We start from the raw sequence: 57,671 nt of genomic DNA on the forward strand, positions 1-57,671 counted from the left end.
ATGAGAAAGGCGGCTTGTCAAGTTAGTACGCGCCAACCTGTATAGATGCGCACTCTATTTAACAAACTGAGGTAATATTAGAACTTGTCCTGTCTGGATTGTTGCTGATTCAATTTGATTCACTTTTTTGATTGCTTCTATATATACACGTGTATCCATCGACGTTGGTTTATGTTCCAAAGAAATACTCCACAATGTTTCTCCCTGTGATACAGCAATTTTACCGCCAGGTAGTAGATCATTCTCGTTACCAGCAAAGACAGTTAGCACTGTACTACATCCAATAAATATAATTAATGAAGCAATTGCCAGCTTAATCAATCCCTTAGAGAACTTAAGACGTGTCACGAACGTTCTGAATTGCCCTATATTAGACTTTACAGCTTCTGAATTTACTGGTTTATAAATACTCTGATACGTAGAATATCTCATTTGCCCCCGCCTCCAAACGTTTGTTCCTATCTCTTGGAATCAATATAACACGAACATTTGTTTTGTTCAAGACTTTTTTAGAACAATTGTTCGCTCTTTTTTCGACATTAAAACATCTTTTTTCGTATTAAAAATTCTCGTAAAAGAACAATTAAATTCTCTTTTCCAAAAAACTAATGAGTCTGAATCGAAAAAAATATAGAAATAATATGATTTCTTTAGAACTTATGTTTGTACGAACGGAGGTTCTATGTTATAATTTTCCCAAACGTTACTAAAATGGGGTTGATACGGTATGTCGAAGATATCCAGCAGGCAACAGGCTATCCTGGAGTTTATACGAAATGAAGTCCGTTTGAAGGGGTATCCTCCTTCCGTAAGAGAAATTGGTGAAGCCGTTGGACTGGCTTCCAGTTCCACAGTACATGGACATTTGGATCGTTTGGAGAAGAAAGGGTTAATTAGACGTGACCCAACCAAACCAAGAGCGATTGAATTGTTAAGCCAGGAAGAGTCTGAGCATTCTCATCAGTTCGCCCACAGCGTTGCACGAATTCCTGTCGTGGGTAAAGTAACAGCTGGTGTGCCGATTACGGCAACAGAAAATATTGAAGACTACTTCCCACTTCCTACACATTATGTAGGGGAACAGAAAGTATTTATGCTTTCCGTTGTTGGGGACAGTATGATTGAAGCTGGTATTGTTAATGGAGACTATGTAATCGTTCGTCAGCAGCAAACCGCTGATAATGGTGACATTGTCGTTGCCATGACTGAGGACGATGAAGCAACAGTGAAGACTTTTTATAAGGAAAAGGATCACATTCGCCTTCAACCGGAAAATGCTACATTAGAACCGTTGCGGTTAAAACACGTTAGTATTCTTGGCAAGGTCATTGGTCTTTTCCGCGATATTCATTAATGCATATTGGTTTATTAAATTGCTAATACGTTCTACCTGATAGAATCCGAAAGAGGTTGCCCTGATCAACAGGACAACCTCTTTCTTTTGGTTTAATAGTTGCAGTCATATCATTTACTTACAAACTACTCTAATAAGTGAATGCGTAAGTGAATGCGCTGAGCAAGAGATTATTTAGTGCGTTTAAGAATGCTTTTGTGATGTGAGAATACTTCAAAGCTTTGTTGTCCATGGTAAGAACCCATGCCACTCTCTCCCACACCCCCAAATGGCAAATAATGCGAGGTCATGTGAGATAGCGTCTCATTAATACAGCCTCCACCAAAAGAAACCTGATTCAATACCTGCTCCTGTAAAGCTTCATTTTCAGTAAATAAATACAAAGCGAGTGGTTTAGGCCGACGAACGATTTCATCGAGCATTGGATTCAAATCACGATACCTAAATACGGGCAGAATAGGTCCAAAGATCTCTTCCTGCATTACTGGTGAGTCCCAATCAATATCGCTAAGAACTGTCGGTTCAATCATAAGCTGATCCCGATTCGCACGCCCTCCCATTAAAGTCTTGCCATTCGTAAGAAAAGCGGTCAAACGATCAAAGTTACGCGTGTTAACGATATGAGGAAAATCCTTATTTTGCATCACATCATCCCCAAATTTATCGCGAACCTCGGCTCTGATTTCCTCGATGAGTTGATCATGTACCTGTTCATCTACTAATAAATAGTCCGGTGCAACACAGGTTTGACCTGCATTCAGAAATTTACCGCGCACAAGACGTTGTGCTGCCAGCTTCAGATCAGCATCCTGATGCACAATGGCCGGACTTTTACCGCCTAACTCTAACGTCACTGGAGTTAAGTGCTCTGCTGCAGCTTTCATGACAATACGACCAACCCCTGTACTGCCTGTAAAAAAAATATAATCGAATTTCTCATTAAGCAATGCTGTACTCGTTTCAACCTCTCCTTCCATAACAGCAATGTACTCCTCAGGATATATGTCCTGAATAAGATCGTTGATTAAACGAGACGTCGCTGGTGTAAGCTCAGAAGGTTTGATCACAGCACAGTTCCCTGCAGCAATTGCACCGATTAGCGGCCCAAACGCCAGTTGGAACGGATAATTCCAAGGCGCGATAATCAGAGCAACTCCATAAGGCTCAGGGTAAATCGTACTAACCGCGTCTGGCATTGCAGAGCTCGTTGGAACGTTACGTGGTGTAGCCCATTCACGCAGATGTTCCAGCGTGTAATCCAATTCACCCAATACAATGCGAATCTCCGACCCATATCCTTCAGCCTCTGATTTATTGAGATCAGCACGAAGCGCATCCAGAATACGTTGCTGGTACTTCTCGATCCCTTCTCTCAAGTTTTGCAAAGCCTGAATCCGATACTCCACTGGTTTAGTCTGTCCTGTATTAAAAAACGTACGTTGTGTAGTCACAAGTTGTTTCGCTTGTTGTTCCAAAAATATCATCTCCAATTAATTTCTAAAAATTATATTGCCCAAAATCAAATTAATTATATCTTTAATATATGAAACTATCAACATACATTTGAAACAGGACAGATGTTAAAAAGACAAAGTAAGTGGAAAGCATGACGTATACTTCTTTATTTTTTCAGCGATTGCTTGTATGTTCTTAACTCTTTTATGAATTTTTCAGATATTGAATTTATCATATTTCTGACTCTCCATGTTCTTATTTGAGTTTAGTTTTCATTTAGAGATTTCACAATTATATAACTATTTACTTTGCACAAATATAAATCATACCTTCTAACTTATGTAATGCAGAAGCTTGACACATTGATTTTTGAATTTCTTATTTTCTCTTCATATATGTTTGGATGTGATATGAGGATAAATATAGTAAACCATGTGACAAATGTTATTATTTTACATTGAGTAATATGGTATTTTCAGAGAGTAAAGTTTCATAAATTCATTACAAATCTTAGGAGGTATTTGTATGAAAAAGAAAATGTATTCACTTGGAGCTTTAACTGTTATTGTGGCAATCGTCGCTGTTCCAACATCATTTGCTGCCGCTTCACCCTCTTCTCAAGATTCATTAACTTCACAAAGTATTACGATTCAGGCAACCCAGAAATATGTAAGATACTCAGACGTTAACAATAAATATGGAAATGCAAGTTATGTTCCACAGACCTACACTTATGCTGATGGCGTTTGGTATGGAAGACTAACATTAACATCTACTACCTATTCAAACGGATTATATTACGGAAACTATGAGGGTTACGTAACTAAGATGGAATAATTTATTCTTTTAGAATGAATTCATGAGCATAATAAAAGGGAGCGAAGATTTCATGATAAAGAAATTACTTGCTGGCTTATTAGCTTTATCTGCATGTTTTTCAATTGGTTCTACGTCCTTCGCTGCGGATACAAGTATTTCAGCACCTGCTTTATCGCTATCGGAAATTTCTCAAGTGATAGCACCTCAAGCATTTTTTGAGCGAGACATTTACCTAAAAGTAGGCCAACCTGGTCAATGGTATAGCGGCTACACTTATGATGTAATCTATAGTGATGGCGCTTGTGATATTGGCCCTGATTTTTTGGTGACTCCTATTCGACCCGGGCTCACAGTTGTAAGTGCAAACCACGGTAGTTATATCATCCTTTTTAAGTTTCATGTAAGCTATTAGCTATTAATAAACAAAGTGGGTTTATTTTAGTTACTAAATCAAGTCGCCACTGTTAGAACGCCCTAAATAGAATAAATTAAACATAAAAACAGCGCTCCCATGAGGAGCGCCGTTTTTATGTTTCCTGCATCTTATTGGATACGGTCATTCTGTGGGTACTCACCTTTCATTTCAACCTAGAAATTATTTACCCACAAAAAGAAAAACCCCTCACGCCAGATGGCGCAAGGGATTCGGAGATTAGTACAACGTGATATATTGATCGCGTTCCCATTGGTGGACTTGTGTTCTGTACATGTCCCACTCAATTTCTTTGAGCTCGTAGAAGTGAGCCAGGGCGTGGTCGCCGAGAGCGTCACAGATTACTTCGCTGCGGATCAATTCGTTCAATGCTTCTTTCAGGTCAGCTGGCAAGCTAGGAATGCCTTCTTCCACACGCTCTTCTTCTGACATGATGTAGATGTTGCGGTCAATCGGAGCTGGTAAGGAAAGCTCACGTTTGATTCCGTCCAGACCTGCTTTCAATAAAACAGCCAAAGCGAGGTAAGGGTTAGCAGCTGGGTCCGGGTTACGAACCTCAACACGAGTACTCAGACCACGTGAAGCTGGAATACGGATCATTGGGCTACGGTTACTTGCAGACCATGCTACGTAACATGGTGCTTCGTAACCTGGCACAAGACGTTTGTATGAGTTCACAGTCGGGTTAGTGATTGCTGCAAACGCACGTGCATGCTTCAGAGTTCCAGCCATGAAGTGACGTGCAGTTTTGCTCAGGCCCAGTTCGTCCGACTCGTCAACAAATGCGTTCTCATTGCCACGGAACAAGGATTGGTTACAGTGCATACCGGAACCGTTCATACCGAACAATGGTTTTGGCATAAACGTAGCATGTAATCCATGCTGACGTGCAATCGTTTTAACAACGAGTTTGAACGTTTGGATCTGGTCTGCCGCTTTCAATGCATCCGCATATTTGAAGTCGATCTCATGCTGACCAGGAGCTACCTCGTGGTGAGAAGCTTCGATTTCAAAGCCCATTTCTTCAAGTGTAATAACGATATCACGACGACAGTTTTCACCAAGATCTGTTGGTGCAAGGTCGAAATATCCACCTTGGTCATTCAGTTCGTTTGTTGGATTTCCTTTTTCATCCGTTTTGAACAAGAAGAATTCTGGTTCAGGACCAACGTTAAAGGAAGTGAATCCCATTTCTTCGGCTTCCTTCAGGTTTCGCTTCAAGATGCCACGTGGGTCACCTGGGAATGGGTTGCCATCTGGCAGATATACGTCACAGATCAAACGCGCGACGCGATTATCGGATACCCATGGGAAAATAAGCCAAGAGTCAAGATCCGGATAGAGGTACATGTCGGATTCTTCGATACGAACATAACCTTCAATGGAAGAACCATCAAACATCATTTTGTTATCCAAAGCCTTCGTTAACTGGCTTACAGGAATCTCAACGTTTTTAATCGCTCCCAGCAAGTCGGTGAACTGCAATCGAACGAATCGTACGTTTTCTTCTTTGGAGATGCGGAGAATGTCTTCTTTTGTATAACTCATGATTCCTCTCCCTTTCTTATCTGCGTATTTGGCTTGCATGTTATATTTGTACATTAGAATGTTCCACGGGTCAAGGAGTCTGACATCAGAAGTTTGAAATTCACCTTACCCGCCTCGTTAGGTGAACCGATTATTTTTTATTAAAAAAACGAGAAAGTTCACCTTGGATGAGAGATACTTGACCTGGTCTTTTGCCTGACACCAGCTGTTGCTTCAGCAAGCGGTGCAGTTGCGTATCGGACAGCTCTCTACGTTTAACTTCCGTATCCGGTGTAATCACCGTTGCCTCTTCAGACTCTTTCGAGACAGGATTCATCACTTGCTTGATACCTGCAATGTTAACTCCTTTTTCAATCAGAGCTTTAATCTCTAGCAATCTCTCAACATCGTTAAAGGAAAACAAACGCTGATTCCCTGAAGTTCTTGCAGGAACAATTAGACTATGCTGCTCATAATAACGAATCTGTCTCGCGGACAGGTCGGTAAGTTTCATTACGATACCGATCGGGAATAAGGCCATATTTCTGCGAATTTCGTCGCCCATGTTCATCAACCTTCCAGTCATCTATTCTTGACCCTATTGTACATTTAGTTGTTACAAAGTGTCAATGACATGTTAGATAAACTCACAATAATTTACGATCTTTCATCGCTTGTAATGCCATCAAAACGCCATATTTAACATGAGAGTAAGTCAACCCACCTTGCATATAACCGATAAAAGGCTCTCGAATCGGTGCGTCGGCGGATAACTCCAAGCTTCCTCCCTGAATAAACGTACCTGCCGCCATAATGACAGGATGCTCATATCCAGGCATATCCCAAGGCTCAGGCACAACATGGCTATCAACAGCTGCTGCCTGCTGAATGCCTTGCACGAAGGCGATTAGATGCTCCGCAGAGCTGAATTGCACCGCTTGAATCAGGTCGGTACGCGGCTCATCCCACGCAGGCTTGGTTACAAATCCGGATGCAGCAAACATCGCCGCAGCAAAAATACTTCCTTTAATCGCTTGACCAACAATCGTCGGAGCCATGTAAAGTCCTTGGTAGATGCCTCGTGTTGTCCCCAACATAGCACCTACCTCACCCCCAATACCAGGTGCAGTCAAGCGATACGCGGCTAGTTGTACATACTTCTCTTTACCACATATGTATCCTCCGGTTTCTGCTAGCCCACCACCAGGATTTTTAATCAACGAACCTGCCATCAAGTCCACACCTACTTCCGTAGGTTCCCGTTCTTCGGTAAATTCGCCGTAACAATTATCCACAAACACGATAACGTCTGGTTTCAACGATTTAACACGTGCCACCATATCTGCAATTTCCTCAATTGTAAACGAAGAACGCCAGTCGTAACCGCGTGAGCGCTGAATACCTATAACCTTCGTTGCAGGCGTAATAGACTTTTCCACCGCTTCCCAATCCACTTGCCCTGCGTTTGTGAGTTCAGTTTCAGCATAGCTAACCCCAAAATCACGGAGAGACCCTGTTCCATCACCAGGCTTGCCGATCACTTTATGTAATGTGTCATAGGGCTTACCTGTGATGTACAACAGTTCGTCTCCTGGACGTAATACGCCGAACAGGGCCGTACTTATCGTGTGTGTTCCTGAGGCAAAATGAGGACGCACCAGTGCGGTTTCTGCCCCAAACACATCCGCATACACCTCGTCGAGCACCTCACGTCCGCGATCGTTATAGGCATACCCCGTGGAGCCCGCAAAATGATAATCACTTACTTTTCTGCGCTGAAAGGCATCGATAACCTTCCATTGATTGTGATCTACAATACGATCAACCTGATGAAGTTGTCCCTCAATCTGACGTTCCACCTGATGTTGAAGTTCTAGAATAGTTGGATCGAACCTTGCCATCTTGCTTCATTCCCCTTTTATAGCACGAAACTGACGCATTCGAATCAATTCTCGTGTCAACTTATCACATTAATATGTCATGAATATTACAGTTCAATGAAATCTTCGAGTAAATATGCATACTTCTCATATTCACCTTTTTGTAACTCGACTTGATAGATGACATCGTTCTCATCATATTCCGTTCCTACAACATCTCCGATTTTATAGAGTACAGATGTCAGATCCCCACGTTCTGCCGGAATACGGAATCGCTTCGTATCGCCTGTGAGTTCGGCTTGAATCAATTCACGAACCTTGATCAAATCTGATTCATCAAGTGCACTTATTTTAATATGCTTTTTATCCAAAGGAAGCATCTGTAGTTGTTCCGGCGTGCAAGCGTCTTTTTTGTTATACAGAACAAGCTGAGGCTTGTCCCCTGCACCAAGTTGCTGCAAAATGGTATTAACTGTGCTCATCTGATCGTCACGCATTTCGGATGAAGCGTCTACAACATGTAAAATCAGATCAGCTTCATTTGCTTCTTCCAGTGTCGCGCGGAAAGCCGCAACCAGATCATGAGGTAAATTCTGAATAAAACCAACGGTGTCCGTCAGTACGATTTCTTTACCACTCGGCAACTCCATCGTACGTGATGTTGGATCGAGCGTAGCAAAAAGTTGATCCTGAATATATACATCCGCCGCGGTTAACTGCTTCAACAATGTTGATTTACCTGCATTCGTGTAACCTACTAAAGCAACTTGAATAATCCCTGCTTTTTTACGGCGCTCTCTGTGCAGTTTACGATAACGTGTGACCTCTTCAAGGTGACGCTTTAGATCATCGATCCGTCCCCGGATATGACGACGGTCTGTCTCCAGCTTACTCTCACCTGGGCCTCTTGTCCCGATGCCGCCACCAAGTCGTGATAGATTTTTACCGTGCCCCGACAAACGCGGCAACAAGTAGCTGTGTTGCGCCAGTTCCACCTGAATAATGCCTTCTCGTGTACTGGCACGCTGTGCAAAGATATCGAGAATCAGCTGTGTACGGTCAATAATTTTCAGATCCAAAGCCTCTTCCAGATTTCGGACCTGAGCGCCAGACAACTCCTGATCAAATATTGCTGTCGTTGCTCCCAACTCGTCCGCAACCAAACGAAGTTCCTCCACTTTACCTTTACCGATAAACCATTTCGTATCCCTTGTTTCCCGGTTTTGAGTTAATATACTGAGAACTTCAACTCCTGCGGTTTCAGCCAGCTTCACAAGCTCCTGTACTGAATACTCATGATTAATGCCTGAACGCTTCACTTCATCGGTGACCAGACTGACTAATATTGCTCGGTCTTTTTTGGTTGTATCTGTATCGTGCGTACCCATTGTCATATATATACCCACTCCCCTGCTCCGTATAAATACATTAAACCACGAAATGCCCGTGGCATGGTTAAAGCCGAACCGGTTAGCCCGGCCGGCTCTGTTAAAAGGTTATTATCGCTTACTTTCGTTCAAACTTCAAATCTTCTGTACGAATAGTCATGAGCTCCAGCTTACCCGGACTTCCATCCGAGTACTGCTCCAGCAAACGAACAGCCTGATGCCTTATTGATCTCTCGATTGCATTCCTTACATACCTGGCGTTACTGAACGCGTGCAACGAATCATTCTTTTCCTGAAGAAGATGTTGCTTTAACTTGAGTATGGTCTGAGGCATCAAAATATAATCACGCTCTTTGGCCATAATCTCAGAGATTTGGATCAACTGGTCAATCGTATAGTCTGGAAATTCAACCTGAATCGGAAAGCGGGAAGGTAAACCCGGATTTGTTTGTAGAAAAAAATCAATTTCTTCCGAGTATCCCGCCAAGATCAGAATAAACTGGTTTTTATGGTCCTCCATTGATTTTACAAGTGTATCGATCGCTTCCTTGCCAAAATCCTTCTCCCCGCCGCGAGCCAGACTGTACGCCTCATCGATGAACAAAATGCCACCAAGGGCTTTCTTAACCAAATCTCTGGTCTTCTGAGCCGTATGACCAATATATTCCCCCACAAGGTCAGCACGTTCCACTTCAATAAGATGCCCTTTGTTCAGCACGCCCATTTTCTGAAACATTTTGGCTACGATTCTGGCTACCGTCGTTTTGCCCGTTCCGGGGTTGCCTTTAAAGATCATATGATACACGTGTGCACCACTTAGCAGACCTGCCTCGGAGCGCATCTGCGCAATCTGAAGAAATGCATAAATTTCGAACACCAAATCTTTGATATTTTCGAGTCCCACCAGTTGCTCAAGTTCACCCTGAATCTCCTGAAAATGCGCATGTTTTGTTATACTTTTAGCCGCTTGTACCGAGAGTGCTTCATCTTTAGCGAGTATTTGAGGTTCCTGGTTACGTAGTACCACATTAATTTGCCTGGATGGTCTGCCTCCCGGTTGCCCTCCTGCAGCCATGACCCGTCCGTTCATTCGCCATCACCTCTATTTTATCGGGCTGATCTCTCCTGATTATTAATGTATTCTATCAGGTGTCCAGATATTAGAAGGATGTACAAGAAAAGTTCTGGTCAGAAAAATTCGTTTTAGACCTGGATGTTTTTACGAAACTCACCGTTCTCAAATAACGTTTTTCTGTGCTTCAGTGATAACTGAAAGTATGGGAACACATGAGCATCAATGGCATGGAGCAGTTCCTTCGCCGTTTTGTTCGCGAGATCATAATCTCCGGTTGTAATGTGTTTCCGTGACAAGGCATCTTCAAGCTCATCCTCATCTAGCAAAAAGATCTCTCCGTCCTTCAGCACAACAACGTCCAAGTAGAGGTCATCAAACCAAGGAACACCCTGATCGGTAATTCCCTGGCTACGGCAAGTATCGATGTACCACTCTACAATTTGCTGCTGATCATCAAACATGGCTGTAACAACAAAGTGCTCTCCCTTCGGATAATACTGAAGCCAGGAATATCCTTTGTCAGCAATACAGAAGGTTGTACCTCCATACGTCTTCCACAAAGGTTCTTTCAAATCCTGTATGGTGTACAGCGTAATGTAACCTGTGAAAATTTTGGACTGAACGAACCGGCATGTAAATTGTCGGTTCGTAATCCGGCGCCAGTTTGCGCGATCCCCGAATTTCCGTTTCATACGAACCCCTCTTTGCCGACTGCAGATCTATGATCTGCATTTTGGATTGGTGAACATTTATACGTCTGATAGAGAACAACTGCTATGAATCTGCTCTATACAACGTATTACGAATAGCTACAGCTTACCATATTTAAAGGATACACTCAAAACTAAGCTTGTTATGTTGCTATTCATGGTTCACATGATTTTGGATATCCAATTGTAACCTTCCTTTTGTTCACACAAAGCAAAAACTGCTTCACCGGCGAACCGGGAAGCAGTTTTGTGAACACATATATACTATTGTGAAATAGGAATCTTATCCTCCTGAACCGGATTGAGGGGTAGAAGGAACTTCTGTTCCTCCGCCGTCTCCACTGGTTCCACTATCTGGTGTAACGACTTGACCCGGTGTACTCACTCCACCATCACTTGAGCCGTCACTTCCAGGATCAGTCGTTCCTTGTCCTGGCGGAGTACCACCACCGTCCGGTTGACCATTGCCAGGACCCGATCCACCATTGTTGCCATTGTTGCCATTACCATTTCCGCTGTTTCCGTTATTCCCATTACCATTGTTGCCATTCTCGCTTGCATTACCGTTGTTACTATTCGGGTTACCATTATCGCCCGCGCCCGTGCCATTGTCCGGATTATCCGTGCCTGGCACTTCAGGATCTGTACCTGTTTCAGGATCTGTACCCGGATCTGGTTGCTGCGGATTAATCTCCTGAGCTTCGATCATAAGCGAAATGGTATTGGATGGGCTGGTTTCCTGTGCGGAAGCCGTATCATAAGCCGTTACATAATACTCATAGGTTAGCCCCGGTAACGCACTTAAATCCTGCGCACTTGTCGAACCAACAGCATCGATCAGATGAGTAAACTGAGCTTCCGAAGTCTCCTTCCGGTAGACACGATACTGCGTATTCGCGTCTCCCGTTCCAGTCCAGCTAAGTGAAACGGTCTGAGTAGATGGATCATAGGATCCATTCAATCCGCTCACTGATAATGTCGGTTGCTGTGGTTCCTCCACGGGAGGAGGTGCCTGAGAGCCGGCTGGCGTTTTGAACTCTTTCACAGGGACACCTTTTAATGCATCTCCCATGACTTTGGCAAAAAACGCTGCAGACAGCTTACTGCTGTTCTTAAGCATATGTTTTGCATCCGGATTGTCATAACCCATCCAGACAGCACCAGTCCACTCAGGGGTGTACCCGACAAACCATACGTCACGGTTCGAACTGTTGCCAGCAATACCACTTTGCACAGTTCCCGTTTTACCGGCTACTGGCCGATCCAGACGAGCGGAGCGTCCGGTACCGTCATTTACTACGTTTTGCAACATCTGCGTAAGCTGATATGCGTTCTGTTCACTCATTACACGTTTGGTTTCTGATTTATCATGTTTGTAAATGGTTTTGTCGCTACTATCCACAATACTTTTTATGGAGTAAGCTTGCTGATACTCACCAAGGTTAGCAAAGGAGCTGTAAGCTTGAGCCATCTCCAGTGTATTCGTACCTTTGCTAAGACCACCCAGAGCGATTGCCAGGTTTTTGTCCTGGTCCGTCAGCTGAATGCCTACACTTTTCGCAAAATTAACTCCGGTATTTACCCCGATCTTATCCAGCAACCATACAGCAGGGATATTTTCCGATTTTGTTATGGCATCGGTCATGCTGATCGTAGAAGAGTATCCATGCAGGTTGCCCGGACAATAATTTCCGAAACACTGCTTCTCATTGCTCAGCGGCGAGTTCGCACTGTACTTTCCTGTCTCCAGAGCCGGAGCGTAAGATACGATTGGTTTAAACGCTGATCCTGGCTGTCTCCGGCTTTGCGTTACACGACTATATCCTTTGGTCTGATAATCACGTCCGCCTAACAAGGCAACAAGACTGCCATTTTCATGATTCATAATGACCATCGAACCTTGAACCTGTTGATCATCCTTGCTTGCCTCAAACAAACTGTCATCCGAGAAAGCATTCTCCACAGCTGTTTGAGCCTGTGCATCCATTGTTGTATAGATTTTGAAACCGCCAATATTGAGATCGTCTTCCGTCATGCCCGTTACACGCTCTGCTTCACGGAGCACATAGTCAATAAAGGCTTGATACTTTCTATCTTTCTCAGGCGGTGTATATTTATAGACCACGGCCTTCGCTTCGTTCATCTCCGCCTCGGTGATGTAACCTTGCTCATACATTAATTGCAATACCACACCGCGACGCGTTTTCGAATCATTTGGATTACTTAGCGGATTGTATGCAGATGGCCCTTTAGGCATAGCAGCCAGTGTAGCGATCTGCCACAGTTTCAATTGTTTCAAATCCCCTTGCCCAAAATAAAACTCCGATGCAGCCTTGATCCCGTAACGCTGATGGCCAAAGAAAATCCGGTTCAGGTACATCGTCAAAATCTCATCCTTGGAAAATTTACGTTCGAGCGCCATCGCGATCGATACTTCGGTTGCTTTTCGGAAAAACGTCTTATCACGCGACAGGAACATATTTTTGGCCAGTTGCTGGGTCAGCGTACTACCGCCCTCTACCATGGAACGTGCCATGATATCCTTGACGGCTGCACGACCAATGGACCAGATATCTACACCTTGGTGCTCATAGAATCGTTTATCCTCTGTAGCAACAAAGGCTTCTTTGACCAATTTCGGAATATCATCGGATTCCACAGGTTCCAGCTTTTTGATTGACAGCTCGCCCATAATATTATTGTTGCGATCATAGACCTTTGACGTTTCATTGATTGTTGTTTTATCCATGTTGGCTGTGAGCAGGCGTTCACCACTAATTAAAATAAACAAATATCCGCCTAGCGCACAGAATATGGCGACTGCCATGGTGAAAAACAAAGTCCATCCAACGCGTTTCCCCGTAATTTTTTTCTTTTTAGAGGTCTTAGGTTTCGCTTTTTGGTTTGACTTGTTATTGGTGTTGCGATTATTAGACCTCGATAACGGATCGTTTGGCATGTTACCTCCTGACTCCCTTTCAGTTGCATGTTTTCTATTTCTCTGGCAAGCACAAGCTTATATTAAACCTATTTTGCCCGGAATGAAAAGAACAACCCTTATTAGGTTGCTCTGTTTCAATACCTATACTTGTAGACGAAATGGTTTGTGAAAAGGTTTCGGATTTTTTAAGCTTCGCCGCCGTTGTCTTGCTGCATCAGCGATACGCTGCGTTGCGGCGTGAACGTGGAGATGGCATGCTTGTAGACCATTTGCTGGCGTCCGTCGCTGTCAATGACGATCGTAAAATTGTCAAATGCCTTGATCGTCCCGCGGATTTGGAAGCCATTGGTCAGATAGACCGTAGCCGGAATGTTTTCTTTCCGCAGTTGGTTCAAGAACGTATCTTGGATGTTGATGGACTTGTTCATTAGCCGTACCCCCATTGGTTCATTTGAATTCGTAGTGTAAGTATTATTCAATATCGCTGAGTAGCTTTCGTGCTATTATATCATGAACAGTTTCATATAATCCACAAAAACCCCTTGTCCCTTTTTCACATCTCCTAGAGGAGAGGCTATAAAATTAGTAGACTTATCCATTATACACCGCCTTACAGATTTGCAAAAGAGGAACAAATTTCACGTAATAACTGTATAACAAGCCTCCACTAAACAAGTTTTAATGCGTTATACCGTGTTAAGTAATATCACACTACTAGTAAATGGTCCCACACAGGAACGACCATTTTCTCTATGAGAACGTTACGTAGCAGACTGAATAACAGATCAGTTCCTCCTACCTTCGATCTCAAAACCTCAAATTTCCGAAGAATGATCACTTAAATCTTATCCTGAAATCAGTGATTTGAATCATTTTGAATCATTTTGAGAGAACCCTTTTTTCATACATGGATAGCATGCCTGAACAAAAATAAAAAACCTCCAACTTTTCATCGAAAAGTAGAGGTCTTGTCTGACTTGTTTAATTCCATGTATGTGTAATCAAATCATTTATTTGCTTAAACTGGCCTTCAAAATTTCCAGTGTCCGTCATGTCCACCCACTGAATATCTTTCATATGACGGAACCAGGACAACTGACGTTTCGCAAAGCGTCGTGTATCCCTTTTAAGCCACTCCACTGCAGCATCCCAGCTAACTTCACCTTGCAAATATGCGGCAATCTCCTTGTAGCCCAAGCCTTGCATAGAAATATGACCTCGCGCGACTCCGCGTTCCATCAATGCTTTTACCTCATCGACCAGTCCTTGCTCGATCATCAGATCGATTCGCTCTTCGACTCGTGCATATAACTTCTGGCGATCCATCGTCAAACCGATGATGAGTAGATCGTACGGAGACTCTTTTTTCTGAACAGCCAGCTGCTCCGACCATTTCTCTCCTGTAAGATGGAAAATTTCGAGCGCACGTACAATTCGCCGTTGGTCATTCGCATGAAGACGATCCGCACTGGCTGGATCAACTTCCCTGAGCCGATCATGAAGTGCCTGTGCCCCATGCTGCTGAGCATAACTGAACTGCTCTTCCCTGAAAGCTTCATCTGAACCACTGTCCGAAAATTGAAAGCCATAACAGACCGATTCCACGTACAAACCCGTGCCACCCACGATAAAAGGCAGTTTACCCCGTGCATGAATTTCAGGAATCAAACGTGTGCAACTTTCCTGAAACTCAGCTACGGAATACGGATATTCCGGCTCATGAATGTCAATCAGATGATGGGGAATGCCCTTCATTTCTTCCGTCGTTATTTTCGCCGTTCCGATATCCATCTCACGATAAACCTGCATGGAATCTCCCGATATGATTTCGCAGTTAAAAGCCTGTGCCAGCTCAATGCTCAATCTTGTTTTGCCTACAGCTGTCGGTCCAACCAGCACCAGCAGCTTTGGTTTTGTTTTAACTTCCGGTTTCAACATTAATCACTCCGTACAAGGTTTTTGCATTCGCTCGATCCAGCACCTGGAATCCAAGCCTTTCAAACTCTGCGCTGCCGCGTTTTTCTTTCATGACCACTCGCTTGCGTGCGACTCTCTTCGCCTCTATAATGCTCTCTTCCGCTAATGCACGGGCATTGGCATAGTCCCGTAAAGGCTTGATTGCACTCGAATCCATCATCGGTTCACGAAACATCGGATCAAAATAAACCGTATCACAGCTATGGTCAGGCAACGAACGAAGCAGTTCCAGATGATCCTGATTTCGCAGTTCGATGCGCCGGAACGCCTCGTCTATGGATGGTTCGTTGCTCTCATAATGAGACATGCCATCAAGTAGAAGTGTATAGAGCGGCGCGGAGCTTTCACAGGCAATCACACGTCCTTGAACACCTGTCGCCACCGCAAAAACGAGTGAATCCGAGCCGAGCCCTGCGGTACAATCCACAACCGTATCTCCTTCGCGTACAGCACCTGCTTCCAGCATCGGATCAGGTTCTCCCCGTAACACACGTTTGGCACGTACAAATCCCATACTCGGGTGAAATTCAAGCTCGGATGCATCTTTCCGGAACAAGCGCGCTCTCCCTTTCAGCACCACCAGAATCTCCTGAACCTTATACTTCTCAAGCAATTTGGGAAGAGATGTTCTGTTACGTGCTACATAGGTGCCTCCAGTCTTAGCGGCCAATGCGCGCGCACGTTCTACCAGAGAAGCCGCCTCCTTGTCACCCGTCGTTATATACATAATATCCCCCTATAAAACTACATCACTCGTTTAAATAATTTTTCCAGATCATATGTTGAAAAAGAAATTACTATTGGCCGCCCGTGCGGACACGTGTACGGTTGCCGACATGAACCCAGACGCTGAATCAACACTTCCGCTTCCCGGTCAGTAAGCTTTTGATTCGCTTTGATGGAGGCTTTGCAGGAGCACATAATCGAAGCGGCTTCACGCATCTTAGCCACATCAATGCTACGCTCACTTAGAACCCATTCCGACATTTCCTCAATAATGTCTTTTTCATCCCCTTTGGGGAACCAGTAGGGGTGAGAACGCACACGGAAGGTTTGGCCGCCGAAATGCTCCAGATATACCCCCGCTTGTTCAAACCAGGCGAGTCTTGCTTTTAGCTTTTCTGTCTCGGAAGGTGTGAATTCAAGGGTAATCGGCAGTAGCAACTCCTGTGAGGCCTGAGCCGGATTGCCAAACTGTTCGTAATAGTACTCGTAATTTACCCGTTCATGCGCCGCATGCTGGTCGATCAAATATAACCCTTCATCGTTTTGTGCAATCAAGTACGTTCCGTGATGCTGACCAATCAGACTGAGTTCAGGGAACGCAGGCATAGAAGGATCTGCGTGCATTGCAGCCGACAGTTTGGCCGGATCAGGTATCGATGCTTTTTTCCAGCTACGTTCTCCTTTTTGACCAGCCGATGTGTATGGCGTACGGCTTTCCCTTACTGGAGCGCTGTAGGATGGCGCACGATACGCTTCGGTTTGACTCCCGGTAGCCGCTGGGGTTTCAGATGTGCCCGTAGCAGCTACTTCACCGGCATGAGCCTCTGTGCCTTCACCCGCATTGTTCCGAGAATGTGCGCCTGTATTCTCACGTTGAATTTCAGCTACGTTGGTATTCGAAGGTACAGGGGTGCCCACACCTCGATCCTCATCCGTGTTCCCCTGCACAGGACTATTCCTTTGATCAAGGTTTGCTCCATTCAACAGATCAAGCGGTCCATACGCTGGCGTAGATTCTGGCGGTGCTTGGGGTAAAGGAGGCGTAAACCCGAAAACGGAAGAATTCTGCTGCTGTAATGCTGGTTCTGCCTCAATACCTGCGGCTACGCCTGCGCCTGTTCCTGTCGCTATTTCAAGTTCCGCTGGTGCATCCAGATCAGAATGATCGTCTTCCAAAATCGTAGATGCTGAGCGAGATGATGGCACTGAATTTGAAGGCAGCGTTTTGGAGGAGTACGTTTCTTTGTTGTCTTTCACATCTTTGTTGGCCTTCACATCTGTACCGTCTCTACTGTCTTTCAGTACTTTAACAAGCGGGCCTTGTTGACCGTATCCTTCACTTACCTCCTGCTCTTTCACAGGTCCACGAGGGAATAGAAATTGTTCCTGGATAAACGAATTGTCATCTCCACGTCTAATCTGCTGTTTCCGTACTTGTGGAATCAATACCTCTTGTCTTAAAATCCCACGCAACGTGGTTTCCACAAACTCGTATAGTTCCGCCTCTTTGCTAAAGCGAACCTCCAGCTTCGCCGGGTGAACGTTCACGTCCACGAGTGAAGGGTGCATTTCCAACTGCAGTACCACGAGCGGAAAACGATTAATAGGGAGCAACGTGTGATAGGCTTTCAGAATCGCCTGATTTAATCCATAGTTGCGAATATATCGTCCGTTCACAATCGTTGACATCCCCGCACGATTCGCACGTGTCCATTCCGGCAGACTGATCAGACCGCTGATCTTGTAATCCAGATTTTCGCCCTCAATAGGCAGCATCGCTTTAGCCGCACTCGTACCATAGATCGCCGCAACCACTTGTAACAGATCACCATTACCCAGCGTTTGCAGTAACGTATTCTCATTGTGCCGAAGAGTGAACGAAATATGCGGATGCGACATCGCCATCCGATATAACACATCCGAGATGTGTCCCAGCTCGGTCTGAATGGTTTTCATATACTTTAGTCTTGCAGGCGTATTGTAAAATAACTCCTTAACCACAAATTCCGTTCCTTGTGGTGATGCAGCATCCTCGTGAGTGCAGAGCTTGCCGCCTTCAATCACGATTCGTCGTCCCCGCCCGTCGTCTCCACTAGCGGTCAGCACTTCCACCTTGGAGACGGCTGCAATACTTGGCAGCGCCTCTCCGCGGAACCCGAGACTTGTGATCTGAAACAGGTCACGTCCGTGGGTTATTTTACTGGTCGCATGGCGGTAGAAAGCTGTCTCCAGATCATCCGGCTCTATGCCTGAGCCGTTATCCTTTACCCGGATGCGAAGCAGACCGCCTTCCTCCACTGCCACTTCAATCTTGGAGGCCCCTGCATCCACTGCATTCTCCAGCAGTTCCTTTACGACAGATGCAGGCCGTTCAACAACCTCACCTGCCGCAATCTGATTGGCAATATGTTCATCAAGCACATGAATTTTCGCCACAGATTCTCCTCCTCCCGGTTACTCAGGATAATTGCTGTGCCTTTAATTTAAGTTCGTTCAAGATTTGCATCGCCTGCAAAGGCGTCATGTTCATCACATCAATTTCTTTCATATGACGGATCAGTTCGCGTGCAGGTTTATCTTCCACTATAACTGTTTTTGTAGGTTGCACAGTTGCTGACTGCTCGTCGTCGAAGATCGACAGCTGTACAACCTCCTGCTGTCCCTGTTTGGACAGACTTTTCGGGCTTTCCTCCCGAATGAACGGCTCCTCCGCAGCGTTCGATGATTCCAAACGAGTCGCCGTTCGCACCTCTGGATGCTGTCTGGATGACGTTATACCTTCACTCCCGAACTCACTGCCAACCGCTACCTGTGAGGCCGCTTGTTCGAAACCATGCAGTAGTCCGTTAGCACGCTCAATTATGCTATCAGGGAGACCCGCAAGCCTTGCACAATAGATGCCGTAACTGCTACTTGCCGCACCCGAAATCAATTTGCGCAGGAAGTTTACTTTGTCTCCGCTCTCCTGAACCGCCATCGAATAGTTCGCGAGCTTATCTAGACTTTCCTCCAGATGAGCCAGCTCATGAAAGTGGGTGGATACAAGAGCCTTACAGCCGATCACGTCATGTACATATTCAATGACCGATTGTGCAATTGCCATGCCTTCACTGGTGGAAGTCCCTCGGCCCAACTCATCGATGATGATGAGACTGCGCGGCGTTGCTTTTTCGGTCATGACCTGGATATCAGCCATCTCCACCATAAACGTACTCTGACCGCCGATCAGATCATCCGCAGCTCCGATCCGTGTGAAGATACGATCCATGATCGGAACTTCAGCTTGACCCGCAGGTACAAAACAACCAATCTGCGCCAGAATCGAGATGAGTGCAACTTGTCTCATGTACGTACTTTTACCAGCCATATTCGGTCCGGTAATCAGCAGAATACGTGCCTCTTCCTCAGTCATCGCAGTATGGTTTGCAATAAACGCCCCATCACGCATGACGGCCTCCACGACCGGATGCCGTCCTTGCTCGACGACCAGATTATATCCATCCGTCAACACGGGGCGCACAAAGTTACGCTCTGCACTAATCACTGCAAACGATTGATATACGTCAATTTCAGCCACTTGCTCAGCAAGCTTCTGTAGACGTGCAATCTCTTGATTAAGACGTTCACGTAACTCTGCAAACAGACCGTACTCGATATCGACCATTTTGTCCTGAGCTTCAAGAATGAGTGTCTCCTTCTCTTTCAGTTCAGGTGTAATATATCGTTCAGCGTTCGCAAGTGTTTGTTTGCGCTCATAACGTCCTTCAGGAAGTGAAGCAAGATTCGATTTAGTGATTTCAATATAATAACCGAACACCTTGTTGTACCCGATTTTCAGCGAGCGGATGCCCGTTGCTTCACGTTCTCTTGCTTCCAGCTCGGCAATCCACTGTTTACCATTCACCGAAGCTTCCCGAAGCTCATCCAGACGGGCGTGGTATCCTTCGCGGATCAAGCCCCCATCTTTCACCGACACGGGCGGTTCATCCACGATAGCCTGTCCAATCGCATCACACAAATCAGCGCAATCATCCATCATTTCAGCGATATGCTGGAGCGTTGCAGACGAAGATGAAGCACAGTGGTGGCGCAGACTAGGTATTTTGTCCAGTGACGATTTGAGTGCATTCAGGTCACGACCGTTCGCATTACCAAAAGCAATACGTCCCACCAGACGTTCCAGGTCATAGATGTCTTTCAGCTCAGCTCGCAGATCCTCACGCAGAATAAACTGGTTATATAAGGTGTCCACTGCTTCCAGTCGTTCATTGATCTTTCCTTTTTGTAAAAGAGGTTTATCCACCCAGCGCCGCATCATGCGGGCACCCATGGACGTCTCCGTGCGATCCAGCAACCACAGCAGGGAGCCCTTCTTCGAACGTTCTCGCACCGTTTCTACAAGCTCCAGATTGCGACGGGTAAACGGATCAAGAATCATATAATGATCCGGCTCATACGTAGAGATTTGTGTCAATTGTCCGAGCGAGCGCTTCTGCGTTTCACTTAGATACGAGAAAAGACGCGCTACACATGCTTGACGCTCCGGCTCCAGCCTTGCCCACACCGACTCACCAAACTGCTGACGCACGAGGTCTTCCTTGCTTTTAGTCCATGCGGTATAGACTACCGGACGCCCGATCGGAGATGATTCGGATTCTACGAGCTCCAGCAGAGCTTCGTCTCCAACAAGTTCAGACGGCTCATAGATGCCAATTTCGTCCTTAAGCCACTCCCTGGAATAGGGGACAGATGTGACGTACAGTTCTCCTGTAGAGAGGTCGCAGGCAGCAAGAGCGAGCGTGTTTTGGTTACCCGTTAGACATACCATGTAGTTGTTAGACTTGTCCCCCAGCGTCTTTCCTTCCATCACCGTTCCGGGTGTAACTACACGAACAATCTCGCGGCGTACCATGCCTTTGGTTACTGTCGGATCTTCCATCTGCTCGCAGATGGCTACTTTATACCCCTTCTCAATCAGACGCTGTATGTAATTTTCAGCCGAATGATAAGGCACGCCACACATCGGAATTTTGTCGTCTGTTCCTCCGTTGCGTGCTGTTAAAGTGATTTCCAGTTCTCTTGCAGCATTGATTGCGTCATCGAAGAACATTTCGTAGAAATCACCTAATCTGAAAAAAAGAAATGCATCCTGTGCTTCGGCTTTTACTTGCAAATATTGTTGAATCATTGGCGTGTACTGAGCCATGATATCGATCCACCATCCGTTCCTATGATGTCAGGAAGAAAGTTCCCTGGAAGGCAATAAGGCGGTCAGGCACCAAGATCACGCACCTCCGCCTTATGTTCGGCTATCCGCCTGTTCCTTCATGGGCTTACTGCTTCATATCTTCCGTATCTTAACGTATTAAAAGTCCTATATTTCATTATAACAAAAAAACGCTGCTTCTTCATGAGCCTGCCCGAATATTCCAAAGTTTACGGATATCCCGGCTCTCATCCCAGGTATGGCCCCGTTTGAATTGCCGCATGAGAGGCGCCGCATATCGTTCATACCTAGCGTATCCGGGTAGCTGTTTCAGATCATCCATCAGTGACGGGATACAGGTCATCATGACATCACGCTGTCCTTCGTAAAACGCGGAATGAAAATTCTCCTCTGCTAAAGGACGCTGTTTTAACAGATCGTAGTGGCATGCAATCAGACCTGCAAGAGCAACAACCCCCTTCGCCACAACCGGAGAAACAAGAAAACTCGGCAGTGTCCGATATTCGAATCCACCATAGGATTTCAGGCGAAAGTCACCTAACGTTCCGTACCTTGGTCTTCTTCCTGATCCGCGTGGATCTTGCAACACTGCCAGTGGTAGTGCCAAATAATTATCCAGAGCACGGAGTAATCCCCCGGTTAGCTGCAAGCCACTAAAATGAATGTGGCCACCCAGCGGCAATCCCCGTTGCGGCATTCCACCTGCCTGCCAGATCAAAGAGGAGTCACTGATACTGCGTGAGGCAGCCGCGAAGGCTCGCAACAGATGCGACAACAACTCACGCGGTTCTGCACTCGGAGCTGGACGAAGCTCGGCAACGGGGTACACCCGTCTGCCACCAATCGTTACTGAATCACAGCCTGCGATACCCGTTCGTTCGAGATAACGCGAGGCAGGTACTATTTTGGACTCAGGCATTTGTACCAGTAGAAACTCAGGGTCCATGCCGAGCACAGGAACCCGGTTCTCCTGCCGCTCTTGATCCAATAAACTTAGATGTTGCTTCCAGCTTGCTTTGTATAAGGAACCGAGGTCTGCCGAACCTTTCCAAGGGCTGGGATCCATGGAAATGACTGCACATCCGCCATTCCCTGAAGCTTCCAAACGGACGGCCCCGTGATCTAGTCCCAATGTATACAAAGTCTTGATCGCAAGACGCTCTACCCGTTTATAAACAGATGATGACGCTTCACGGTCCAGTTCGCTTTCCTGTCTCGCTCCCATTCCGCTCGTGTCTCTGCGTATGATCCGAATGGCCTGAAGGCAGCTAATATGCACATCATACCGCACACGGAGTCCAGCTTCCCGCTTACGCTGCTCACTCATGGACAGCACTTCGATCCCTGCCTGTTTTAGCCGCGTTATCCGTTCGCCAGCGCGCAGACGTGTATAAGCCTGAACACCCTTTTCGGCTTCTTCCATGACGTCCATTCCGTCCCTCCTTCCGCCATGTTCTTGCTTATCAAAAATAGACCCCGCAGCTGCGGAGCCTTCCCGTTAAACTCTTCAGGCACATAATCAGGCTCGTCACAACCCATTTTTTGTACTTTATGAAAGAAAGAGGGCTTACGCCCTCTTCGCCGCACCTTATGGTGCATATGATACCTTAGGTTATGAACATTCACTTTCCCTTTTCGAATGAGCGATTTACAACTCATCATCCAGCAGGTCTGGATCGAGATCATCATAGTCTCCATCCGCGCTGCCATAGTCATAATCCTTGTCTTCGTAATCACCGCAGCCATCCGTGCATACCTTGACACAGACTTTCGTTTCAGCCACAAGCTCTACAGCGAATTCCCGCTCAACCCGGATAATTACGCTGCCGCCCCCCGAGGACACTGTGGCTTCCACACAGCTAGGCTCCTGCGTTGCATCCGCAGATACCTCTACAGTGGAAGTCCGGTGTTTCGGGTCTAGATAGGACAAAGGTACATGTTCTACATACGATACCGTTTCTTTAGCTACATCTGTCTGTGAATTTTTGTCGTAGGAATACCAAATGTTGATATCGTAAGTACCAATAACTTCAATCCCGTCCCCCGCTGATACGGCTTCATACTGGTGGTTGATAATCCAAGCCCCCAAAATGCTGGTCGGACCATTGGGCGGAGTCACGGTATGTGTTACGGTAGAGAACTTACGACCTTTGCCGCAGATCGCCTTCGTGATAATCTCTCTACATTGATGTTTATGACTCAATGACATCTTTAAACCTCCTCCATACAATCATTCACTACAAGTGTATGCAGGACATCCGTCTAGGGTGACAACTATTTTCTATGATTCGTTTACAGATTGCGAGCGGTCTGAGATTGGAGAAGGCGCTTTGTCCTTCTTGGCGATTTTCAGATACATGGAGAGCTCCCGGCACAGCTGGAGAATGGCGGAACGCATCTCGAATTCTTCCCTTGTATCCGGCAACTCCATTTGTCTGAATTCTTCCTGCACATCAGCAAGCAACTTTTCCGTTCGTCCCGTGTACGATTCGGTCAACACGTCCTGACTGAGCTGATCGAACAGCTCCGCTACCATCTCGGCATGAGGCATTTTCTGATAGACCTGGGATACAAGATGCATCATGTGCTGTATGGAATCCAGCTGGGTTTTACGCATATAAAAGTATACGCTCCAGCCTTCATTTGGATGAATGACCTGATTCTCCAGTGAACGTTTGGCCGCTTCAATTCCGCCGAGTACGGCTTTATCCGCTTCAATTAATTCTTTGCCCGCCCATACTTCATTGGGGTTACGCAAAGTTGTGGCGAACTCCCGGAAAATTTTCGAGAACAATTCGTCGATCCGTTTGCGTATCCGGAACATCTGTGGATCAGCCGCAGGCATATACGCCAGATTCACGACCATCGCTGAACCAAGGCCAATCAAGAGCAGCGCAATCTGTACAAGAATGACATGCACATCCATCTCTCCACCACTAAATACCCGAAACACCACGACTGAACCTGTCACAATACCTTCCTTAAAGCCCACCCGAACAATCACCGGAAAAGCCGTGAGTATGTATACGCCGAGCACCCAATAATGGAAGCCGAGAAAGTGAAAAAGTACACTTGCAAACAAAAGACCAACCACGGATGCAAAAAAACGTGCCGATATCGTTCGAATACTCCTTTTTCGTGTAACATCCACACCCAGAATCGCAAGCAAGCCTGCTGATGTTGGTCCTGGCAGGCGGCACCAGTCCGCTATCAGTACAGCCATCAGCGCTGCGATTGCCGTTTTAATGACTCTAAACCCCATTTAACATTCCATCTCCTCTAAGCTGTACAAAAGTTCGCGGCCCATATGTCCCCTGTTTAGTATGACTCAACCGGTTACAAACTAGACGACATCAACCGGCATGCACAACACATGCCGGTCACAGAAACATGCCACGAAGAAGAAACACTGCCCTTCCAATTGCGATAACCGAAAGAGCCTAAACCTGTAACCGACCTATACTCATCCCATGTGTTTCTGCCCGGCATGAAGGTTTTCCTTCCATCAAATATCCTACTTGATTTTACAATTGGGGGCAACGTGACACCTCTTGTGAAATTGTACACATATGATGAACACTTGTAAAACCATCCTATTAGTTAACCTTTTTTCGAGCTATGATCTGCGACCAGACGACAGCAGCTTGCGTTCTGCATATACAACCAGTTGATACATCGCGGTAGCTACCGCTGCTATAATAAGCAGGCTTGATAACACAAGTGTGAAGTTGAACACCTGGAATCCGTAGATGATTAAATACCCCAGACCCTGTTTGGCGACCAGAAACTCACCGACGATAACCCCAACCCAGGCCATACCCACATTGACTTTTAGCGTAGATACAATTGTGGGGAATGAAGCAGGAAACACAACTTTGGTAAATATTTCAGATCGTTCACCGCCAAACGTGCGAATAACCTTCACATAATTAGGATCAACCTCATTAAAGCTGTTGTATACTACAAGCGTTGTAATGATTACCGTAATAGAGAGGGTTGTCATCACAATGGCTGTAAATCCTGCCCCGAACATGACGATAAAAATCGGACCGAGCGCGACCTTGGGCATGCTGTTGAACACAACCATGTAAGGATCGAGCACTTTGGACAAAAAAGGAGACCACCAGATCAGAACAGCAAGCAACGTTCCGACAAGTGTCCCCAGTAAAAATCCGACGACCGTTTCACCTACGGTTACCCCGACATGTGCCCATATTTCGCCGCTGACGACATCCTTGCCAATCTGAGCAAAGATTTTACTCGGATAACTGAAGAGCAATACATCAATCCACCGTAATCTGCCCGCCAGCTCCCAGAGTAAAAACATAGCAACTAACATGGACAGCTGAACCACAAAAATATGTTGCCGCCATCTGACCATCTTACGATTATGGTCACGATGAAGTTCGCCCAGCCAAACTTCACGTACTTCCTGCTTTCCTTGATCTGGCATGTTCTGACTCACGTATCTTTCTCACCTCCTCCAGACTGAACAAGTTCATCCCAAAGTGACTGGAACAACTCATTAAAGCCTGCCTGCTCCCTTGCATGGAAAGGTTGTGCCAGCCGAATTGGTTCAGGAATATCGAATTCACGCCGAATGCGTCCGGGGTTGCGGTCAAGTACGATGACCCGGTCGCTGACTGCAATAGCTTCAGACAAATCGTGTGTGACCAGCACGGAAGTTTTGCCATACTGTTTTAACGTATCCGATACAAGATCTTCCAGTTGTAGTTTGGTTTGATAATCCAAGGCCGAGAACGGCTCATCAAGCAGGAGTATCGCAGGGTCTGTGGCCAATGTTCGAACGAGGGCTACCCGTTGCCTCATGCCACCCGACAATTCAGAGGGGTACTGCTCTTCTGTCCCGCCAAGTCCCATACTAACGAGAAGTTCACGGGTACGCTCTCTGCTCTGCGTGTCCAGATTTCCTGTCAACTCAAGCCCGATCAGTGCATTATCCAGAATCGTCCGCCAGGGGAACAGATAGTCCTGTTGCAACATATAACCCATATTGGCAGAGGGACCCTGAACATGCTTGCCTTCGACTTCAACCTTTCCCCGGGTGGGTTTTAGCAGTCCGGCGATGATCGACAATAACGTTGTTTTTCCGCAACCACTTGGTCCCACCAGACTGACGAACTCTCCTTGTTTGATCTCCAGATTCAAATCCTCGATGACGAGTGATGCTTCGCGTTCACTGACATACACTTGAGAAATATTGTCCAGTCGAATCACGTTCCCGGAATTAGGCATTGCTCCTCACTTCCTTCCCTGGAGCGCCTGTTCTGCAAAAGACGGATCAACAATGGTGTTCAATTCAACCCGCTCTTTTAATTCTCCGGCAGCGCTCATGACATTCAGCAGATTGTTCCACTCATCGCCATCAATGATCGGATCTGTGGCATACGTGCCTTGTTCCTTATACCGGCTTACGCTGCTGGTCAGAATGGCAGGATCAATGTCTTTGAAAAACGGGGTGATTACTTGTGCAATCTCCTCCGCTGTATGAGAATCTACCCAAAGTTGAGCCTTGTGCAATGCATTCGTGAATTTTTGTACAAGTTCTTTGTTTTTGTTCAAATAACTTTGTTTGGTCATAAAAACCGTATAAGGCAGATGCCCGCTTTCCGTTCCGAACGATGCCACCACTTTACCTCGACCCTCCTGTTCAAAGATCGATGCCTGCGGTTCAAATAGCTGTACATAATCCCCTGTGCCTGAAGCAAAGGCAGAAGCAATATTCGCGAAATCCACATTCTGAATCAATTCCAGATCACTTGACGGGTTAATGCCATGTTTGTTTAAAACAAACTCCCCGGCCATTTGCGGCATGCCACCCTTGCGCTGTCCGAGAAATACACTTTGCCTCAATTGTTCCCAATCAAAGCTGTCCTGTGCATTTCGTGCGAATAAAAACGTTCCGTCGGTCTGCGTGAGCTGAGCAAAGTTAATGACCGGGTCTTCTGCCCCCTGTTGATAGACATAGATGGACGTTTCTGCACCCACCAGTGCAATATCTACCGAACCTGCGAGCAATGCCGCCATCGTTTTATCTCCACCAGCCGTTGTTTGGATATCCACTTCAAGCCCTTCTTCTGCAAAAAAACCTTGAGCCGCGGCTACATATTCCGGTGCGTAAAATACAGAACGAGTCACTTCACCAATCGTAATCTTGGCTTCATTCTCTTCCTTATTGCAGCTCGTCAGCGCTACAATGAGAATCAACAAAATTACAATCCCCCGGACAAACCATGGCGTATATTTCATTCGATTTCCCTCCTTTTCTGAGTTCAGCAGTTTCTCTTTACTATGAATATGCCGAGGCCCAGTAAAAGGTTAAGAACTTGCACACAAAAAAAGGTCAACCAGAATTTTCTGGCTGACCTTCATTCAGACGCTTTATAATTTATAAATCTCAGCATACTTGGCTTCCAAATAGTCTGCCAAATAATCCGGATTCAGTTCTTCACCTGTCACTGCAACTATGAGTTCGGAAGGGGTGCGGCTCTTACCGTAGCGATAAATCTTGTCTGTAAGCCACTCTTTGATTGGAATCAGATTACCTTCTTCAATCAGACGATCCAGCTCCGGCATCTCCTGACGTAACGTATGCATAATCTGTGCAGCATACATATTGCCTAGAGAATAAGAAGCAAAATAACCGAAATCTCCACCGGACCAGTGTACATCCTGAAGCACACCCTCACCATCGTTCGTTGGCAGAATTCCGAGGTATTCCTTATATTTGTTATTCCATGTTTCTGGCAGATCCTTCACTTCCAGCCCTTCATTATACAGCATTTTCTCAATCTCATATCGAATAATGATATGCAGATTGTAAGTCAGCTCGTCTGCTTCAATCCGGATTAGAGAACTCTCCACCCGGTTTATTGCACGGTAGAAATCTTCCAGCTTCACTTCGCTCAGTTGCGGGAAATGTTGCTGTAGATCTTTATAATAACGTGTCCAGAAAGGCAGACTGCGTCCGATCATATTTTCCCAAAGACGAGACTGAGACTCGTGGATACCCATCGATGTGCCTTCGGCAAGAAGCGTACCGGCGAGACTCTCATCAATATTTTGCTCATATAGTGCGTGTCCGCCTTCGTGTAGAGAACTAAAGATCGCACTGGTTACATCATCCTGTAAATAGTTAGTCGTTATTCGAACGTCACCGGGATTCAAACCTGTAGCAAATGGATGCACACTTTCGTCAAGACGGCCTGCTTCAAAGTCGTATCCCATCTGTTCCAGAATAAACAGACTGAACTTCTCCTGTTGTTTGGTGTCAAAAATTTGATTCAGAAAATCAGTATTAGGCTTATTCTCAGCCGCATTGATTTTCTCTTGAAGTGGAACGAGACGCGCTTTGAGGCGGGCGAATACAGCATCTACCTTTTCCACAGTCAATCCGGGTTCGTACATGTCCAGTAGGGTATCATACCTTGTATCCTTGACACCCCAGTAGTCAATAAACTCCTGTTTAAGTTTCACGATGTCGGTGAGATATGGTGAGAATCCGGCATAGTCACTGTTATGTTTGGCCTCTTCCCAAGCCGTCTCCGATTTGGCAGTAAGTACGGTATAGGCTTGAACTTTCTCAGGTGGAACCGACTGACTGCGATCATACTCCTTCTTGCACTCCTCCACTTGGCGGCGGTCGGTGTCTTCGAGTTGCTCCAGCACCTCCGGCTCAGTCAACGTATCTAGATAAGCTTTCATCTCAGCAGAGGTTTGCAGTTTGAATGCCTCAGTAGAGAGCAATCCCAGCGTCTCGGAGCGAGTTGGAACGCCTTTTTTCGGTGCTCCTGTGCGTAAATCCCAGTGAAGCAAACCAATGGCTTCGTGATAACTTTTTATTTTACGGGCCAGAATAAGGAAAGATTGCAAATGTTGCTGTGTTTGTTTGTCCATGGTTACCGTTCACCTCTTCAAAAAAAATTTGTACACCCTATTGATGATACTTTTTGCATTGCGTATAATCAACTTTTGACAGAAGTATAATGCATTATGCTTCTAAAATAGGGATAGCGCGGTCTACTGACTGCGGTGCTCTAATTAATCAAAGGCGTGTAGGACAAGCTGCATCTCATGCAAATGGCCGTGCTCGTCGTATTGGATAACAGGAGGCAATGGACATGAACAACATTCAAGAGATTTTGGCTTACAACAAATCATTTGTCGAGACTAAAGAATACGAGAAGTATACGGCTAGCAAGTTTCCAACCAAAAAGATGGTCATCATCACTTGTATGGATACCCGTCTTGTAGAGATGTTGCCGAAAGCGATGAACCTGAAAAATGGCGATGTAAAAATCATCAAAAATGCAGGTGCAATTATCTCCCAACCTTTTGGTAGTGTTATGCGTTCTGTATTGGTTGCTATCTATGAATTGGGCGCCGATGAGGTGCTCGTGGTAGGTCATACAGAATGTGGTATGGCTTCCCTGCATGCCGAAACAATGATTGGTCACATGACAGAACGTGGAATTTCCGAAGAGGTCATGTCTACGCTTGAAAATTCCGGCATTCGTCTGCAAAAGTGGCTGCGCGGGTTTGATAGTGTTGAAGAAGGGGTAAAAGGAACTGTGGACGTGATTAAAAAGCATCCATTACTTCCTCCCAATGTACCTGTTCACGGTATGGTGATTGACTCTGCCACAGGCGAGCTTGATCTTGTCGCTGACGGGTATGGACAACAGGCATCTCTCTAAATGGTTTGGAGTGCGGACCTTCTTGGTTCGTACTTTTTTTTGTCTAAATTAAGGCAGTTATCCTGTCAGGTTGTCAAACCATACAGTTTCAGTGTACACTTTTATGAAAGCGGTCAACGAAACAAAACAAGGGTTGTTTCGTTGGCCCAGCCCTAATATTAAGGAGACATGTGCATGAACATACTTTCCTACGGATTACTCGGGCTGCTTACCCGCGAGGAGTCTTCCGGTTATGATCTGATGCTGAAGATTCAGCCGCATTGGCAGGCCAAACACAGCCAGATCTACCCGCTCCTGTCCAAGATGGAAAACGATGAGTTACTCGCCTCCCGCTGGGTACAACAGTCTGACAAACCGGACAAAAAAATGTATGCAGTTACGGAAAAAGGCATTCAGAAGTTACTGGAGTGGATGATTACTCCGGTTACGGCGCCCGTTACGCGCGATGAATTTAATCTTCGCATTCTTTGTGTAGGTATTGCCGAAGATGGAAGCATGAGACGTATCCTGAATGAGCGGAAAAGCTGGTTCATGGAACGTATACGGTATTTCGAAGAATTGAAATCACGGATACCGCAGGATAATCTTCGGGTAGGCAACCGGGATTTTGGAAGTTACATTTTGGTGCAAAAAGGGTTAATGCATGCCCAGACGGGGTTGGAATGGTGTCATTGGGTCACCCAGCTTCTCGATGGTCAAGCGGCTATTCAAGACCCGAGTCCAAGTATTTCAGAAATTTAAATTAATTTTGAAACGTTCCAGCAGGTTGACCCGTATTACTAAAGTAAGGCCCATTTTGGGGAGTTAAACAAATTTATTCAGGGGGTTACGATCTATACAATGAAGAAAAAATTCGGAATTAAACATCTAATGATGGTTTTCATGGCATTCACACTACTGTTCGCGACGGTTGGTGTTACGAATCCGGACAGTGCTGATGCAAGACGAGGCGGCGGTGGGTTCAAATCCGGTACGAAGAGTTACACGAATACCCCTAAGAAATCAGACAATAACGTAAGTCAGTCCAATTCCCGTAACAATTCCAATACTGGCGCAGCGGCAAATAACCGTGGTGGATTCTTTGGCGGTGGCGGCGGCTTCATGAAAGGTATGATGCTGGGTGGTTTGGCCGGTATGTTGTTCGGCGGACTGTTTGGCGGTATGGGAGCACTGGGTAACATTCTTGGATTGCTCGTGAACGTAGCAGCAATTATGTTGATTGTTATGCTGGCTATGGCATTGTTCAGAGCCATTACAAATCGCCGTAAGCCTGCTGCGGATGGTCGTTATGACCGCCGTGACGATCGTGATGATGATCGTAACAGAAACGGACGGTACTAAGCTCTATGGTTCTAAGTATGGATGAGATTGTGAATGCAATTTGCATTCACATGGCAGAGCGTAAAGGTGTGCGTCCTACGGACGTAAATGTGGAGTTAAGCTGGGAAGAAGATACAGGTTATTCCGCAGAAGTCTGGATTCAAGGTCGCAGTCAGTTCCTGGTAGAATCCAACATGATCGAAGCGATTCTTCGCTACTTGCACAGCGAGTACAACATTCGTGCGTATCGTGAAGATGTTACCTTGGATCTGGATGAAGAGATTACTGCGATTGTCAATCAACATTAAAATACGGCTAGCTTCTAGCTTGTTATACAAAAGACCGTCTCCCCTCTGTCATCTGACAGCATGGGAGACGGTCTTTTTGGTTGCTTGATTTGCAAATAACTATGCTTGAAGCTTAACCAGGCTGTAGTTCTTTTTACCTTTACGGATGATGATAAATTTACCGCCAATCGCGTGCTCTGCAGATACCGTAAATTCAAGCTCGGTTATTTTTTCGCCGTTCATAGAGATGGCTCCCTTGGTCACATCCTCACGAGCTTGGCGTTTGGAAGGCTCCAAACCAAGATCAACAAGCCAGTCTACAATATTTTTAGCTTCACCGTCTGTTTCGTATGTTGGCATTTCCTTGAAACCCTGCTCGATCTCATCTGCTGTCAGGGAACGAATATCTCCGCTGAACAAAGCTGCTGTAATACGTTTTGCCTGCTCCAGCATCTCTTCGCCGTGAACGAACTTGGTCATTTCCTCTGCCAAGGCTTTCTGCGCATCACGTTTATGCGGCTCTGTTTCAACTTTCTCAGCCAAGGCTTCGATTTCTTCTTTGCTCAGGAATGTGAAGTATTTCAAGTATTTAATCACATCCCGGTCATCTGTATTCGCCCAGAATTGGTAGAATTCAAACGGTGTCGTTTTGTTCGGATCAAGCCAGATCGCACCACCAGCTGTTTTACCAAACTTCGTACCGTCCGACTTCAGCATCAGTGGGATGGTCAAGCCGTAAGCTTTCGATTCTGAGCCTTCTTTTTTACGAATCAGATCCAGACCGCTCGTAATATTACCCCATTGGTCAGATCCACCAATCTGAAGTTGTACATCCTCCGTTTGGAACAGGTGAAGGTAATCTAGTGATTGCAGAATCTGGTAAGAGAATTCCGTGAATGAAATTCCGCCTTCAAGACGGCTTGCTACGACATCTTTTGCCAGCATGGTGTTCAGGTTAAAGTTTTTCCCGTAGTCACGCAGGAACTCGATAACGTTAATCTTATGTGTCCAGTCGTAGTTGTTAACCATGCGAACCTGATTGTCACCTTCGGTAACAAACAACTTTTTCATCTGTGCCGTTAACGCGTCTACATTCTCTTGCACTTGCTCCAACGTCTGCAAAGAACGTTCGGACTGACGACCACTCGGGTCACCAATCGTACCCGTTGCGCCGCCTATAAGAATTACCGGACGGTGCCCTGCCAATTGGAAACGTTTCAGCATCATAAACGGAATCAAGTGTCCGATATGCATACTGTCACCTGTCGGATCTACACCACAGTACAGGGAGATCGCTTTGGTCTCCGTCAGTTCACGTAGCCCTTCCGCATCCGTTTGTTGATTAATGGCGTCGCGCCACTGTAGTTCGTCAATAATGTTCATTGTAATAACCCCTTTTCATCATCAAAATTCAAGCATGACTTACGTTTTGCTACGAATTCACACAGCTACGGGCATTTTTGGACACAAAAAAATCGCCGCCTTGTCTTCACAGACACAGGGACGATTAGAATAACCGTGGTACCACCCAAATTGCATGGACAACCTCTCCGAACATTCATACGTTCAAGAAATAGCGATCCATACCACTTTCAGCAAGTTATCGTTTGCCCATCCGCTTGGCATTACCCAAGTACTCCAGAGTGTAATTCGCAGCCCTTGTATGTATCAGGTTCCATCAACCCCTGACTTTCTGTAACAGGGACAAAGCCGCTACTGCGCTCTATCAACGTAATTCATGTATTTAATTATAGCCAGTATAGCGAAACGTTCTGCACATTGCAAGGGCAAGTATTCAAATCATCAACAAAACTATAACCTGATCCGTAGCTCGTCATGGTAATGAGCGTAAGCCTTCTCCGCAACCTGATCTTCGTTATTCCAGAGTTGCTGGTCCAGCTCATCCAAACGTTCTTCTTGCTCCGTCTCCAGATATTTTGGGATGTCCCACAACCCCGTTAGTCTAGAATCGTTTTCCAAATGCTCAAAACAAGCATACTGCTGCTTCACATTACTCAGAACCTGGTTTGCCCCGATCGTTTCAAGTGCCTTGCATGCGAACTTATAAGCCTCTTCTCCCCAGTTGCAGAAGAATTGTATAAAACCACCATTATAGACATCTGCCTCAAACAGCCACAACGCTGCAACCTCTTGTTCCGTCTGGGAAAGCGCAGTCCATCCTTGCGCAGACTGGTTCTTTTTCTCCACAAAAGTCAGTGCGTAATCATACCACACATCCTGAATGTCCCGTTCGCTCATATCGAAGATTTCCCCTTCCTGGGTTGAACCGTTTCCAGTTCCCGGCGTTTACCCTCTTGATGCCAAGTTAAATATGGTTCACCGATCCTTCGAAAAGCTGCCCGTACGTTGTCTTCGATCTCTTGCCATACTTCACTTGTATAATCGAGATGGGTGTTAACGTTATCGACACCATACTTCTTAAGCAGGCTTACATGGGCGGCTGTAAAAATCATATCTTCCAGCAACCAGTAGAGGACCTCCTCCACGTGCTTCAGCTTTTTAATCAGGGACGGTACACCGCGTTCATAGATTGTAACAATATAATGTCCATCGCCTATTTCGACATAGGGTGCACCTTCCCATTTGAACGACTCTCCCAATCGGTTCACATAACTTTCCATCTGTTCCATCGGGTAAGAAGTGCGTGATAACAATTCAAGGAGTTGCTGGGCTAGCTCCTCCATGCTTAACAGATTTGACACAAGATTCACCTTCCTTCTCTCTAACATCTAGGGTGTGAGATCAACCTCATATAATCGATTATAACGGCTAACAATGAAAAAGCTGCCTCTCGGCAGCCCACACCTTTTCCTCTCAGGTTCACAGAGAGGTTAAGTCCCGCAAAATGTCTTATACGAAGGGTCACAGGACACTGGCATTGCACCAAATACTTCCTGTTCAGGAGTATACGCATAAGGACGCTGGAGAATATCCAGCAAAGGCTGGATCAAACTGTAGTCTCCGTCCTGCTCCGCTCGCTCCAATACTTCTTCTACCTTCTCGTTCCGCGGAATCACTACGGGATTGTTTCGTTTCATCTGTTCCATCACTTCATCGCTGGATTCCGGCTGTCTAACTAATCTGTTTTGCCAGCGTGTATGCCACTCCTTGAAGTCGGACTCGTCACTAAGTGTGGAGGTTTCCAGTTTATTCAGAGTCAATGTCACAAACGTATTCGTGAAGTCTGCAGCATGCTTTTCCATCAGATCGAGCAGGTCCTTAATCAAGGTCTCATCTTCCGCTTCTTCCGTAAACAAACCGAGTTTGGCTCGCATACCCGTTAACCAGTGATGATGATAGTGCTCCGAAAATTGTGCAATGGCATCCTGAGCGATTTGAACAGCCTGCTCTTCATCTTCATGTAGTAACGGCAGTAATGTCTCAGCAAAACGAGCCAAATTCCAGCCCGCAATGTATGGTTGATTGCCATAAGCATATCGGCCTTGTCTGTCAATTGAGCTGAACACCGTCGCTGGGTTATACGTATCCATAAAGGCACAGGGACCATAATCAATCGTTTCCCCGCTAATTGCCATATTGTCCGTATTCATGACCCCGTGAATAAAGCCTACGTTTTGCCACTTTGCAACAAGGTGCGCCTGAAGTTTGATCACTTCCTGTAGGAAGCTTAGATAACGCTGTTCATTACCTTCTACTTGCGAGAAATGACGATGTATCGTGTAGTCTGCGAGCGCACATAAATCCTCTACCGAACCAAATTGGGCTGCATACTGAAAAGTTGCGACTCGAATGTGACTGGCCGCGACTCGAGTGAGAATAGCCCCTGGGCGCTCTGTTTCACGATAAATGTTCTCTCCTGTGGAGACAACAGCCAAGCTTCGTGTCGTAGGAATTCCCAGGCCAGCCATTGCTTCACTGATAATGTACTCCCGAAGCATCGGGCCAACGGCAGCACGTCCATCCCCTCCGCGGGAATACGGCGTCCGTCCTGAACCTTTTAACTGAATATCCACTCGGTCCCCTTGCGGAGTAATCTGTTCACCCAGGAGCAAAGCACGTCCATCCCCAAGCATATTAAAGTTACCAAATTGATGACCTGCATACGCTTGTGCAAGGGGCTCGGCTCCGTCTGGTATGTTATTACCCGCGAAAATAGCTGTGCCTTCGGGGCTTTGCAGTACATCTGCATTCAACCCCAGGCTGACCGCCAGTGTTTGATTAAAAATGATCCAGTCTGGAGACTGGACAGCCACAGCTTGTTGTCTTGTATAAAACGTTTCAGGCAGTTCTGCATAACTGTGTTCCAGATTCCAGCCTGCGTTTAAATCGTTTTTTTCCATGGGTCACACTCCTTCTCCTAACAAAGAAATTCCTTTGTTTATCTTCATGTAGCATTTGTGAACCCATACTCATTTATGTCGGCGCATGGAAATTCCAAAGTAAAAACAGTTCTTATCTGACGTGATCATCCGGCATAAAACCAAGTGTTTATTGGTATTTTACTTCGCAGGGATCGGATAATCTGTTACAATCACGTTCTCAATCCAACCATCCAGAGAGGCTGCGAACGCCTGATGTGCAGGGTGCGGACCGTATGCTCGCAAGGCTTCCTGATCTTCAAATGTTACTCTTAATCCCAGGGTGAATCCTTGAATGCGATCGGTTTCCTCCGTTACATTCACGCCAGCCGTCAGATCAACAATTCCAGGAATCTGATCCTGTAACGCAAGCAACTGAGCTACAAACTCCTGTTGCTTCGCAGGTGTGATTTTATCGTTAAATTTAAAAATAACCAAGTGTTCAAACATATTATCCCATCTCCTTATCCTTTGAAGGAAAATCATTTATTTCATTGACGGAAAATTTTTCATCTCTACCATTCTTATTTTAAATTAAACCTAAACTGAACTCAAATAGATGTTCTCGATTCACCGCTTCGGTATAATAAGCAATATTGTTCAAGAATTCAGCCTCAGATGCACGTTATAATCACCTAAACATACCAGAAAGAAGGTGCATCATGAGTCGCGAAGTGCGAACCGTCGTGTATGATCCAGATTTGCAACTGGAAGCTTATCAATTTGAAGGCATCATGCAGAAATTTCCCAATCATTTTCATGACTATTATGTGATTGGATTTATTGAAGAAGGGAAACGGCATCTGATCTGCAACAACGAGGAATACCTATTAAATAGCGGTGACATCATTGTTTTCAACCCCCAAGATCCTCATGCCTGTGAGCAGATAGATGGAAGAAAATTGGATTACCGTTGCATCAATATTCAGCCAGAAGTTATGCTGGAGTACGTGCGTGAAATTACTGGACAAGCCTATTTGCCAAGGTTCTCCACCCATGTTCTATATCAGAGTGAGCTGGTCTCCTCGCTCCATGAGCTACATCAGTTCATACTTGAGGAACAACCCGACTTCTGCAAAGAAGAGATGCTTCTCTTCCTACTAGATCAACTGCTGAAGGACTACGCTGATGCAGAGATGGCTGAAACCGAACAGAAGATAACGTTAGAGATTCGGCAACTGTGTGATTATATGGAAGTCCATTACTCGGAAAACATCAGCTTGAATGAATTATCCGAGATTTCGGGGATTAGCAAATACCATTTACTGCGACAGTTTACTCGTCAAAAAGGCATATCTCCCTACCGCTATCTTGAAACGATACGGATCAATCATGCCAAACGCCTTTTGGAACAGGGACTATTGCCTATAGATGTTGCTGCTCAGACGGGCTTTAGTGATCAAAGCCATTTCACCAATTTCTTCAAAAAACTGATTGGTCTTACGCCCAAACAATATCGTCGTATTTTTAATCACGGTGCCGAGACTAAACGATTGCAGGAAAACAAGCGATGACTTTAATGCGTAATCACAACCATGTTGCTGGACACCTGCTTGCCTTATTTACCATTCTCATCTGGGGAACCACTTTTGTTTCAACAAAAGTGTTACTGAAGGACTTTACACCTGTTGAAATCTTATTGTTCCGTTTTCTGATTGGTTATCTCGTCCTGTGGATGATCTATCCACGTACTCAGAAAATTGTTTCTTTGCGGGAAGAAGCATTATTTATTGGTGCAGGTTTATGCGGAGTGACCTTATATTTTCTCATTGAAAATATGGCTTTGGTATATACAACAGCTTCCAACGCAGGCATCATTGTATCCGTCGCTCCTTTCTTCACTGCTGTACTTGCCCACTTTTTTCTGGATGGGGAACGGTTAACGACCCGCTTTGTAAGCGGATTTGGCATTGCGATCTGTGGCATTATCCTGATCACCCTAAATGGAAGCTATATGTTGCAACTTAATCCCTTGGGTGATCTACTCGCATTTATCGCTCCTGTGGTGTGGGCAGTGTACTCGGTTATGATGCGTAAAATCGGATTACGAAACTACAACGTTATAGGCGCAACACGTAAAGTGTTTTTCTATGGCCTGCTATTCATGCTACCAGCGTTGGGTTTAGTAGAATCTGACCTGAATGTCGCTAGATTCACACACCTCACCCATTTATCGAACCTTCTCTTTCTCGGTGTGGGCGCTTCAGCCCTTTGTTTTGTGACATGGAATCAAGCCGTTAAGCTACTAGGAGCGATTCCAACAAGTGTATACATCTATCTCGTACCTGTGATTACAGTTGGTTCATCTGCACTTATTCTTCATGAGCAACTGACATGGGTGAGCATACTAGGTGCATCCCTTACGTTGTATGGCTCTTACATTTCGGAGAGCACGGCGAGAGGCAAAAAGCGCAACGTATTTTCGGCAAAATTACGTCGCAACACTTAACTCACTTCTCGTTAGAAGTTACGTAATCACGTTCACAATGTAAAAAACACGATCCCTAGCAAACGGGGTCGTGTCTTCTGCGTCTTTTTCAAAAAAAATTAGCTTATATCACAGAGATTGGGCAAGTCCATCACTACTCATCCCCTGCTTTGTCTTGATCTAACTGAGACATAAGTAACTCCAACTCCTGTTTCTCCAGATGTCTCCACTCTCCCCTTTTCAACCGTTCATCCAGTGTAATGTTCATAATCCGAATTCTCTCCAGCTTTAAAACCCTGTACCCCAGCGCTTTGCACATTCGGCGGATTTGTAAATTAAGCCCCTGTGTCAAAATAATTCGAAAAACGTTCTCGTCTTGCCTATACACCTCACATGGTTTGGTAACCACATTCAGAATCTCCACACCTTTTGACATGGATTGAAGAAATGCATCAGTGACCGGCTTGTCCACGGTAACGACATATTCTTTCTCATGATGATGCTCCGAACGCATCATTTTGTTCACGATATCTCCATTATTGGTGAGTAAAATCAACCCCTCTGACGCTTTATCCAACCGGCCGACTGCAAAAATGCGTGAAGGATAATTCAAAAACTGAATGATATTGCCCTCAACATGTTCAGCTGCCGTGCATGTAATGCCAACGGGTTTGTTCAGAACGATATACACGGCCTCAGGATTCCTTTCTGGAATACGCTCCCCATCCATCAGCACGATGTCTCCTGGTGCAACCGTATCTCCTTTTACACATACCCTGCCGTTGATTGTAATTCTTCCGGCTGCAATGCGACGAGTCGTTTCCCTGCGGGAGAAGTGCCCCGTCTCACTTATGTATTTGTTGATTAACATATTTCACCACTTCTCATCATTTTCAAATCTGTATATACAGCTGTTCTTTCATTCATTTGAACAATTATTCCGTTTACCTTAAAAGCGTTGAACCTCATCTTCTCATGAAATGAAAAGTGACGCAACTGAGTCACCTTCGACATAAATCTTGTAATCGGACAGGATGAACTAAAAAAAGAATGCCCCCGCCAAACTTTAACATAATTTTACAATAAAAAGCTTGTACAATTTCAAAATTATGGTATAAGTTAAATATAAAATAAACATTTATTTCAATTTATAAAAATGTTATCCACTTCGAGGAGGTAGACATTTGAAAAGAATATTCGTTTTAAGTTGCGGCTTCTATCTGCTGATTGGCATAACCAGCGTAGTACTTGGTGCGCTTCTACCCGTTTTATTACCTCACTATGAACGCGGTTACAGTGACGGGGGATTTCTACTATTTTTGCAGTTTCTCGGGTTTCTTGTCGGTGTACTTGTGTCACCGTCCATGACGGCTAAAATTGGTCGAAAATGGATGCTCACCCTTGCGTTGATCTTCATTATTGCAGCTTATTTGGTGCTCGGATGGTTGCCTTCGTGGAACGTTCTGCTTCTGTTGACCATTATTGTGGGGTTTGGCTCAGGCATCATCGAACCTTCCGTTGGAGCCTTCACTATTGAATTTACGGAAAATCAGAAAGCGGTCGCCATGTCCAAACTGGATGTATTCTTCGCCCTGGGCGCACTTCTCATCCCCGCAGCAGCTGCCCTGTTCATCTGGTTGGGTCAGTGGCACTTGACGTTCTTCACGGTTGCTGCATGCGCGCTTATCCTCATGGTTCCATGGGTCACCATGCCTCGGCCTGCTGCACAATACCTCGAACAGGCTGGAGAAAACACGACAAAACAGGGGACAAACAAAGCCAGTTATTCCAAAAAACATCTGGGGGTGCTATCCCTCTTCGTTGTCTTTTTCTTTGTTTACATGGGACTGGAGCTTGGATTGATGAATTTCCTGCCCTCCATTCTGGTAGAACGTTTGGAACTGAAAGAATCTATCGCCTCTCTAAGTGTATCCATTCTGTGGATTGCCATGATTGTAGGACGCCTTTTCTCTGGCAAAATCGCTGAAGCCGTCAATTATATGCCCTTCTTGATCTGGAGCACGATAGGTACATTGCTGTTTACGGTATCTATGATATTCGTGTCCGGTCAATGGGTAACATATGGGCTAATCTTTGGAACAGGATTATTTATGTCGGGTTTATTCTGCATCGCACTCGTCTATGCAAATGTGCTGATTCCTGGCATGACGGAAAGAACAACGAGTATATTGATTGCCTCCGGCGGTATTGGCGGTGCAACGTTACAGTACCTCACGGGATGGAGTATGAGCGCATGGCCGATCGTCGGCACCATCATGATTTTAGCGGGATTTTGTATGCTTTTATTGCTGACATTGATCCTCTCCCACCTGTGGAACACTCGAAATGAATCGTTGAGCTCTGCATTCCCGCATCAAACCAAAGAAATATAACTTGTAAGGCTTACAGACTTCCACACTTGAAAGGGGGGATGCCCAAACCATCCGGAATGTCATATTGTTCACCTAGCTAGTACACTAAACTATTGGAGGAATCCGAATGCAAACTTTAACCAATAACCGCTTTACAGTCGGAAAAGGGATTAAGTTGATTGACGATGCAGGTGTGGAATATCTAGATGGCGTCTCGGGTACGTTTAATCTGTCCTTGGGATATAATCATCCACATGTAGTCAATAAAATTCAGGAACAAGTCGGCAATCTTACGCATATGTCTTCCTCCTTCACGGAACCTTACGTCAATGAAGTATTGGAACACTTGATTGAGTATGCTCCGAACAATATCGATGCCGGATGGATGCGGGATATTACCGGGTCTACGGCCAATGAGTGCGCAACTAAAATTGCCCAGAAGTATACAGGATCAACGGACATCATCAGCTTGTACCTTTCTCATCATGGACAGACCCAATTCGCAACGGGCATCTCAGGTAATGCCTTTAGACGCAAGCGTTTTCCTAATTCGTCAGCCCCTAATGCGGTTCATGTACCCGCACCATATTGTTATCGTTGCCCGTTCAAAAGTGAAAGTAGCGAGTGCGGATATCAATGTGTTGAAGCGATATCTGATGCTATAGAATATGCCAGCTCAGGCTCGGTTGCTTGTATGATTATTGAGCCCATTCTCGGAAATGGCGGCAACATCGTTCCACCGTTAGGATATTTCAAGCGCCTTCGCCAATTATGTGATGAGAACAACATGCTTCTCATTGCTGATGAAGTTCAAACGGGTGTCGGACGTACGGGTACGATGTTTGCTAGCGAATTATTTGATATCCAGCCCGACATGATTACACTTGCCAAAGGCCTTGGCGGTATCGGTGTACCTGTAGCTGCAGTTCTGATGCAATCTCGATTAAATGTACTGGAAAAACATGAGCATTCTTTTACCTCAGGCAGTAATCTCATCTCGGTCACCGCTGCCAAATCCACACTGGAAGTGGTCTCAGAACCGGGATTTCTGGATGCGGTCAAACGAAAAGGAATTTTGCTTGGCGGACTGCTACACGAGCTCGCTCTGAAATATCCTAGCATCGGAGAAGCCCGCGGAGTGGGACTCATGTGGGGACTTGAAATCGTGGGTGATCAAAATGAGCCAGATACTCCAAAAACCAATGCGATCATCGACCGTGCCTTTGAAGATCAACATTTGATTCTACGCAGTTCACGGTACGGCTTTGGCAACGTCGTTAAAGTACGCCCTTCTCTGACAACGACCGAAGACGAACTGGTTGAGATTGTGGATCGATTGGATTCTGTCCTCGCCAGCGTTCATTAATTATCGGAAGTTATTTTAGCGTCGAAATGTAGTTTGAAAAAATGTAGTTCCTACAAAAAAAGGAGGTTCCATCATGCTTGCATTAGTATATAAATCTGCATGGGATGTCGCACTCGAGGAACGACCCGTTCCCGAAATTACCAGAGATAATCAGGTGCTTGTGCGTATACGGGCAACCGGGGTCTGTGGAACAGACTTAGGCATTGTTAGCGGAAAATATCATGCGATTCCTTCCGTCATTCTTGGACATGAATCCGCAGGTGAAGTAATTGCTGTCGGCTCCGCCGTCACCACTCTGCAACCAGGAGATCGTGTCGTCATCGACCCTACGTATTACTGTGGTCAATGCGAGATGTGCAGGACAGGAAGGCAGAACCACTGTACTCACAAGTCCGTTACGGAAACGGGAGTAAGTGCAGATGGCACGTTTACGGATTATTACGTGACAGAAGATCGCTTTTTATATCAATTAAAAGATCATGTTAGTTACGAAGAAGCCACTCTAACCGAGCCGCTAAGCTGTATGTTGACAGGCATTAACCAGATTCACTTGTTGCCGAATTTTAGAACGATTATTCTTGGGGCCGGACCCATTGGCATCCTATACAGCTACGCACTCGCTTCCAAAGGCGTAACGGGAAGTCTTGTCGACATCTCCGAAGAACGCTTAGCTATTGCAGGCTCCATTGCACCAGACCGCTGGCAAGTTCATGCTTCCTTTGAGCAGGCGATCGCAGACATTGCCCCTGCAACCGGACAAGTCGATATGATTGTAGATACCACTGGTGTTGTAGGCACTCAAGTATTATCACAGCTCGCTAGTGGCGGCTATATGATGCTGGTTGGTTTACGGGATGGGAATACGTCCTTTAACCCGAAGGAAGTTGTGGATCGCAGCCTGAAAATTATCGGCTCTATTGACTCCCTTGGAACGTTTGCTACCGCACATTATATGATTGAACAACAGATTATTCCTGCCAAAAAAATTATAACCCACTCCTTTCCGCTGGAAGATTACGAAGAAGCATTCCGCACACTTGGATGCGATATACAGGGACGCACCTTACAAGCCTCCTCTCATGCCATCAAGGTTGTACTGCAATCCAATTAATTCGTTTTTCGTAGCTTGCTGGAATGCTGAATAAAAAGCAGTTACACTAAAACATATGAGACATCATTCAGAGGAGGAATGCAGCATGACAGCAGATCAAGTGGCTGGACGCCTGGACAGGAATCAGATGCAGGATGAACATCGTCATCTTTCTATTCAAGGGGTCATTTTTGATATGGATGGCGTTCTGATCGACAGTGAACCGATTTATTTCGAGATAGAGCGGAGTTCATTTGATCATTTTGGGGCAGCTGTGACGTTGGAAGAACATCATTCTTTTGTTGGTGTCACGCTAGAATCCATGTGGCAACAAGTTATCGACAAATATCAGGTCAAGGTGCCGCTGGAAGAGATTCTTGCGTATCATCAGCAGCATGTCATGGAAAAGATGTTAGCTCATGCCAAGCTTGTGGCTATGCCTGGGGTAGAACGGTGGATACGCTGGCTACATGAGCAACACATCCCGATTGCCGTTGCTTCCTCATCTCCTCGGGCACTCATTGATCTAATCATGGAGAAGACGGGATTGGGTGCGTACTTTGATGTTCGACTGACTGGTGAAGAGGTTGAACACGGCAAACCGGCGCCGGACATTTTTCTCGCAGCAGCCAGTCAGATCGGAATATCCCCGGCACATTGCCTCGTTATAGAGGATTCACGCAACGGGGTCCAAGCAGCCATAAGTGCAGGAATGCGCTGCATCGGCTATCATAATCCGGGGTCGGGCAATCAGAATCTGTCCAAAGCAGATATGCAAATTTCCAGCTATGATGAGCTATGGACATTGAAAGATAAGCTGCCTTTTGAGAACGTAGCACCGGACTTACCAAGATCAGTTTGATATAGATTTTATCGGGAAAAACAAACGTGAAGCCGTTCCAATTCCTTCGAATTGAAACTGCTTCACGTTGTGCTTGCTGCATGTTTTTGTGAAACAAAACATCTTGATCTTCATCCCGAAAGGGATTATACCGAAATATCAAAACTTCTGCCTAGATTGGGGTGAGGAGCCTGCGCCGACTTCAACATCTCGGCCATCTGCTGACCTTGCTGCTGTGCCATATCTTTGGTCATTGACATCACTTGCAGACTTGCCGCCTGAGCTAGCGAAGCCTGACTCTTGGCCATAGATAGTGCTGCGATATCCATCATGTGCACTCCTTTCGCCTTGTCTTATTATTTCGTATACCTCTTCATATATCGGTCAAAGAAAGGCAAATGTTATACGAGATTCAATAACATATCAAAGTTATTCATCAGTCATATCCTCCTACTGCTTCAGGCAAAGCTTTGTAAGCAACTTTGGCTTCAACGATTTCATGAATATATTCCCGTAAATCTAATAGTTGCTTTGCGTCACTTGTGATCTCACAGGAGTCCGACCATAACCATGTCTTCGTTTTCCCATCCACCGTAATGTTCCAGCTTTCAGTCATATAGGGGATTTGATTACAATTTGAAGTTATCGATCCGACATCTCTCATCTCCATCACATTCATTTCATACATTTTCGTATAGATCCTACGCATTTCTTCCGTGGTTAACCTGATTGCGGCCACCCCAGTTCCGTTTTGAACCAGATCCTTATGAACCTTATCATTGTAAGTATTGATTTCGTTTTTATTGGCCTCCCCATATCCGTAACGAACTTTAAAATTAAAATCTGCGGGCATTTCTCTAGGCATAACTTGAACATGAGCTTCAGCCACTGGTCTCGATTCTGCCGCACAGCCAGTAATCAGGCACATGATTCCAATGAACAGCACAGCTATACGTTTCATACAGCACCTCCCAACTCTATTCCCATCATATCTATGGACGGAAAGAGGTTCATTTGAGTTGCTTAAACAATACAAAAAGGAGTAGTTAGTAACTACTCCTTTGTTCAACAAATGCTGTTAAGTTCGTTATTCTTCAGCCAAGATATGTGAATACGCCATCTGTTTCTTTGGCTCTTAATGTAACTTTAACGCCCAACTGCTCTGGCTGGGGATATACCTTTTTGATATCTGCGATCATCTCTTTTACCATTGCTTCAAGCTGCTCAAGCGTGATGTCTTTAGATACCGTACGTATTTTCAACAGCTCATGTTTTTGAAAAGAGCCTCCTCCATCTTGCGTGTTTTCCTGACCCCAAGCACTAAGTTCAAATTCCACTTTTATGCTCTCAGGCATGTACTCTGCTCTCCTTTCTGGTTCCATACAAGTAACCTTACGCCTCTATTAATCCATATTTCACAAAACTATGATACAATCCATCTTCTTCCACGGAGCCCGTGATATCATCAGCAATGGCTTTCAGCCCAGGCTTCGCATTGCCCATCGCAACCCCTACAGCACAGAACTCCAGCATCTCTGCATCATTCATGCCATCACCGATGGCCAGTGTATCTTCTCTCGACATTCCCAGATGCTCTAACAGATCAGCAATCGCAATCGCTTTGTGAATTCCTGGAATCATCAGCTCTCCACTACCTTCCCCGAAAACTGGTACCGTACACTGAATCACCTCAAACTTGCCTTCAAATTCCTGTTTGATTCGTTCAAACGGGACGACTGTACTTTCCAGAAAACAGACCTTATTTACGTCATCTTTATACAGATCGGCTTCGCCGTACGTTAATCCTGCGATAAACGGATGAGGTTTTGTTTCCTTTTTCTCCCGCGCAACTGGATCATTCTCGATATCGCCATAGATACGGCGTTCCAAATGGGATTGAATATTACTGCTTGCGTACAATGCCGAGTTGGATTCAAGATAAAAATCAATGCCGTGTTCATTGAAGAAATCGACCATATGACGAACATCTTCTGCCGTTACTTTTTTATGATATAACACGTCAGAACCATACTCCACGTATCCACCGCCTGCTCCAATCAATCCGTCAAAGCCTACTTCCCAGATCGAATCATAGATCTCAGCCTTAGAGCGGCCTGTGCATAAATACAGCAGATGTCCATTCTTACGCGCTTGTTTACAAGCCTCTTGAGCAGACATTGGGATATTACCGTCATCGTCTACCAACGTGCCATCAATATCAATAAATACGATTTTTGGTTTTATGTTGCTCATCTGTTATTCCCCCAGTTGTATTCTCAGTCTGCAACCTTACGTTTTACTGTACTAAGCGTTCCGAGGTGTTCGTTGATCAATCAACTTTTCTATAAATTCGGCAAAAGAATCCGCATACACTTCAGGCTCTCCATTAAAGTAATCTAAACGCATCACCTTGAATTCTCCGCGTGCATCAGCCATTCTTGTATCGAAATAGTAATATTCATCCTCATCCGGGATAAACAATTCCAGCTTGCCTTCCTGCTTTGCCTGTTCGGGAACCATTTTAACGCCTTTGTGTGGGCCAGTTTCTCAATCAGACTTGTGTACATTCCTACATCTCTCCGATCTAAATGTTGATGGGTTTATCCATATGCACGATTTGCCATTCATTTTGCTCTTCCGTAATAAATGTAAACCCTTGACGCTCCCAGAAATTCACGGCTCCCGGCAGAAAGCGATGAGTATGCAAATATAACGTTGTATACTGCATTTTAGTCACAATTCGTTGCAGTTCTTGTACCAATCGTGAACCAATGCCATACCTTCGGTAGGCAGGATCAACGTAACATTTTACAATCTCAGCTGCGGTATGAGCCGAGTAACGACCTTCAATAACCTGAATTCGCCCATCATAAGGAACAATACCAATCGAACCGATAATACCTGCTTCATCCGATCGTGCAATCACAAAAACAGTATCATTCCGGTTCATGTAATATTCGTCGAACTGCTCAAAATCCTTAGGCAATACGCTATGACTCATCATCGGAAATACTTCACTACGCACACGCATAGCAAAATCAATCGCTTCCTGAATCTCATGGGATTGAACAGGTCTTACTTCGGGCTTCACCTGATGTTCTGTCAACCATATCACATTCCTTATTTTCTTTTATAAAATACTTCTCTTCATCTTAACGAATTCTTATAAACCTATCAATTAACTATATTCAAACCTATGAATCTATCTATACTCACGACCAATTTGGAAGCAAGCCCGCGCATTTTCATAGATTCCGCATAGGATAAGGCGTGTCAGAATCCAATATGGAAAGGGGTAAAGCCGATGTGGTTATGGTTAGGCATCTTGGCCGTTTTCATTTTGATCTCCACCTGGCTCACCCTTCGTTATATCGACCAAAGGGAAGCAAATACATTCGATCCTCACGCCCCCCATCAACTGTTACTCAAGTTCAAAGAAGGTACAACCCCTGATCAGATGCACACCCTTCATCGAAAAACGAAATGCAAAGTCGCCGAAACCTATGAAGACCTCGGGTGGTACCGAATCGAATCTCGCAAAAAAATGCACAGGATGCTCAAGCAGTACAAGGATCATGATCTCATTGAACATGCACATCCCAACTATCTGGTTGAAGCTTCATTCATACCCAATGATCCCTTCTTCCCTTATCAATATAATCTCACCAAAATCAATGCACCTGCTGCATGGGATATCACTCAGAGTAACAGCTCGATTAAAATTGCCATCATTGATACGGGTGTACAGCTGAATCATCCTGAACTTGCATCCAAGCTCTTGCCCGGTTACGATTACGTCGATTATGACAACATCCCTGAGGATGGAAATGGACATGGCACCCATGTTGCCGGTATCGCTGCTTCCATTACCAATAATGGTGTTGGGATTGCAGGCACAGCACCTCTCGCTTCCATCGTACCGCTTCGTGTGCTCGACAACAACGGCCAAGGGACGATCGGTAACGTGGGCAATGGGCTTGTTTTTGCAGCCAATAACGGCGTTCAAGTGATCAATCTGAGTCTGGGTGGACCGACAGGAGATGCTTTCCTTCAGGCTGCCGTTCAGTACGCATGGGATCGGGGAGCTGTCATTATTGCAGCAGCAGGTAATGACAATACGTCATTTCCGATTGTTCCAGCATCGTATGCTAACGTCATCGCTGTTGCATCCACCAACTCATCCGACCTGAAATCGAATTTCTCCAATTACGGTTCTTGGGTGGATATGGCTGCACCGGGTGATACTATTCTCTCCACGTACCTTGGTGGATCGTACGCTTATCTTAGTGGAACATCAATGGCCGCTCCGCAAGTTGCTGGCGTGGCTGCTTTACTCGCATCCCAAGGCAAAACGAACGCCCAAATTCGGGATGCCCTATGTTTCGCTTCAGACCCTGTATCGGGTTCAGGCATCTATTGGACGTACGGGCGGCTGAATGCCAATCAAAGTGTGCAAGTCCCATAAAGATGCGTGTGTTCATTTACCGCTAACCTATTAGGTTGACCCTTGTTTCCTTATATTTCATAGTCAATATGCAAATAAAACGATGGAGCTTCTACAAGATAGAGCTCCATCGCATTTATAGAAATGTATTTGGTTTTATAGTTTTGCAGCCCAAATTTCGATTTCAATCTTGATCTCAGGCAAACCTAACTCTGTAATATATCCAATCGTCATTGCAGGATAATCATGATCGTATAATTGCTCCCATTCGCTGTAGAGGTAATCCCAGTCTATTTTCTCCGTTGCCCACACATTCACTTTTATAATATGTTCAGCATGCAAATCTTCGGATTGCATAACGGTTTTGATATTGTGAAATGTATTGGTGACTTGTTCATTCAACGTATTCGGAAATTGACCATTCACATCTACGCCAACCTGCCCTGATGTCACAAACAACTCTGCATTTCTCGGAATTTTTGTGATATGCGTATAATTCCCTACAGGGGATGGCATATTGGTTGGATTTTTTCTCATAATTTTTTCATTTGTCATGTTCATTACCTCATCATTCCTAAGATTTTTCTACGGTTTTCATTATTTTGATCTCCATTTGGGCAGACTTGTCCCGTGTTTTGGATTCTAGAAAAATACCGCAGTGGAGTATCCATATCCTGAAGATATAAACGCAAGTGATTTTTTCTTCATGGCTGATGACTCCCCCTTCTTAGTTGACAAGATTTTCTACATTTATAAATTATAATAAAACTCATAACACGAGTCAAAAGGACGTCAAGCCATTGATTCCTTATCAAAACCAAAAACAATCCCGTGCGAACGGGACTGTTCTTGGTCTAGAAATATTTTGCGCCATTACTTGCGATAACCTCTTTGTACCAATAGAAGCTTTTCTTTCTTACCCGACGAAGTGTTCCGCTTCCATCGTTATTTCTGTCTACATAAATGTAGCCATACCGCTTCTTCATCTCACCCGTACCTGCGCTAACCAGATCAATGGGACCCCAACTGGTGTACCCAATCAGTTCTACACCATCCTGAATCGCTTCGGCCATCTCAGCGAAGTGGCTATTCAGATACTCAATGCGATAGTCATCTTCAACCGTGTCATTATCCAGCAACACATCGGTCGCACCGAGTCCATTTTCGACAATAAACAACGGTTTGCCGTAGCGATCATGAAGCTGGTTACACGTAATACGAAGCCCTTTGGGATCAATGGTCCAGCCCCATTCGGACGCTTGAAGATACGGATTCTTCACCGATCCAAACACGTTGCCTTCGGTGGAGTCCTTCAACACTTCAGGATCAGCACTTGTACAACGGCTTGCATAATAGCTAAAACCAATGTAATCCACTGTATGATGCTTCAAAATTTCGGCATCTTCTGGCTGCATCTCAATACGGATATTATTCTCTCTGAAGAAACGTTTGGTATAACCCGGGTACTCTCCTTTGGACTGTACATCAATAAAGAAGAATGATTCCCGGTCTTTATCCATCGCTTTCCACACATCATCCGGATGTGAACTGTAAGGGTACACCGTACCCGCGGCCAGCATGCATCCAATCTGTGCACTTGGAATAATCTCGTGACAAGCTTTAACAGCTAGCGCACTTGCAACGAGCTCATGGTGTGCAGCCTGATACAATACCTGTTCTTTATCTTCGCCTTCCTGAAGCACGATCCCCGCGCCGATATAAGGCAGATGAAGCAGCATATTGATTTCGTTGAATGTCATCCAGTACTTCACTTTGCCTTTGTAACGAGTAAACAGTGTTTTGGCATAAGTTTCGAAAAAGCCGACCATCTTGCGGTTTTTCCAGCCACCGTAGTTCTTCACCAAATTCACAGGTACATCAAAGTGACATATGGTCACGACGGGTTCAATATTGTGTTTTAACAGTTCATCAAAGACATCATCATAAAACTGAAGCCCCGCTTCATTCGGCTCTGCATCATCACCGTTCGGGAAAATCCGTGCCCAGGCTACCGAAAGCCTGAGGCACTTGAATCCCATTTCTGCAAATAAAGCAATATCTTCCTTGTACCGATGATAAAAATCAATCGCGTCATGTGAAGGATAGAATTCTCCTTCTTTGGGTTCAAACGAATCCAGATTACCCAGCGCAATCGGAAAACGATTGGCTCCAATCGGGATCAGGTCAACCGTAGTTAACCCTTTCCCCCCTTCAAGATAAGCACCTTCCAGTTGATTCGCTGCCGTTGCTCCTCCCCAGAGAAAATCATCTGGGAAGGCCTTCATTTTTTCAACCATTTGAATAATTCCTCCTATTCATCATAGGCATTTATGATCCAGTTCGATCCGTTCAAGCACGTATTAGTTCAGTACTGTCAGCAGTTTATCCTGCTCGTTCACAGTCTGACTTTTAGTAGGGACAACGTCGAGATAACTGGAAGTATTGGTGATGATTACCGGGGTTACGATCTCGTATCCCGCATCTTTAATCGCTTGCAGATCAAACTCCATGATCAGATCACCTGCATTGACACGGTCACCATCTTTGACATGTGCGGTAAAGTGTTGGCCTTTCAATTGCACCGTATCTTGACCAATGTGAATCAGCATCTCTACACCATCATCTGTAACAAGACCAATTGCGTGTTTGGTACGATACACGGTTTGCACAACACCTGTTATCGGGGACACAACTCTACCACTGGTTGGACGGATGGCAATGCCTTTACCCATATGTTCTCCTGCAAACGTAACATCGTTAATTTCTTTCAGTTCAACCACTTCACCAGCCATTGGGCTAACGATTTCATAACGGTTATTCGGGTTAGGATCAAGTACAGGTGCCGGAGCGGCTGTTTTTTCAACTGGATCTTTGAAGCCCACAACATAAGTCAAGATGAAACCAAGAATGAATGCGATAATTGTAGCTGCTACAACCCAGAAGAATACGGAATTCATTCCTTCTGTAGGGCTTACATAGCTCGGATAACCGAAGATCCCTAGACCACCAATGATGTAACCTTTCGCTCCGAACAAACCAAGGATACCTCCACCAATACCACCAGCAATACAGCTCATGATAAATGGTTTTTTGAGTGGTAGTGTCACACCGTAAATCGCTGGCTCAGTTACACCGAATATACCGGAAATGAATGCAGGTGCACCGAGTGTTTTCACTTTTTGGCTTTTCGTTTTCAGCATAACCGCCAGCACTGCACCGATCTGAGCAAAGGAAGCTGCAAAAGAAAGTGCCAGAATCGAATCATAACCAAGCGTTGCAAGGTTAACGAATACCAAGGGAACGAGTCCCCAGTGGAGCCCGAACAAGACGAATACTTGCCACAAACCACCGATTACAAGACCTGTAAGTAACGGACTCAGTCCGTAAATGGAAGATGTAAATGCACCTAAAAGTTGACCTGCCCATGTCGCGATTGGGCCAATAACCAAAAATGTAAGGGGTACAATAACGAGCAACGTACAAAATGGAACCAAGAAGTTACTGACTACTTTAGGCATAACTTTTTTGAAGAAACGTTCAATTTTAACCGCGAAGAACGTGGCGATAATAATCGGGATAACGGATGAGGCATAATCCATCAAAATGACCGGTATACCTAGAAACTCTATCCGGATCGGTGATTCAAACAAAGTGCCTGCAAACAAAGTGTACATCGGTTCCCCAGCGCGTATTCCCGCAAGTGTCGGGTAGACTAACGATGCACCGATGGCCATACCCAGGAACGGGCTTCCACCGAATTTTTTAATGGCTGTGTATCCAAGAAAGATCGGGAAGAAGTAAAATAAACAATCTCCAATAGCGTTTAACAACGCATACGTACCTTCCGTATTATTAATCCAACCAAGGGACACGAACATCGCCGTGAAACCTTTGATCATCCCTGTTGCTGCAAGCAATCCGAGAACCGGAGTAAATACACCGGAGATCATATCGACAAAACGGTTAAACAAATTGCCTTTTGGACCGGAGTCTGCATCATCCGCATCGACTTGACCCTCAGCAGACAGATTGCCTACTTTAACCACAGCTTTATATACGTCCGGCACTTCGTTGCCGATTACGACTTGATATTGTCCTCCGCTCTGCATAACGGTAATTACACCAGGCATATTTTTCAGTTCTTCCGTTTTGGCTACGCTTTCATTTTTCAGTTTAAACCGCAATCTCGTTACGCAATGGAATACACTGTTTACGTTCTCAGGTCCACCAACCCGTGACAGAATGTCTTTTGCTAATTGATCGTAGTTGCTCATTGTCATTCTTCCTCTCTAAGTAGACTCCCCATGCTTGTGAAACAAAGAAAACCTGAACTACTGAACAATCACAACGTACCGGAGATCCGGAAATCAGTCATGTTATTCAGCAATTCAGGTTTTGCCCTTAACGGTTGCAACCCTGTAAGGCTGTACACATTGATATTTGATTATAAACTGCAAGCACATTGATTCATCCTCAAACCTTTCGGCCCGGCATTGCCTGATTGAACAGTAACAATCCGTTTGGATAATGTATGCGCTTACTTCTTGACATCATCATAGTACATCCGCACTATGTTTGCAAGCACTTTTTTAATTTATTGGTTAATCGTCATGATTATTCAGATGTTGCATTGACCACTCGCTCAATATGAATGGTTAAATACATCATTTCTTCGTCAGTCAGTTGATAGGTGTAGTTATTTTCAATGAATTTTTTGATTTTAACAGAGCATTTGTATGCATCCGGGTATTTTTTCTGAATCATCTGAAACAATTCATCATCATTGTTGCTCTTATAGTGTTTCCCCTTCACCATCCGCTGCGCGAAATACTTCAGGTGTGTAACAAAACGAGTATAGTTCAACGCATTCTCATCAAAGTCTATTTTGAAGTGATATTTAATAACGGTCAGAATCTCCTGCATCACCTGCGTCATGCTACGTATATTGGGCATCTCTTCGTTAAGTGCTGCGTTCACAAAATGCAATGCCATAAATCCGGCCTCATCCTCCGGCAAAAGCACTCCAAATTGATCGCAGATCATATTTAACGCTTCAAGCCCCACTTCATACTCATCCTTATACAACTGCTTGGTTTCCCATAACAACCCATTCCGAATCGGAAGATTATTGCGATACCGCTCAATGGCAAAATGAATATGATCCGTAAGATGCAGATAGATACTCTCATTTAACTTCTTCCCAAGCTTCAGCTTGGCATACGCAATAATTTCTTCGGACACTTTCATATACTCAAGTGGAATGCTGGCAATTAAAGCCTTGAAGTTTTCCTGAATATCTTCATTCTGTAAAGTAAAGATCTTGTCAACATGCTGGTCAGAGATCAGATCACCCGCCTTTTTTTGAAAAGCGATACCTCTACCAATAACAATAACTTCCTGTTCATCTTTGATGGCGACTACCGCATTATTGTTTAACACCTTCTCAATTCTCACTTCATCACTCCAATATACAGAAAAAGGCAAACCATACCTGCGCCTTGAGGTTACTGGACATGCCCTTATCTCTTCAATGTGAACTATATGTGCGTTCATGGTATTACATTTCACTGTTTTATGCAACTAGAAAACGCTAACAGTCTCTGATTGGGATTACGTTTTTTTATGTTTGCTGTCCCGCTCCAATTCCGCCTCAATCTTACGATTAATAACCTCCATTCTCTCGGATGAGATTCGATCTATATATGATACCTCCAACGATGATTGGGCCATAAGGAAACATAATACACAAAACAATGCCTACCAATACAAGCATTAAGAAATACATTCGTATCCTCCTGTTTAGTAGAGTATTTCGATTTTGGCTGAATATTCTTAAGTAAGCGGGTCAGATGCATCAAACTACAAATTAAAATATTGCCGAATCCATTGCGCCGATTGCTCAGCACTTTGATTTGTATTATCTATTCGAAGATAATGCTCATGTTTAACTTCTCCCGGTTCGGAATTTAATCGGTATTTTCTCATAGAATGCAATAATTCTCCCTCAGACCAAGCAATGTCTCTTTTGGTTGGTTTATGAAGTAAACGATTGGAGCTTTTGTTCCGTTCCAGTCGTTCTGCAACGTTCGCTTCTAGTTCTACATAACATACTTCCGCACCTTGGGAAACAAACATGTCGGTAAGATGACGAATATAGGCATGATCTTGCTCCACGTCAAAAGCCCATACAAAAGTAAAAATAAGACCCGGAAGCTCACTCTGAGCAACCGCACGAAAGATCTCCTCCCGAAACAATCCTACAAGTCTCTTCCCCTCTGATGTGCTATAGCTAAAATAGGGGGATACAAGATCGATCGTCATATGATTATGAAACAGCTTCAGATCGGTGATCTTCTCCAGTTCCTGTCCAACGGTCATTTTACCAACTGCTTGCGGTCCAAAGATAATAATTAGTTTCATTGGTTTCCTCCACCTAAATGTAATCGGATGTGAATCCTTAAACAGTATATATTTAATCTATTTTTCCATTCATTTCTTTTTGAGGGTATTCTATCATCATACCTTTCTTGTAATAAATAAAAAAGAGATTTCAAAATCTCCTTGTTAAAAGGGATTGAAATCTCTTTGTACTTTTCCACATATTTTATTAAAAAATGAACGTATCATTACCGTCCGATGAGAACCCATCCCCATTTTAGTCGGCGTAGTCCCACCGCACAGAGCCATGAAAGCAACAATGATGCGATAAATGATAACACAACGCCTAGGCTGAAGTGACGGGCAAAATCGTCGGTGAGCACAAGCCTCCAGATCATCAAAACTAAAGGATGAATTAAAAAGATTCCAAATGCAACTGTGCCCAGAGAGTCTGTGAAGCGTGACACTTTATATTCGCTCCTGCGGCCTCTCGTACCCACTTTCTCACTCAAAACCAAGAGCACGAGACAAGCAGAAAGTGTAAATATATTTCGTACAATAAACAACACACTGTACATCAAAACCGGCCATTCTATTAACGTTGTTTTAATGATGCCAGAGGCGTACATCGAAATCGCTGCTCCGCTTATAAGTGCAACCAGCAGCACATAACGCAGGCGCATCATTTTATTCATCAACCATTCGAAGTTCAGTCCCATCCATGCTCCAAACCCGATCACTATCAAATAACTGGGTAACAGACTGCCTGTTCGTTCGAAGTCAAACTTTACATTCAATACGTAAAACAGCCCTTGCGCTGCAATAAAATACAAAGGTAAATATTTTCTAAACCATGGTTTCCTTGTTAAATATAATATCCATGGAAAAACGATATAAAACTGGAGAATAATCAGAAAAAAGTACAAATGTGTATGAGCGGTCCCAAGGGTTAATTGCTTCACAAACTGAACACTGTATGCTAATGGTTCCTTTCCTGCAATCAACTTCTTGATGACAAAATAGATCAGCGACCACACGACATACGGCACAAATATATAGAACATTCGCTTCTTATAAAAGGAAATGATCCAGTCCTTCTCGTTTAACTTAGCACTGTAGTTATAGAACAGAACCAGTGAAGATAAAAACAAGAACGCCGGAACTGCAAATTGCAGAAATGTATTCCAGAAATAAAACAGATCATGATCCCATGTATTTTTGGGATAATGCGCAACAGCAGTTGATGTTGCGTGGATCGCTACAACTGCCATAATCGCAATAGCGCGATAGAGATCCAGATACTCTATGCGTCGGGGGCGATTAACCGGTGGACTCATACTTGTAACCTCACTTGTGTCTGATAATAGAAAGATAGTCTCCGTCAATCCAGATTCCAAATCTTATTTTAATCAGCTAGCGAGGAGATTACAATCTTAATTTGTAGTATATTCAATTAACAAGGTTTAGCTACACTCACCCTCTTCAGTAATCATCCTGTAGGTGAATCGATATTTCCCAGATCCTACAGTCATAGCTACATCTGTGCCTGATTTGTTTAAAAATACATAATCAGCAGATTGATGAATCAGGCTGCCGTTCTCCTTAATCGTTCGACGATCGGCATGTGGCAGATGTATCTCCGCTCTCGTATTGGCAGGAATCTGAACACAAAGTTCCATTTCCCCATGTGTCTGTCGACGCCAACTAGACTTTACTTGGCCATACATACTCTCAAAACTAGCCTTTGCCCATTCCAGTCCCGGACCTGGATATGGCTTGATACGAACCTTCTTAAATCCGGGTTGCTTTTCATCAGGCTGAATCCCTGCCACATAACGATACAACCATTCTCCTATAGCACCATAGGCATAATGATTAAACGAATTCATGTCAGCACTCCACAGGCTCCCATCCTCTCTCATGCCATCCCAATGCTCCCACACGGTTGTTGCTCCCTGCGTCACCTGGTATAGCCAGGACGGATAATCTTCCTGCAACAATAATTCATAGGCTAGATCATTCCTGCCCATATCACTTAATACCGGATTCAAATAAGGTGTTCCTACAAAGCCGGTTGTAAGATGATTCTGTGTTTCTTTTAATAGTTCAGTCAATTGAGCAGCAACACGTTTAGAGGCTGATGTCTCCAGCAAATCAAACTGCAAGGCGAGCACATGCGCTGTTTGTGTTGGAACCGCTAGTCTGCCTGCAGGAGTGACATATTCATCTTGAAATGCCTTGACAATATTTCGATGCAGCTCATCATAAACCTTAACATCTTCCAATTTACCGAGTGCAGCCGCAGCTTTACGAGTCAATGAAACGGAGTATGCATAAAATGCAGTTGCGACATAATGAATGTCCGTCGCCCCAACGTAACTGCCTGGCTTGGAATCCAGTGCAAGCCAATCCCCGAAATGAAACCCTGTATTCCAGAGGAAGACATTCTCTCCCTGATCATAAATATACGCAATCCATCTCTGCATACTTTCATATTGCTCCTTGAGCAATCGCATGTCCCCATACATTTCGTATATGACCCAAGGACAGATCACCGCCGCATCTCCCCAAGCAGA

The 57,671-nt window shown here is 44.9% G+C and carries 54 protein-coding genes and 1 other annotated feature (1 of these 55 running past the window's edge); of the genes, 14 read left to right on the plus strand and 40 right to left on the minus strand.

The window, feature by feature from the left end:
* Positions 1-54: 54 nt before the first annotated feature.
* Entirely contained in the window at positions 55-432 is a 378-nt protein-coding gene (locus MKY23_RS16540) for a LysM peptidoglycan-binding domain-containing protein (RefSeq protein WP_339830883.1), read from the minus strand.
* A gap of 295 nt (positions 433-727) precedes the next feature.
* Here MKY23_RS16540 and lexA point away from each other — a divergent pair, with 295 nt between their 5' ends.
* Positions 728-1,354, plus strand: coding sequence for a transcriptional repressor LexA (lexA, locus tag MKY23_RS16545; protein ID WP_090916776.1), 627 nt, complete (start codon positions 728-730; stop codon positions 1,352-1,354).
* 170 nt (positions 1,355-1,524) lie between these two features.
* On the opposite strand, the gene MKY23_RS16550 is transcribed toward lexA, so the two are convergent.
* Entirely contained in the window at positions 1,525-2,829 is a 1,305-nt protein-coding gene (locus tag MKY23_RS16550; RefSeq protein ID WP_339830886.1) for an aldehyde dehydrogenase, read from the minus strand.
* A 505-nt stretch (positions 2,830-3,334) separates the two neighbouring features.
* On the opposite strand from MKY23_RS16550, the gene MKY23_RS16555 reads away from it, so the two are divergent.
* Both MKY23_RS16555 and MKY23_RS16560 read left to right on the plus strand, forming a co-directional pair.
* The gene (locus MKY23_RS16555) at positions 3,335-3,646 is read left to right on the plus strand and encodes a hypothetical protein (protein WP_154983557.1); all 312 of its coding nucleotides are present in this window, start codon (positions 3,335-3,337) and stop codon (positions 3,644-3,646) included.
* Between the two features lie 52 nt (positions 3,647-3,698).
* Positions 3,699-4,040 (plus strand): hypothetical protein, encoded by a 342-nt coding sequence (locus MKY23_RS16560; protein ID WP_339830890.1) that lies wholly within the window; start codon positions 3,699-3,701, stop codon positions 4,038-4,040.
* A gap of 240 nt (positions 4,041-4,280) precedes the next feature.
* Here MKY23_RS16560 and glnA read toward each other — a convergent pair whose 3' ends face one another.
* From glnA to MKY23_RS16655, 19 genes are all read right to left on the minus strand, one after another.
* Positions 4,281-5,609: a type I glutamate--ammonia ligase gene (gene glnA, locus MKY23_RS16565; protein ID WP_090916813.1), complete on the minus strand. Its 1,329-nt coding sequence runs from the start codon at positions 5,607-5,609 to the stop codon at positions 4,281-4,283.
* A gap of 130 nt (positions 5,610-5,739) precedes the next feature.
* Positions 5,740-6,153, minus strand: a complete 414-nt coding sequence (locus tag MKY23_RS16570) for a MerR family transcriptional regulator (protein ID WP_056689944.1) — start codon at positions 6,151-6,153, stop codon at positions 5,740-5,742.
* Between the two features lie 82 nt (positions 6,154-6,235).
* On the minus strand, positions 6,236-7,489 hold the full coding sequence (locus MKY23_RS16575; protein WP_339830892.1) for a methionine gamma-lyase family protein: 1,254 nt from the start codon (positions 7,487-7,489) through the stop codon (positions 6,236-6,238).
* A gap of 86 nt (positions 7,490-7,575) precedes the next feature.
* Entirely contained in the window at positions 7,576-8,862 is a 1,287-nt protein-coding gene (gene hflX, locus MKY23_RS16580) for a GTPase HflX (protein WP_339830894.1), read from the minus strand.
* Positions 8,863-8,974: 112 nt separating this feature from the next.
* Complete coding sequence (locus MKY23_RS16585; protein ID WP_154890485.1) at positions 8,975-9,946, minus strand: AAA family ATPase; 972 nt, start codon at positions 9,944-9,946, stop codon at positions 8,975-8,977.
* A gap of 113 nt (positions 9,947-10,059) precedes the next feature.
* Entirely contained in the window at positions 10,060-10,623 is a 564-nt protein-coding gene (locus MKY23_RS16590; RefSeq protein ID WP_339830897.1) for a DUF402 domain-containing protein, read from the minus strand.
* Between the two features lie 301 nt (positions 10,624-10,924).
* Positions 10,925-13,600, minus strand: a complete 2,676-nt coding sequence (locus tag MKY23_RS16595; RefSeq protein WP_339830899.1) for a PBP1A family penicillin-binding protein — start codon at positions 13,598-13,600, stop codon at positions 10,925-10,927.
* 167 nt (positions 13,601-13,767) lie between these two features.
* Positions 13,768-14,010, minus strand: a complete 243-nt coding sequence (gene hfq, locus MKY23_RS16600) for an RNA chaperone Hfq (protein WP_090916826.1) — start codon at positions 14,008-14,010, stop codon at positions 13,768-13,770.
* A gap of 553 nt (positions 14,011-14,563) precedes the next feature.
* Positions 14,564-15,520, minus strand: a complete 957-nt coding sequence (gene miaA, locus MKY23_RS16605) for a tRNA (adenosine(37)-N6)-dimethylallyltransferase MiaA (RefSeq protein ID WP_339830901.1) — start codon at positions 15,518-15,520, stop codon at positions 14,564-14,566.
* Positions 15,501-16,286, minus strand: coding sequence for a class I SAM-dependent methyltransferase (locus MKY23_RS16610; protein WP_339830903.1), 786 nt, complete (start codon positions 16,284-16,286; stop codon positions 15,501-15,503). The genes miaA and MKY23_RS16610 overlap by 20 nt, the downstream gene beginning before the upstream one ends.
* Positions 16,287-16,303: 17 nt before the next feature.
* Positions 16,304-18,721, minus strand: coding sequence for a DNA mismatch repair endonuclease MutL (mutL, locus tag MKY23_RS16615; RefSeq protein ID WP_339830905.1), 2,418 nt, complete (start codon positions 18,719-18,721; stop codon positions 16,304-16,306).
* A gap of 22 nt (positions 18,722-18,743) precedes the next feature.
* The gene (gene mutS, locus MKY23_RS16620) at positions 18,744-21,491 is read right to left on the minus strand and encodes a DNA mismatch repair protein MutS (protein WP_339830907.1); all 2,748 of its coding nucleotides are present in this window, start codon (positions 21,489-21,491) and stop codon (positions 18,744-18,746) included.
* Positions 21,492-21,693: 202 nt separating this feature from the next.
* Entirely contained in the window at positions 21,694-22,944 is a 1,251-nt protein-coding gene (locus tag MKY23_RS16625) for a hypothetical protein (protein WP_339830909.1), read from the minus strand.
* A gap of 216 nt (positions 22,945-23,160) precedes the next feature.
* Complete coding sequence (locus tag MKY23_RS16630) at positions 23,161-23,721, minus strand: outer spore coat protein CotE (protein ID WP_090916840.1); 561 nt, start codon at positions 23,719-23,721, stop codon at positions 23,161-23,163.
* Between the two features lie 72 nt (positions 23,722-23,793).
* A complete protein-coding gene (locus MKY23_RS16635) occupies positions 23,794-24,774 on the minus strand; it encodes an aromatic acid exporter family protein (protein WP_090916842.1) in 981 nt (326 codons plus the stop codon).
* A gap of 354 nt (positions 24,775-25,128) precedes the next feature.
* Positions 25,129-25,965 (minus strand): ABC transporter permease, encoded by an 837-nt coding sequence (locus MKY23_RS16640; protein WP_339839503.1) that lies wholly within the window; start codon positions 25,963-25,965, stop codon positions 25,129-25,131.
* Positions 25,966-25,973: 8 nt separating this feature from the next.
* Positions 25,974-26,768, minus strand: a complete 795-nt coding sequence (locus tag MKY23_RS16645) for an ABC transporter ATP-binding protein (protein ID WP_339830913.1) — start codon at positions 26,766-26,768, stop codon at positions 25,974-25,976.
* Positions 26,769-26,774: 6 nt separating this feature from the next.
* Complete coding sequence (locus MKY23_RS16650; RefSeq protein WP_221789372.1) at positions 26,775-27,782, minus strand: ABC transporter substrate-binding protein; 1,008 nt, start codon at positions 27,780-27,782, stop codon at positions 26,775-26,777.
* Positions 27,783-27,914: 132 nt separating this feature from the next.
* Positions 27,915-29,429: a carboxypeptidase M32 gene (locus MKY23_RS16655; protein WP_339830917.1), complete on the minus strand. Its 1,515-nt coding sequence runs from the start codon at positions 29,427-29,429 to the stop codon at positions 27,915-27,917.
* Between the two features lie 224 nt (positions 29,430-29,653).
* Here MKY23_RS16655 and MKY23_RS16660 point away from each other — a divergent pair, with 224 nt between their 5' ends.
* From MKY23_RS16660 to MKY23_RS16675, 4 genes are all read left to right on the plus strand, one after another.
* Positions 29,654-30,229, plus strand: a complete 576-nt coding sequence (locus tag MKY23_RS16660) for a carbonic anhydrase (protein WP_090916851.1) — start codon at positions 29,654-29,656, stop codon at positions 30,227-30,229.
* Positions 30,230-30,403: 174 nt separating this feature from the next.
* Positions 30,404-30,970: a PadR family transcriptional regulator gene (locus tag MKY23_RS16665; protein WP_154957481.1), complete on the plus strand. Its 567-nt coding sequence runs from the start codon at positions 30,404-30,406 to the stop codon at positions 30,968-30,970.
* A gap of 99 nt (positions 30,971-31,069) precedes the next feature.
* The gene (locus MKY23_RS16670; protein WP_090916855.1) at positions 31,070-31,570 is read left to right on the plus strand and encodes a hypothetical protein; all 501 of its coding nucleotides are present in this window, start codon (positions 31,070-31,072) and stop codon (positions 31,568-31,570) included.
* A 5-nt stretch (positions 31,571-31,575) separates the two neighbouring features.
* The gene (locus MKY23_RS16675; RefSeq protein WP_090916857.1) at positions 31,576-31,857 is read left to right on the plus strand and encodes a YxcD family protein; all 282 of its coding nucleotides are present in this window, start codon (positions 31,576-31,578) and stop codon (positions 31,855-31,857) included.
* A 99-nt stretch (positions 31,858-31,956) separates the two neighbouring features.
* On the opposite strand, the gene tyrS is transcribed toward MKY23_RS16675, so the two are convergent.
* From tyrS to MKY23_RS16700, 5 genes are all read right to left on the minus strand, one after another.
* A complete protein-coding gene (gene tyrS / locus MKY23_RS16680; protein ID WP_154890493.1) occupies positions 31,957-33,219 on the minus strand; it encodes a tyrosine--tRNA ligase in 1,263 nt (420 codons plus the stop codon).
* 113 nt (positions 33,220-33,332) lie between these two features.
* Positions 33,333-33,575 (minus strand) — a binding site (T-box leader).
* 73 nt (positions 33,576-33,648) lie between these two features.
* Entirely contained in the window at positions 33,649-34,095 is a 447-nt protein-coding gene (locus tag MKY23_RS16685) for a DUF4375 domain-containing protein (protein ID WP_339830922.1), read from the minus strand.
* Entirely contained in the window at positions 34,092-34,559 is a 468-nt protein-coding gene (locus MKY23_RS16690) for an Imm63 family immunity protein (RefSeq protein WP_167375648.1), read from the minus strand. Before MKY23_RS16690 ends, MKY23_RS16685 begins: the two co-directional genes overlap by 4 nt.
* 129 nt (positions 34,560-34,688) lie before the next feature.
* Complete coding sequence (locus tag MKY23_RS16695) at positions 34,689-36,158, minus strand: YdiU family protein (RefSeq protein ID WP_339830926.1); 1,470 nt, start codon at positions 36,156-36,158, stop codon at positions 34,689-34,691.
* Between the two features lie 159 nt (positions 36,159-36,317).
* On the minus strand, positions 36,318-36,626 hold the full coding sequence (locus MKY23_RS16700; protein WP_339830928.1) for a Dabb family protein: 309 nt from the start codon (positions 36,624-36,626) through the stop codon (positions 36,318-36,320).
* A 212-nt stretch (positions 36,627-36,838) separates the two neighbouring features.
* Here MKY23_RS16700 and MKY23_RS16705 point away from each other — a divergent pair, with 212 nt between their 5' ends.
* Positions 36,839-37,690 carry an AraC family transcriptional regulator gene (locus tag MKY23_RS16705; protein ID WP_253493816.1) on the plus strand — a complete coding sequence of 284 codons (852 nt, stop codon included), beginning with the start codon at positions 36,839-36,841 and terminating at the stop codon, positions 37,688-37,690.
* Complete coding sequence (locus MKY23_RS16710) at positions 37,687-38,625, plus strand: DMT family transporter (protein WP_318283229.1); 939 nt, start codon at positions 37,687-37,689, stop codon at positions 38,623-38,625. The genes MKY23_RS16705 and MKY23_RS16710 overlap by 4 nt, the downstream gene beginning before the upstream one ends.
* A gap of 133 nt (positions 38,626-38,758) precedes the next feature.
* Here MKY23_RS16710 and MKY23_RS16715 read toward each other — a convergent pair whose 3' ends face one another.
* Positions 38,759-39,475, minus strand: a complete 717-nt coding sequence (locus MKY23_RS16715) for a pseudouridine synthase (RefSeq protein ID WP_154983575.1) — start codon at positions 39,473-39,475, stop codon at positions 38,759-38,761.
* A 313-nt stretch (positions 39,476-39,788) separates the two neighbouring features.
* On the opposite strand from MKY23_RS16715, the gene MKY23_RS16720 reads away from it, so the two are divergent.
* The 4 genes from MKY23_RS16720 to MKY23_RS16735 all read left to right on the plus strand — a co-directional run bounded on the left by MKY23_RS16720 (position 39,789) and on the right by MKY23_RS16735 (position 44,294).
* On the plus strand, positions 39,789-40,997 hold the full coding sequence (locus tag MKY23_RS16720) for an MFS transporter (RefSeq protein ID WP_339830933.1): 1,209 nt from the start codon (positions 39,789-39,791) through the stop codon (positions 40,995-40,997).
* A gap of 106 nt (positions 40,998-41,103) precedes the next feature.
* Entirely contained in the window at positions 41,104-42,342 is a 1,239-nt protein-coding gene (locus MKY23_RS16725) for an aspartate aminotransferase family protein (RefSeq protein ID WP_090916875.1), read from the plus strand.
* Between the two features lie 73 nt (positions 42,343-42,415).
* Positions 42,416-43,453, plus strand: a complete 1,038-nt coding sequence (locus MKY23_RS16730) for an alcohol dehydrogenase catalytic domain-containing protein (protein ID WP_339830936.1) — start codon at positions 42,416-42,418, stop codon at positions 43,451-43,453.
* Positions 43,454-43,580: 127 nt separating this feature from the next.
* Complete coding sequence (locus MKY23_RS16735) at positions 43,581-44,294, plus strand: HAD family phosphatase (protein ID WP_339839506.1); 714 nt, start codon at positions 43,581-43,583, stop codon at positions 44,292-44,294.
* A gap of 125 nt (positions 44,295-44,419) precedes the next feature.
* On the opposite strand, the gene MKY23_RS16740 is transcribed toward MKY23_RS16735, so the two are convergent.
* From MKY23_RS16740 to MKY23_RS16765, 6 genes are all read right to left on the minus strand, one after another.
* Complete coding sequence (locus MKY23_RS16740; RefSeq protein WP_154958034.1) at positions 44,420-44,602, minus strand: YjfB family protein; 183 nt, start codon at positions 44,600-44,602, stop codon at positions 44,420-44,422.
* Between the two features lie 107 nt (positions 44,603-44,709).
* Positions 44,710-45,234, minus strand: coding sequence for a hypothetical protein (locus tag MKY23_RS16745; protein WP_339830938.1), 525 nt, complete (start codon positions 45,232-45,234; stop codon positions 44,710-44,712).
* A gap of 133 nt (positions 45,235-45,367) precedes the next feature.
* Positions 45,368-45,628, minus strand: a complete 261-nt coding sequence (locus MKY23_RS16750; RefSeq protein ID WP_251505333.1) for a hypothetical protein — start codon at positions 45,626-45,628, stop codon at positions 45,368-45,370.
* Positions 45,629-45,665: 37 nt separating this feature from the next.
* Positions 45,666-46,526: a Cof-type HAD-IIB family hydrolase gene (locus MKY23_RS16755; RefSeq protein WP_339830943.1), complete on the minus strand. Its 861-nt coding sequence runs from the start codon at positions 46,524-46,526 to the stop codon at positions 45,666-45,668.
* 51 nt (positions 46,527-46,577) lie between these two features.
* A complete protein-coding gene (locus MKY23_RS16760; RefSeq protein ID WP_339830945.1) occupies positions 46,578-46,793 on the minus strand; it encodes a hypothetical protein in 216 nt (71 codons plus the stop codon).
* Between the two features lie 64 nt (positions 46,794-46,857).
* On the minus strand, positions 46,858-47,388 hold the full coding sequence (locus MKY23_RS16765) for a GNAT family N-acetyltransferase (protein WP_339830947.1): 531 nt from the start codon (positions 47,386-47,388) through the stop codon (positions 46,858-46,860).
* Between the two features lie 189 nt (positions 47,389-47,577).
* Between MKY23_RS16765 and MKY23_RS16770 the strand changes: the two genes are divergently transcribed.
* Positions 47,578-48,738 (plus strand): S8 family peptidase, encoded by a 1,161-nt coding sequence (locus MKY23_RS16770; RefSeq protein WP_090916888.1) that lies wholly within the window; start codon positions 47,578-47,580, stop codon positions 48,736-48,738.
* A 135-nt stretch (positions 48,739-48,873) separates the two neighbouring features.
* On the opposite strand, the gene MKY23_RS16775 is transcribed toward MKY23_RS16770, so the two are convergent.
* From MKY23_RS16775 to MKY23_RS16805, 7 genes are all read right to left on the minus strand, one after another.
* Positions 48,874-49,272 (minus strand): RidA family protein, encoded by a 399-nt coding sequence (locus MKY23_RS16775; RefSeq protein ID WP_154983582.1) that lies wholly within the window; start codon positions 49,270-49,272, stop codon positions 48,874-48,876.
* A 299-nt stretch (positions 49,273-49,571) separates the two neighbouring features.
* Positions 49,572-51,014 carry a 6-phospho-beta-glucosidase gene (locus tag MKY23_RS16780; protein ID WP_154983583.1) on the minus strand — a complete coding sequence of 481 codons (1,443 nt, stop codon included), beginning with the start codon at positions 51,012-51,014 and terminating at the stop codon, positions 49,572-49,574.
* A gap of 63 nt (positions 51,015-51,077) precedes the next feature.
* A complete protein-coding gene (locus MKY23_RS16785; RefSeq protein ID WP_090916892.1) occupies positions 51,078-52,991 on the minus strand; it encodes a beta-glucoside-specific PTS transporter subunit IIABC in 1,914 nt (637 codons plus the stop codon).
* Positions 52,992-53,331: 340 nt separating this feature from the next.
* Positions 53,332-54,171: a PRD domain-containing protein gene (locus MKY23_RS16790; protein ID WP_090916894.1), complete on the minus strand. Its 840-nt coding sequence runs from the start codon at positions 54,169-54,171 to the stop codon at positions 53,332-53,334.
* Between the two features lie 405 nt (positions 54,172-54,576).
* Positions 54,577-55,137 carry an AAA family ATPase gene (locus tag MKY23_RS16795; protein WP_336120185.1) on the minus strand — a complete coding sequence of 187 codons (561 nt, stop codon included), beginning with the start codon at positions 55,135-55,137 and terminating at the stop codon, positions 54,577-54,579.
* A 206-nt stretch (positions 55,138-55,343) separates the two neighbouring features.
* The gene (locus tag MKY23_RS16800; protein WP_154890512.1) at positions 55,344-56,432 is read right to left on the minus strand and encodes an acyltransferase; all 1,089 of its coding nucleotides are present in this window, start codon (positions 56,430-56,432) and stop codon (positions 55,344-55,346) included.
* Positions 56,433-56,558: 126 nt separating this feature from the next.
* A protein-coding gene (locus tag MKY23_RS16805) for a family 78 glycoside hydrolase catalytic domain (RefSeq protein ID WP_339830953.1) crosses the window boundary here: on the minus strand, positions 56,559-57,671 show its 3' end. The gene runs 1,578 nt beyond the window's last position; 1,113 of the gene's 2,691 nt are visible here — the last part of the coding sequence; the start codon falls outside the window, past its right edge; it ends in the stop codon at positions 56,559-56,561.

It is taken from the genome of Paenibacillus sp. FSL R7-0272, from assembly GCF_037969905.1.
Lineage (GTDB): Bacteria > Bacillota > Bacilli > Paenibacillales > Paenibacillaceae > Paenibacillus > Paenibacillus polysaccharolyticus.

Excerpts from the sequence above, each read along its gene's own strand:
- MKY23_RS16540 (WP_339830883.1), bottom strand. The coding sequence starts at position 432 with ATGAGATATTCTACGTATCAGAGTATTTATAAACCAGTAAATTCAGAA.
- lexA (WP_090916776.1), top strand. The coding sequence starts at position 728 with ATGTCGAAGATATCCAGCAGGCAACAGGCTATCCTGGAGTTTATACGA.
- MKY23_RS16555 (WP_154983557.1), top strand. The coding sequence starts at position 3,335 with ATGAAAAAGAAAATGTATTCACTTGGAGCTTTAACTGTTATTGTGGCA.
- MKY23_RS16560 (WP_339830890.1), top strand. The coding sequence starts at position 3,699 with ATGATAAAGAAATTACTTGCTGGCTTATTAGCTTTATCTGCATGTTTT.
- glnA (WP_090916813.1), bottom strand. The coding sequence starts at position 5,609 with ATGAGTTATACAAAAGAAGACATTCTCCGCATCTCCAAAGAAGAAAAC.
- MKY23_RS16570 (WP_056689944.1), bottom strand. The coding sequence starts at position 6,153 with ATGGGCGACGAAATTCGCAGAAATATGGCCTTATTCCCGATCGGTATC.
- MKY23_RS16575 (WP_339830892.1), bottom strand. The coding sequence starts at position 7,489 with ATGGCAAGGTTCGATCCAACTATTCTAGAACTTCAACATCAGGTGGAA.
- hflX (WP_339830894.1), bottom strand. The coding sequence starts at position 8,862 with ATGACAATGGGTACGCACGATACAGATACAACCAAAAAAGACCGAGCA.
- MKY23_RS16585 (WP_154890485.1), bottom strand. The coding sequence starts at position 9,946 with ATGAACGGACGGGTCATGGCTGCAGGAGGGCAACCGGGAGGCAGACCA.
- MKY23_RS16590 (WP_339830897.1), bottom strand. The coding sequence starts at position 10,623 with ATGAAACGGAAATTCGGGGATCGCGCAAACTGGCGCCGGATTACGAAC.
- MKY23_RS16595 (WP_339830899.1), bottom strand. The coding sequence starts at position 13,600 with ATGCCAAACGATCCGTTATCGAGGTCTAATAATCGCAACACCAATAAC.
- hfq (WP_090916826.1), bottom strand. The coding sequence starts at position 14,010 with ATGAACAAGTCCATCAACATCCAAGATACGTTCTTGAACCAACTGCGG.
- miaA (WP_339830901.1), bottom strand. The coding sequence starts at position 15,520 with ATGTTGAAACCGGAAGTTAAAACAAAACCAAAGCTGCTGGTGCTGGTT.
- MKY23_RS16610 (WP_339830903.1), bottom strand. The coding sequence starts at position 16,286 with ATGTATATAACGACGGGTGACAAGGAGGCGGCTTCTCTGGTAGAACGT.
- mutS (WP_339830907.1), bottom strand. The coding sequence starts at position 21,491 with ATGGCTCAGTACACGCCAATGATTCAACAATATTTGCAAGTAAAAGCC.
- MKY23_RS16625 (WP_339830909.1), bottom strand. The coding sequence starts at position 22,944 with ATGGACGTCATGGAAGAAGCCGAAAAGGGTGTTCAGGCTTATACACGT.
- MKY23_RS16630 (WP_090916840.1), bottom strand. The coding sequence starts at position 23,721 with ATGTCATTGAGTCATAAACATCAATGTAGAGAGATTATCACGAAGGCG.
- MKY23_RS16635 (WP_090916842.1), bottom strand. The coding sequence starts at position 24,774 with ATGGGGTTTAGAGTCATTAAAACGGCAATCGCAGCGCTGATGGCTGTA.
- MKY23_RS16640 (WP_339839503.1), bottom strand. The coding sequence starts at position 25,965 with ATGCCAGATCAAGGAAAGCAGGAAGTACGTGAAGTTTGGCTGGGCGAA.
- MKY23_RS16645 (WP_339830913.1), bottom strand. The coding sequence starts at position 26,768 with ATGCCTAATTCCGGGAACGTGATTCGACTGGACAATATTTCTCAAGTG.
- MKY23_RS16650 (WP_221789372.1), bottom strand. The coding sequence starts at position 27,782 with ATGAAATATACGCCATGGTTTGTCCGGGGGATTGTAATTTTGTTGATT.
- MKY23_RS16655 (WP_339830917.1), bottom strand. The coding sequence starts at position 29,429 with ATGGACAAACAAACACAGCAACATTTGCAATCTTTCCTTATTCTGGCC.
- MKY23_RS16660 (WP_090916851.1), top strand. The coding sequence starts at position 29,654 with ATGAACAACATTCAAGAGATTTTGGCTTACAACAAATCATTTGTCGAG.
- MKY23_RS16665 (WP_154957481.1), top strand. The coding sequence starts at position 30,404 with ATGAACATACTTTCCTACGGATTACTCGGGCTGCTTACCCGCGAGGAG.
- MKY23_RS16670 (WP_090916855.1), top strand. The coding sequence starts at position 31,070 with ATGAAGAAAAAATTCGGAATTAAACATCTAATGATGGTTTTCATGGCA.
- MKY23_RS16675 (WP_090916857.1), top strand. The coding sequence starts at position 31,576 with ATGGTTCTAAGTATGGATGAGATTGTGAATGCAATTTGCATTCACATG.
- tyrS (WP_154890493.1), bottom strand. The coding sequence starts at position 33,219 with ATGAACATTATTGACGAACTACAGTGGCGCGACGCCATTAATCAACAA.
- MKY23_RS16685 (WP_339830922.1), bottom strand. The coding sequence starts at position 34,095 with ATGAGCGAACGGGACATTCAGGATGTGTGGTATGATTACGCACTGACT.
- MKY23_RS16695 (WP_339830926.1), bottom strand. The coding sequence starts at position 36,158 with ATGGAAAAAAACGATTTAAACGCAGGCTGGAATCTGGAACACAGTTAT.
- MKY23_RS16700 (WP_339830928.1), bottom strand. The coding sequence starts at position 36,626 with ATGTTTGAACACTTGGTTATTTTTAAATTTAACGATAAAATCACACCT.
- MKY23_RS16705 (WP_253493816.1), top strand. The coding sequence starts at position 36,839 with ATGAGTCGCGAAGTGCGAACCGTCGTGTATGATCCAGATTTGCAACTG.
- MKY23_RS16710 (WP_318283229.1), top strand. The coding sequence starts at position 37,687 with ATGACTTTAATGCGTAATCACAACCATGTTGCTGGACACCTGCTTGCC.
- MKY23_RS16715 (WP_154983575.1), bottom strand. The coding sequence starts at position 39,475 with ATGTTAATCAACAAATACATAAGTGAGACGGGGCACTTCTCCCGCAGG.
- MKY23_RS16725 (WP_090916875.1), top strand. The coding sequence starts at position 41,104 with ATGCAAACTTTAACCAATAACCGCTTTACAGTCGGAAAAGGGATTAAG.
- MKY23_RS16730 (WP_339830936.1), top strand. The coding sequence starts at position 42,416 with ATGCTTGCATTAGTATATAAATCTGCATGGGATGTCGCACTCGAGGAA.
- MKY23_RS16735 (WP_339839506.1), top strand. The coding sequence starts at position 43,581 with ATGCAGGATGAACATCGTCATCTTTCTATTCAAGGGGTCATTTTTGAT.
- MKY23_RS16740 (WP_154958034.1), bottom strand. The coding sequence starts at position 44,602 with ATGGATATCGCAGCACTATCTATGGCCAAGAGTCAGGCTTCGCTAGCT.
- MKY23_RS16745 (WP_339830938.1), bottom strand. The coding sequence starts at position 45,234 with ATGAAACGTATAGCTGTGCTGTTCATTGGAATCATGTGCCTGATTACT.
- MKY23_RS16750 (WP_251505333.1), bottom strand. The coding sequence starts at position 45,628 with ATGCCTGAGAGCATAAAAGTGGAATTTGAACTTAGTGCTTGGGGTCAG.
- MKY23_RS16755 (WP_339830943.1), bottom strand. The coding sequence starts at position 46,526 with ATGAGCAACATAAAACCAAAAATCGTATTTATTGATATTGATGGCACG.
- MKY23_RS16760 (WP_339830945.1), bottom strand. The coding sequence starts at position 46,793 with ATGGTTCCCGAACAGGCAAAGCAGGAAGGCAAGCTGGAATTGTTTATC.
- MKY23_RS16770 (WP_090916888.1), top strand. The coding sequence starts at position 47,578 with ATGTGGTTATGGTTAGGCATCTTGGCCGTTTTCATTTTGATCTCCACC.
- MKY23_RS16775 (WP_154983582.1), bottom strand. The coding sequence starts at position 49,272 with ATGACAAATGAAAAAATTATGAGAAAAAATCCAACCAATATGCCATCC.
- MKY23_RS16780 (WP_154983583.1), bottom strand. The coding sequence starts at position 51,014 with ATGGTTGAAAAAATGAAGGCCTTCCCAGATGATTTTCTCTGGGGAGGA.
- MKY23_RS16785 (WP_090916892.1), bottom strand. The coding sequence starts at position 52,991 with ATGAGCAACTACGATCAATTAGCAAAAGACATTCTGTCACGGGTTGGT.
- MKY23_RS16795 (WP_336120185.1), bottom strand. The coding sequence starts at position 55,137 with ATGAAACTAATTATTATCTTTGGACCGCAAGCAGTTGGTAAAATGACC.
- MKY23_RS16800 (WP_154890512.1), bottom strand. The coding sequence starts at position 56,432 with ATGAGTCCACCGGTTAATCGCCCCCGACGCATAGAGTATCTGGATCTC.